General features: G+C 61.7%; 50 protein-coding genes (1 of these 50 cut by a window edge). 17 read left to right on the plus strand and 33 right to left on the minus strand.

Annotated features, from left to right (window positions below; all coding sequences use genetic code 11):
• Nucleotides 1-65: 65 nt before the first annotated feature.
• The 8 genes from CI807_RS17950 to CI807_RS17990 all read right to left on the minus strand — a co-directional run bounded on the left by CI807_RS17950 (nucleotide 66) and on the right by CI807_RS17990 (nucleotide 7058).
• Complete coding sequence (locus CI807_RS17950) at nucleotides 66-563, minus strand: Lrp/AsnC family transcriptional regulator (protein ID WP_016974875.1); 498 nt, start codon at nucleotides 561-563, stop codon at nucleotides 66-68.
• 5 nt (nucleotides 564-568) lie between these two features.
• Entirely contained in the window at nucleotides 569-1399 is an 831-nt protein-coding gene (locus tag CI807_RS17955; protein ID WP_218239524.1) for an ABC transporter ATP-binding protein, read from the minus strand.
• A gap of 3 nt (nucleotides 1400-1402) precedes the next feature.
• Nucleotides 1403-2116 carry an ABC transporter permease gene (locus tag CI807_RS17960; protein ID WP_095015589.1) on the minus strand — a complete coding sequence of 238 codons (714 nt, stop codon included), beginning with the start codon at nucleotides 2114-2116 and terminating at the stop codon, nucleotides 1403-1405.
• Entirely contained in the window at nucleotides 2113-2814 is a 702-nt protein-coding gene (locus CI807_RS17965; RefSeq protein ID WP_095015590.1) for an ABC transporter permease, read from the minus strand. Before CI807_RS17965 ends, CI807_RS17960 begins: the two co-directional genes overlap by 4 nt.
• A 144-nt stretch (nucleotides 2815-2958) precedes the next feature.
• On the minus strand, nucleotides 2959-3738 hold the full coding sequence (locus CI807_RS17975) for an ABC transporter substrate-binding protein (protein ID WP_095015592.1): 780 nt from the start codon (nucleotides 3736-3738) through the stop codon (nucleotides 2959-2961).
• 245 nt (nucleotides 3739-3983) lie between these two features.
• Nucleotides 3984-5030: an ornithine cyclodeaminase gene (locus CI807_RS17980; protein WP_016979447.1), complete on the minus strand. Its 1047-nt coding sequence runs from the start codon at nucleotides 5028-5030 to the stop codon at nucleotides 3984-3986.
• A gap of 16 nt (nucleotides 5031-5046) precedes the next feature.
• Nucleotides 5047-5973, minus strand: coding sequence for a citrulline utilization hydrolase CtlX (gene ctlX, locus CI807_RS17985; RefSeq protein ID WP_095015593.1), 927 nt, complete (start codon nucleotides 5971-5973; stop codon nucleotides 5047-5049).
• A gap of 143 nt (nucleotides 5974-6116) precedes the next feature.
• Nucleotides 6117-7058 carry a transporter gene (locus tag CI807_RS17990; protein ID WP_095015594.1) on the minus strand — a complete coding sequence of 314 codons (942 nt, stop codon included), beginning with the start codon at nucleotides 7056-7058 and terminating at the stop codon, nucleotides 6117-6119.
• Nucleotides 7059-7261: 203 nt separating this feature from the next.
• Here CI807_RS17990 and CI807_RS17995 point away from each other — a divergent pair, with 203 nt between their 5' ends.
• Entirely contained in the window at nucleotides 7262-8299 is a 1038-nt protein-coding gene (locus tag CI807_RS17995) for an AraC family transcriptional regulator (RefSeq protein ID WP_095015595.1), read from the plus strand.
• Nucleotides 8300-8341: 42 nt separating this feature from the next.
• On the opposite strand, the gene CI807_RS18000 is transcribed toward CI807_RS17995, so the two are convergent.
• Nucleotides 8342-8893: an RNA polymerase sigma factor gene (locus CI807_RS18000; protein WP_095015596.1), complete on the minus strand. Its 552-nt coding sequence runs from the start codon at nucleotides 8891-8893 to the stop codon at nucleotides 8342-8344.
• A gap of 482 nt (nucleotides 8894-9375) precedes the next feature.
• On the opposite strand from CI807_RS18000, the gene CI807_RS18005 reads away from it, so the two are divergent.
• The 16 genes from CI807_RS18005 (at nucleotide 9376) to tagF (ending at nucleotide 31332) form a co-directional block, all read left to right on the plus strand.
• Complete coding sequence (locus CI807_RS18005; RefSeq protein WP_025999988.1) at nucleotides 9376-10293, plus strand: anti-sigma factor; 918 nt, start codon at nucleotides 9376-9378, stop codon at nucleotides 10291-10293.
• A gap of 51 nt (nucleotides 10294-10344) precedes the next feature.
• Nucleotides 10345-11370 carry a catalase family peroxidase gene (locus CI807_RS18010; protein ID WP_095015597.1) on the plus strand — a complete coding sequence of 342 codons (1026 nt, stop codon included), beginning with the start codon at nucleotides 10345-10347 and terminating at the stop codon, nucleotides 11368-11370.
• Nucleotides 11371-11448: 78 nt separating this feature from the next.
• Nucleotides 11449-12462 (plus strand): type VI secretion system protein TssA, encoded by a 1014-nt coding sequence (gene tssA / locus CI807_RS18015; protein WP_095015598.1) that lies wholly within the window; start codon nucleotides 11449-11451, stop codon nucleotides 12460-12462.
• A gap of 37 nt (nucleotides 12463-12499) precedes the next feature.
• Nucleotides 12500-13000, plus strand: a complete 501-nt coding sequence (tssB, locus tag CI807_RS18020) for a type VI secretion system contractile sheath small subunit (RefSeq protein WP_016979439.1) — start codon at nucleotides 12500-12502, stop codon at nucleotides 12998-13000.
• 78 nt (nucleotides 13001-13078) lie between these two features.
• Nucleotides 13079-14578, plus strand: a complete 1500-nt coding sequence (gene tssC / locus CI807_RS18025; protein WP_033896856.1) for a type VI secretion system contractile sheath large subunit — start codon at nucleotides 13079-13081, stop codon at nucleotides 14576-14578.
• A gap of 22 nt (nucleotides 14579-14600) precedes the next feature.
• Nucleotides 14601-15083 (plus strand): type VI secretion system tube protein Hcp, encoded by a 483-nt coding sequence (locus tag CI807_RS18030; protein ID WP_016978511.1) that lies wholly within the window; start codon nucleotides 14601-14603, stop codon nucleotides 15081-15083.
• A gap of 85 nt (nucleotides 15084-15168) precedes the next feature.
• Nucleotides 15169-15687, plus strand: a complete 519-nt coding sequence (gene tssE, locus CI807_RS18035) for a type VI secretion system baseplate subunit TssE (RefSeq protein WP_095015599.1) — start codon at nucleotides 15169-15171, stop codon at nucleotides 15685-15687.
• Nucleotides 15684-17561, plus strand: a complete 1878-nt coding sequence (gene tssF, locus CI807_RS18040) for a type VI secretion system baseplate subunit TssF (RefSeq protein ID WP_095015600.1) — start codon at nucleotides 15684-15686, stop codon at nucleotides 17559-17561. The genes tssE and tssF overlap by 4 nt, the downstream gene beginning before the upstream one ends.
• Nucleotides 17546-18565 carry a type VI secretion system baseplate subunit TssG gene (gene tssG / locus CI807_RS18045; protein WP_256578527.1) on the plus strand — a complete coding sequence of 340 codons (1020 nt, stop codon included), beginning with the start codon at nucleotides 17546-17548 and terminating at the stop codon, nucleotides 18563-18565. Before tssF ends, tssG begins: the two co-directional genes overlap by 16 nt.
• Entirely contained in the window at nucleotides 18558-21197 is a 2640-nt protein-coding gene (tssH, locus tag CI807_RS18050; RefSeq protein ID WP_095015602.1) for a type VI secretion system ATPase TssH, read from the plus strand. Before tssG ends, tssH begins: the two co-directional genes overlap by 8 nt.
• 6 nt (nucleotides 21198-21203) lie before the next feature.
• A complete protein-coding gene (locus CI807_RS18055; RefSeq protein WP_095015603.1) occupies nucleotides 21204-23165 on the plus strand; it encodes a type VI secretion system Vgr family protein in 1962 nt (653 codons plus the stop codon).
• Between the two features lie 18 nt (nucleotides 23166-23183).
• Entirely contained in the window at nucleotides 23184-24572 is a 1389-nt protein-coding gene (gene tagH / locus CI807_RS18060) for a type VI secretion system-associated FHA domain protein TagH (protein WP_095015604.1), read from the plus strand.
• Nucleotides 24573-24598: 26 nt separating this feature from the next.
• Complete coding sequence (gene tssK, locus CI807_RS18065) at nucleotides 24599-25930, plus strand: type VI secretion system baseplate subunit TssK (RefSeq protein WP_095015605.1); 1332 nt, start codon at nucleotides 24599-24601, stop codon at nucleotides 25928-25930.
• A 15-nt stretch (nucleotides 25931-25945) separates the two neighbouring features.
• Nucleotides 25946-27217: a type IVB secretion system protein IcmH/DotU gene (icmH, locus tag CI807_RS18070; RefSeq protein WP_095015606.1), complete on the plus strand. Its 1272-nt coding sequence runs from the start codon at nucleotides 25946-25948 to the stop codon at nucleotides 27215-27217.
• Nucleotides 27218-27219: 2 nt separating this feature from the next.
• Nucleotides 27220-30783 (plus strand): type VI secretion system membrane subunit TssM, encoded by a 3564-nt coding sequence (tssM, locus tag CI807_RS18075; RefSeq protein ID WP_095015607.1) that lies wholly within the window; start codon nucleotides 27220-27222, stop codon nucleotides 30781-30783.
• Between the two features lie 9 nt (nucleotides 30784-30792).
• Nucleotides 30793-31332, plus strand: a complete 540-nt coding sequence (tagF, locus tag CI807_RS18080) for a type VI secretion system-associated protein TagF (RefSeq protein WP_095015608.1) — start codon at nucleotides 30793-30795, stop codon at nucleotides 31330-31332.
• A 41-nt stretch (nucleotides 31333-31373) separates the two neighbouring features.
• Here the strand turns inward: tagF and CI807_RS18085 are convergent, their stop codons facing one another.
• The 24 genes from CI807_RS18085 to CI807_RS18200 all read right to left on the minus strand — a co-directional run.
• Nucleotides 31374-31688 (minus strand): DNA-binding transcriptional regulator, encoded by a 315-nt coding sequence (locus tag CI807_RS18085; protein ID WP_095015609.1) that lies wholly within the window; start codon nucleotides 31686-31688, stop codon nucleotides 31374-31376.
• Nucleotides 31678-32028, minus strand: coding sequence for a toxin (locus CI807_RS18090; protein ID WP_071493394.1), 351 nt, complete (start codon nucleotides 32026-32028; stop codon nucleotides 31678-31680). Before CI807_RS18090 ends, CI807_RS18085 begins: the two co-directional genes overlap by 11 nt.
• Before the next feature lie 238 nt (nucleotides 32029-32266).
• Nucleotides 32267-33730 carry an NADH-quinone oxidoreductase subunit NuoN gene (gene nuoN, locus CI807_RS18095; protein ID WP_028616809.1) on the minus strand — a complete coding sequence of 488 codons (1464 nt, stop codon included), beginning with the start codon at nucleotides 33728-33730 and terminating at the stop codon, nucleotides 32267-32269.
• A 7-nt stretch (nucleotides 33731-33737) separates the two neighbouring features.
• A complete protein-coding gene (gene nuoM, locus CI807_RS18100) occupies nucleotides 33738-35270 on the minus strand; it encodes an NADH-quinone oxidoreductase subunit M (protein ID WP_010209575.1) in 1533 nt (510 codons plus the stop codon).
• A gap of 40 nt (nucleotides 35271-35310) precedes the next feature.
• Nucleotides 35311-37164 (minus strand): NADH-quinone oxidoreductase subunit L, encoded by a 1854-nt coding sequence (nuoL, locus tag CI807_RS18105; protein ID WP_095015610.1) that lies wholly within the window; start codon nucleotides 37162-37164, stop codon nucleotides 35311-35313.
• Nucleotides 37161-37469 carry an NADH-quinone oxidoreductase subunit NuoK gene (gene nuoK / locus CI807_RS18110; protein WP_003174727.1) on the minus strand — a complete coding sequence of 103 codons (309 nt, stop codon included), beginning with the start codon at nucleotides 37467-37469 and terminating at the stop codon, nucleotides 37161-37163. Before nuoK ends, nuoL begins: the two co-directional genes overlap by 4 nt.
• Nucleotides 37470-37471: 2 nt before the next feature.
• Entirely contained in the window at nucleotides 37472-37975 is a 504-nt protein-coding gene (gene nuoJ, locus CI807_RS18115) for an NADH-quinone oxidoreductase subunit J (RefSeq protein WP_016974946.1), read from the minus strand.
• Between the two features lie 9 nt (nucleotides 37976-37984).
• Nucleotides 37985-38533 (minus strand): NADH-quinone oxidoreductase subunit NuoI, encoded by a 549-nt coding sequence (nuoI, locus tag CI807_RS18120; protein WP_003174725.1) that lies wholly within the window; start codon nucleotides 38531-38533, stop codon nucleotides 37985-37987.
• 11 nt (nucleotides 38534-38544) lie between these two features.
• Nucleotides 38545-39552 carry an NADH-quinone oxidoreductase subunit NuoH gene (nuoH, locus tag CI807_RS18125; protein ID WP_017137518.1) on the minus strand — a complete coding sequence of 336 codons (1008 nt, stop codon included), beginning with the start codon at nucleotides 39550-39552 and terminating at the stop codon, nucleotides 38545-38547.
• Nucleotides 39549-42263 carry an NADH-quinone oxidoreductase subunit NuoG gene (gene nuoG / locus CI807_RS18130; protein WP_095015611.1) on the minus strand — a complete coding sequence of 905 codons (2715 nt, stop codon included), beginning with the start codon at nucleotides 42261-42263 and terminating at the stop codon, nucleotides 39549-39551. The genes nuoH and nuoG overlap by 4 nt, the downstream gene beginning before the upstream one ends.
• A gap of 135 nt (nucleotides 42264-42398) precedes the next feature.
• Nucleotides 42399-43754, minus strand: coding sequence for an NADH-quinone oxidoreductase subunit NuoF (gene nuoF / locus CI807_RS18135; RefSeq protein WP_016975547.1), 1356 nt, complete (start codon nucleotides 43752-43754; stop codon nucleotides 42399-42401).
• Complete coding sequence (gene nuoE, locus CI807_RS18140) at nucleotides 43751-44248, minus strand: NADH-quinone oxidoreductase subunit NuoE (protein ID WP_016975546.1); 498 nt, start codon at nucleotides 44246-44248, stop codon at nucleotides 43751-43753. The genes nuoF and nuoE overlap by 4 nt, the downstream gene beginning before the upstream one ends.
• Nucleotides 44249-44250: 2 nt before the next feature.
• On the minus strand, nucleotides 44251-46035 hold the full coding sequence (gene nuoC / locus CI807_RS18145; RefSeq protein WP_029293360.1) for an NADH-quinone oxidoreductase subunit C/D: 1785 nt from the start codon (nucleotides 46033-46035) through the stop codon (nucleotides 44251-44253).
• A 72-nt stretch (nucleotides 46036-46107) separates the two neighbouring features.
• Nucleotides 46108-46782 (minus strand): NADH-quinone oxidoreductase subunit B family protein, encoded by a 675-nt coding sequence (locus CI807_RS18150; RefSeq protein WP_016969249.1) that lies wholly within the window; start codon nucleotides 46780-46782, stop codon nucleotides 46108-46110.
• Nucleotides 46783-46792: 10 nt separating this feature from the next.
• Nucleotides 46793-47206 carry an NADH-quinone oxidoreductase subunit A gene (locus CI807_RS18155; RefSeq protein ID WP_003219575.1) on the minus strand — a complete coding sequence of 138 codons (414 nt, stop codon included), beginning with the start codon at nucleotides 47204-47206 and terminating at the stop codon, nucleotides 46793-46795.
• Between the two features lie 501 nt (nucleotides 47207-47707).
• Entirely contained in the window at nucleotides 47708-49033 is a 1326-nt protein-coding gene (aceA, locus tag CI807_RS18160) for an isocitrate lyase (RefSeq protein WP_034120253.1), read from the minus strand.
• A 491-nt stretch (nucleotides 49034-49524) separates the two neighbouring features.
• Nucleotides 49525-50262 (minus strand): secretin N-terminal domain-containing protein, encoded by a 738-nt coding sequence (locus tag CI807_RS18165; RefSeq protein WP_095015612.1) that lies wholly within the window; start codon nucleotides 50260-50262, stop codon nucleotides 49525-49527.
• Between the two features lie 156 nt (nucleotides 50263-50418).
• Nucleotides 50419-50841, minus strand: coding sequence for a GNAT family N-acetyltransferase (locus tag CI807_RS18170; RefSeq protein ID WP_095015613.1), 423 nt, complete (start codon nucleotides 50839-50841; stop codon nucleotides 50419-50421).
• The gene (locus CI807_RS18175) at nucleotides 50834-52000 is read right to left on the minus strand and encodes a cupin domain-containing protein (protein ID WP_095015614.1); all 1167 of its coding nucleotides are present in this window, start codon (nucleotides 51998-52000) and stop codon (nucleotides 50834-50836) included. Before CI807_RS18175 ends, CI807_RS18170 begins: the two co-directional genes overlap by 8 nt.
• Nucleotides 52001-52084: 84 nt before the next feature.
• Nucleotides 52085-53455 (minus strand): adenylosuccinate lyase, encoded by a 1371-nt coding sequence (purB, locus tag CI807_RS18180; protein ID WP_095015615.1) that lies wholly within the window; start codon nucleotides 53453-53455, stop codon nucleotides 52085-52087.
• A gap of 124 nt (nucleotides 53456-53579) precedes the next feature.
• Nucleotides 53580-54203: a high frequency lysogenization protein HflD gene (hflD, locus tag CI807_RS18185; RefSeq protein ID WP_016975539.1), complete on the minus strand. Its 624-nt coding sequence runs from the start codon at nucleotides 54201-54203 to the stop codon at nucleotides 53580-53582.
• Nucleotides 54200-55324, minus strand: coding sequence for a tRNA 2-thiouridine(34) synthase MnmA (gene mnmA / locus CI807_RS18190; RefSeq protein WP_095015616.1), 1125 nt, complete (start codon nucleotides 55322-55324; stop codon nucleotides 54200-54202). The genes hflD and mnmA overlap by 4 nt, the downstream gene beginning before the upstream one ends.
• 59 nt (nucleotides 55325-55383) lie before the next feature.
• Complete coding sequence (locus CI807_RS18195) at nucleotides 55384-55830, minus strand: NUDIX hydrolase (RefSeq protein ID WP_095015617.1); 447 nt, start codon at nucleotides 55828-55830, stop codon at nucleotides 55384-55386.
• A 191-nt stretch (nucleotides 55831-56021) separates the two neighbouring features.
• Nucleotides 56022-57671, minus strand: the 3' portion of a protein-coding gene (locus CI807_RS18200) for an NADP-dependent isocitrate dehydrogenase (RefSeq protein ID WP_095015618.1). The gene runs 576 nt beyond the window's last position; the window shows 1650 of its 2226 coding nt (coding positions 577-2226); its start codon lies off the right edge, out of view; it ends in the stop codon at nucleotides 56022-56024.

Here is a 57671-nt window from a genome sequence, read left to right on the forward strand (position 1 = left end):
TTCAAGGCCGCCATCGCCGGCAAGCCGGCTCCTACAAGGGGATGTAGTGTTGGGTGGACTGAGTTTCAGGCCAACTCGGTAGCGGTGTTCTTGACCACCGCCAACTCCGGATGCGCCACCAACTTATCAATGTGCAACTCATCATTGTTCAACCAGGTCTCCGTCAGCACCCGGTAATGCTCCATGTCCCGGCAGCGCATGCGCAGGCTGTAGTCAAACGGGCCGCTGATCAACTGGCATTCGAACACCTGCGGGCAAGCCTTCACACACGCTTCGAAAGCTTTTTGCGCCGAGCGCCCGCTCTGGTTCGACAAGGCCACCAGCACCAGCAACGACAGGCCTGGCGAGACCATCTGCACATCGATGATCGCCCCATACCCACGGATCACCCCGCGTCGTTCCAGTTTGCGTACCCGTTCCAGGCAGGGCCTGGGCGTGAGGTGCACCAGCGACGAGAGCTTTTCGTAGGTGATACGCCCCTGGTGCCGCAGCACTTCGATGATGGCTTCATCGATGCGGTCCAGCGCGGGGGAAGAATGGGGTCCGTTGGCCTTGGTATCCATGGGTTTCACTTCAAACGGTTGGAAAGAAATTGCTGCAAGCGTTCGCTGGTGGGGTGGTCGAGGATCCTGGCGTCGCCGTGTTCCTCAACCCGGCCCTGGTGCAAGAACAGCACTTGGCTGGACACCTGGCGGGCAAAGCCCATTTCGTGGGTGACCATCAGCATGGTACGACCTTCCTCGGCCAACGTCTGTATGACTTTGAGGACTTCTCCTACAAGTTCTGGGTCGAGTGCGGAAGTCGGTTCATCGAACAGTATGATCTCCGGCTCCATCGCCAGCGCCCGTGCGATGGCCACGCGCTGTTGTTGGCCACCGGAGAGGAACGCCGGGTATTGATCCGCCACGCGGCCCGGCAGGCCGACCTTGTCCAGATACATCCGCGCGCGTTTTTCCGCTTCGATGGCGCTGACGCCCAGTACCCGGCGCGGGGCCATGGTGATGTTTTCCAGCACGGTCATGTGGCTCCACAGGTTGAAGTGCTGGAACACCATGGCCAGGCGCGTGCGCAGGTTTTGCAATTGATCTTGATGCGGCGCACGGGTGCCGGCGCGGCCCTGGCGCATTTCGATGCTGATGCCGTCCAGGGTGATCACCCCGGCGTCCGGCTGTTCGAGGAAATTGATGCAGCGCAGCATCGTGCTTTTGCCCGAGCCGCTGGCGCCGATCAGGCTGATCACGTCGCCATGGCGCGCATTCAGGGAAACGCCCTTGAGCACTTCGTGTTCGCCATAGCGTTTGTGGATGCCTTCGACTTGCAGCTTGATGGCGGCGGTGGCGGGTTTGGCCACGGGTTCATCAACGGGATAAGCGGCCAGGGCCTGCGCGGACTGATTCATGGGTTAGCCTCGGGTAGGAACAAGAAAACGCATCCAGCGACGTTCGGCCAGTCGGAACAGGCCCACCAGTGCAAAGGACAGCAGCATGTAGAGCAGGGCAGCGATGCCGAACGCCTGGAACGTCAGGAACGTCTCGGCATTGGCGTCGCGGGCCACCTTGAGGATGTCGGCCACGGTGGCGGTAAACGCCAGGGAGGTGGCGTGCAGCATCAGGATCATTTCGTTGCTGTAGGCCGGCAATGCGCGGCGCAGTGCGGCGGGCACCACCACGAACAGGCTCAAGCGCCAGCCATGGAGGCCATAGGCGCGGGCCGCTTCGATTTCGCCATGGGGAATGTTGCGGATCGCCCCGGCGAAGATTTCCACGGTGTAGGCGCAGGTGTTGAGCACAAAGGCCAGCAGCGTGCAGTTCAGCGCATTGCGGAAAAACTGGTTGAGCAGGGCGTTATCCTGCACCACTTCCAGGCTGTACAGCCCGGTGTAGCAAATCAGCAACTGGATATACAACGGCGTGCCGCGAAACAGGTAGGTGTAGACCTCCACCGGCCAGCGCACCCAGAAGTGCTCGGAAACCCGCGCAAGCGCCAACGGGATCGACAGGAAAAAACCGAACACGACAGAGATGATGAACAACCACAACGTCATCGCTACGCCGGACAACCCCGCGCCATCGCTGAACAGATAGGCCAGGCCGTATTGCTGGAACAGTTCGATCATCGCGCCATCCCCTTGATGCCGAGGTTGTAGCGCCGTTCGAGGCGCTTGAAGATGCGGTTGGACAGGGTGGTGATCACCAGGTACACCAGGCCGGCGAGGATCAGAAAGTACAGCGGCTCGTTGGTGGTCTTGCCGGCATTTTGTGCGGCCTTGACCAGGTCCGACAGGCCGATGATCGACACCAGCGCCGTGGACTTGAGCAGCACCAGCCAGTTATTGCCCAGGCCCGGCAGGGCAAAGCGCATCAGTTGCGGGAACAGCACCAGGTGAAAGCGCTGCCAGCGGCTCAGGCCATAGGCGGTTGCCGCTTCCAGTTGGCCGGCCGGCACGCTGAGGATCGCGCCCCGGAAGTTCTCGGTGAAATACGCGCCGTAGATAAAACCCAGGGTAATCACCCCGGCGGTAAACGGATCGATTTCGAAGTAGTCCCAGCCGAACACTTCGCTCAGGTCGTTGAGCCACAGTTGCAGGCTGTAGAAGATCAGCAGGATCAGCACCAGGTCCGGCACGCTGCGAATCAGCGTGGTGTAAAGCGTGGCCGGCACGCGCAGCCATTTGGCGCTGGAGAGCTTGGCGCCGGCGGCAATCAGACCGAGGGCGAGGCTCAAGGCCAGGGCGAGGAATGACAGTTTGAGCGTCATCCAGGCGCCTTGGGCCAGCATCGGGCCATAGCCCTGCAGGTTGAGGAGTTCATTCATGGGGAGGAAGATCTCTTTTATGTAGGAGCGAGCTTGCTCGCGAAAAACTCAAGGGCGCCGCGTTTATGTTGGTTGCACGCGTTATCGTTGGCGATTTTCGCGAGCAAGCTCGCTCCTACAGGGGGCTTTTGCGTGGCACGGACGTTATTCGTTGTAGATGTCCTGATCGCCGAAGTACTTCTTCTGGATCTGTGCGTAGGTGCCATCGGCCTGGACGGCGGCGATGCCCTTGTTGATCAGCGCGCGCAGCTCCTGATCGTTCTTGCGCAGGCCCATGGCGATGTCCAGCGGCAGGGTCGGGTCCTTGAAGGCCGGGCCGGTCTTGAAGTCGGCGCCTTCGGGCTTGGACAGGAAGTTGAGCTGGGCTTCGAGCTTGTCGGTCAGGGTCGCGTCGAGTCGGCCGTTCTGCAGGTCGGCGTAGTTCTGGTCCTGAGACTGATACGCCTTGATCTGCGCGCCGAGCTTGGCCAGGTGCGCCCGGGCATAGGCTTCTTGCAGCGAGCCTTGCAGCACGCCGACTTGCTTGCCCTTCAGGGATTCCGGCGTGTCGCCGAAGTCGGCGCTCTTGCGCGTGATCACCGAAGTGGGGCTGAGGAACAGGCGGTCACTGAAGTCGATGATCTTTTCGCGGGCCGGGGTCACGGCCATGGAGGACATGATCGCGTCGAACTTGCGTGCGCGCAGGGCCGGGATCATGCCGTCGAATTCGTTGTGCACCCAGGTGCATTTCACTTCCAGCTTGGCGCAGATGGCGTTGCCCAACTCGATATCGAAGCCTTGCAGGCTGCCATCGGCGGCGACGGATTCGAAGGGGGGATACTCGGGGAATACGCCGAAGCGGATTTCTTTCCAGTCCTGGGCGTGGGCGGCGGTGGCGCAGAGTGGCAACAGCAACGCGGCGAGGAGTGATCGCAGTGGAGTCATGTGAAGTCCCTATATTTTGTAATTGATGTCAGGGCAGTAATCGAATTGAAACAAATCGTTCTTATTGGGGGGAGAGGATGCTCCATGGTGGTGCGTTTTTTGTGTCGTTTACCCCTCGCATAAAGCGCGAATTGCGCTGTTAATCCGTGCAATGCAGCGGAATCGGCTGAGGCGCCCGCTGAATCGGCTTTTTATGACGGTGAATCTGGCCCGCCCTCGGCTCAAAGCGGCAGGCCAGAGCGTTTTCAGGCGCGCTTTTTCTGCTGTACGCGTGGCTGCTGGGCCAGGCGTGCGAACAGGTCTTTCGGGTCGGCCAGGTCTGGCACCAGTTCAAGGGTGCTGCCCACGTCCAAGGCTTTGGCCACATCCAGCACGTAGCGCAGCGCCGAGTAGTCTTCGATGGCAAAACCCACCGAGTCGAACAGGGTGACCTGGCGCGCATTCTCGCGGCCAGGCCGCTGGCCGTTGATCACTTGCCACAGTTCGGTGACCGGCGAATCTTCCGGCATGTGCTGGATTTCACCTTCGATGCGGCTTTGCGGTTCGTACTCGACGATCACCCGGGCGCGCTCGACGATACGTCGGTCCAGCTCGGTCTTGCCGGGGCAGTCGCCGCCGACGGCGTTAAGGTGCATGCCGGGCTCGATCATCTCGTCCGTCAGGATGGTGGCGTAGGCCTTGTCGGCGGTGACGGTGGTGACGATGTCCGCGCCTTTCACCGCTTCGGCGACGCTGCCGGCCAGGATTACCTTGATTGCCGGGAAGGCTTTGAGGTTGGCCGCCAGCTTGGCGGTGGCCTTGGCGTCAATGTCGAAGAGGCGGATTTCATTGATGCCGAGCATGGCGTGGAAGGCAAGGGCCTGGAATTCGCTCTGGGAGCCGTTGCCGATCAGCGCCATGCTGCGGCTGTTGTCGCGGGCCAGGTAGCGGGCGACCAGCGCCGAGGTGGCGGCGGTGCGGATCGCGGTGGTCAAGGTCATTTCCGCCAGTAGCACCGGCAAGCCAGTGTCCACATCGCCCAAGGCACCGAAGGCCATCACGGTGAGCATGCCGGCCAGGGTGTTTTTCGGGTGGCCGTTGACGTATTTGAACGCGTACAGCGACGCGTCGGACACCGGCATCAACTCGATCACGCCGTCCGGTGAGTGATTGGCCAGGCGCGCGCATTTTTCGAAATCCTGCCAGCGCAGGTAGTCGGCGCGAATGTACTCGGCCATCTCGGTGATGCAGGTTTGCAGGCCTTTTTGCGAGACCAGGTAGCAGAGATCGTTGACGTCGATATAGCGGGTCATGGCAAGACTCCTTGAGTTATTGGACGGTGGCGCGGGCGGGCAGATGCACTTCCGCCAGCATGCAGCGGGCACTGCCGCCGCCGATGCGTTCGATGTTGTCGATGTTCACCACCACCGGTCGCGTATGGCGTTCCACGTGCTGGCGCTGGACGGGTTGCAGGGCGCCCCAGGCGCTGGCCGACATCACCAGCAGCGGCTGGCCATCGCGGTCATGCACTTCAAGCATGTTGCCGGCGAAGGCTTCCAATTGGTCGAAGTCGAGGGCGAGGATGTCTTTGCCGGTGTCGCGCAGGGAGCTTTCCAAGGCCTGGCGTTCGTTGGCGTCGGGCAGGGCTTGCAGGCACACCACCGAGAGGTCGCGACCGACGCTCATCATCACGTTGCTGTGGTAGATCGGCGCGTGATGGCGGTCGACGGCGTGGAACACGCAGAGCTGGTAGTCGAGGCGTTCGGCGAACTGGCGCAGGGCGTCGTGGTGGGTGCGCCCGGAGTGGCAGGCGTAGCTGATGCGGTGCTGGCGGTCGAGCACCATGCTGCCGGTGCCTTCGAGAAAGATGTTCTGTTGTTCCAGGTGGCTGAGATCGATGGTGTCCTTGACGGTAAATCGCTGTTCCAGCACTTGCAGCACGCCTTTGTTGCGCTCCAGTCGTCGGTTCCGGCCTTCCATCGGGTACAGCACCAGGCTGCCGTCGGCGTGGCTGCTCCACCAGTTGTTGGGGAAAATCGAGTCGGGGGTGTGGGGTTGTGGGGTGTCCTGCACCACCAGCACTTCCACGCCGTGGTTGCGCAGGGTGTCGACATAGCTGTCGAACTCTTCCAGCGCTTTCTGCTGTGCGCTGAGCGGATCAAGGGGCTGGCGTTGGAAGCGGTTGTTGATCGCGGTGTCCGGGTTGAAGGCAAAGCGCGCCGGGCGAATCATCAAGACGGTATTGGTGGTTTGCATGGGTGCACGAATCCATGGGGTTGAGCTGTGGGGCTATTGTGCGGGTTGTGCGGGGTGAATCCCGGCTGAAACCGGAGGGCGGTTCAGCGGGGAAAGCTGAAGAGTGGGGTGAGGCAGCCGAATCGGCTGTAGGAGCTAAAGCCTTACAAAGCAAACGGAATCGTAAGCTTGGCCCACACCATGTCCCCCTCCGGCCGATTCTCCACATCAAACTCCTTGGCCCATCGCACCTCCGCACTGGCATATTTCAAAAACGTAACGTACACCGCCGGCCCAATCGCAAATACCTGGCCCCGCACTCCATCATCCACCGGTTCACCAAAAACGTTCACCACCGTACGCCCATACTGCTTATCGTCGGTCGTCTGTTTCAGGTAATAGCCATTCACTCCAAGGCTGAGGTTATCGGTCACCTTATAACTGGCCGAATAGTCGAAGTGGAAAATCTGCCCGGAACGGTAGTCGGTATCGTGGTTTTCCTTGTTGAAACTGTAGGTCGTCTTGATCGACAACTCAGTGCGGTCATTCGGCATCCAGGTCGCCGAAACCAGCGGTTTATAGGTGTAGAAATTGTTGCTGGTATTGGCCAGTCGCGACGCATCGTATTCGCCGGTAGGCAAGGTGATTTCCACTGCCGCACCCAGGGTCAGGCTGGGCCCCAAGTCCCACAGGATGATCGGCGCCACGGTGGTGTCGCCCATGCTTTCGCGAGTGTCCGACATACCAAACAGCGCCACCTGCTGCTTCAGATAAGGCTGTGCGACATAGCCCCCCAGGCGCCCACCGAAAATGCGCACCGGGCTCAGGTAGTCGAGCCGCGGGATGATCGCGTCGGACTTGATGCGCACCTCGGAAACCTTGCCGCCCAAGGAACTGATGTCCAGCTTCCTGGCCTCGTAGTGGTTGTAGTAGAGGTTGAAGGCGAACATATGGTCCGGCAGGTTGTTCACATCCAGGGGCAGGATGTAGAAGCCATCGGTGCCGGGGCCGATGTTGTCGACGCCGCCTTCGGTGGCCAGGGCCGGCAGGCTGATCAGGCTCAACAGCGCGAGTTGCAGCGGGTGAAGCGCACGGGTGGGGTTCATGTCTGGCCTCGTTATTATTGTTAGGGCACTGCTGGCCATAGAAATAAGCCCTGCACGCCCGACCGGGCAGGGTTTTGGCGGCCAGATAGGGGGACTTTGCCGGACAGGTTTCACTCAGGGTGCAGCAGATCTTGCAAGCGCCTATGATTGTCAGAATGTTTCTAAAACAAGAACTGAAGTACTCAGTCAGGAACCCGTGATCCATGCAAAGGAAAGCCGTAGACCCGCACTTCGAGTTGGCGCTTGTGTCGCCGTTCCTGCTGCAGACCTTGGGGCAGGTGGTGGCGCAAAAGGGCGCCAGTGCCGAGGCTCTTTGCCGCGGCCTGGGTTTCACCCTGGCTGATCTGGATGACCCGGCCCAGCGCATCTCCTATCGCCAGGCCGTGGCGATGATCCAGCGCGCGCTCAAGGTCTTGCCCGATCAAGGACTGGGCTTGTGGGTCGGCAACCAGAACGTGCTGGGTACCCTGGGCTTGCTCGGCCATGTAATTTCCCTGTGCAAGACCTTGCGCGACGCCTTTGCGATTGGCGAGCGCCATCAGCACACCTCCGGCGGCATCGCCACCACCCGAACCCACGAAGGCGCCGATGAGGTGTTTGTCGACGTTGAATGCCTGTTGCCCTACGCCGAGGTGCAGGTGTTTGCCGCCGAAGAGTTCTTTGCCAGCCTCATGGTGTACGGCCGGGCGTTGGTGGGGCCGGCGTTCATGCCGTTGCGCATGGAGTTCGTGCACGCGTCGCCACCCTACGGGGCCGAGTACCAGCGCCTGTTTGGTGACAACGTACGCTTCGGCTGCCTGCACAACCGCATGGTGCTGGCGCCGCATTGGATGGACGCGCGGCTGCCTAACCATCATGCCCTGGCGCTGCGCCAGGCCGTGGAGTTGCTGGAGCTGGAAAGCGCCCAGTTGCACCAGAAGATGGACCTGATCCAGGCGGTTGAACGCGCCATTTCCCGCGACTTGCAGGGCAGTCAGCTAGAAAAGGTCGCCAGTGACTTGAACATGAGTGGTCGCACCTTGCGTCGCCGCCTGACTGAACATGGATTGACCTTCGAGGCCTTGCTGGAGCAAGTGCGGCGTGCGCGGACCATGGGGTTGTTGGGCAATCCAGGGCTATCGATCGAGCGGATCACCGAGGAAGTCGGCTACAGCGATGTGCGCAGTTTCCGGCGGGCGTTCAAGCGGTGGACGGGGCTGAGTCCCAGTGCATTTCGCGGCGAGGGAGGAGGGGTGGCGTAGTCCTTAGGGTGGTCCCGTTCAGGACGCCGGTGTAGAGCGGTTTCAGCTTGCGGAGGAGCTTTGCGGTCGAGCGCGCAAAGGTTTGCTTTTTGGCGAATCAAAAAGCGCGCCGATCGCCTGACGCGCACGGGACAGACGGCTCATGATGGTGCCGATCGGCAGGTCGAGCATTTCGGCGGCTTCCTTGTAGCTGAAGCGTTCCACGCCCACCAGCAGCATCACTTCGCGCTGGCCATCGGGGAGTTTTTCCACGGCTTCGATGATCTGCCGGTGCATCAGGTCGGACTCCGGGTTGGGCGCCTCGGGGTCGCTGACGGTTTCGAGGAATTCGTCGTTCCAGTCCATGCGCGAACGGCTGCGCACTTTGCGCGAACGCAGTTCGTTGATCCAGGTGGAGTGCACGATGGAAAACATCCAGCTCAGTACCGAGGTGTCGGGCTGCAACTGATGGGCCCGTTCCAGTGCGCGGACACAGGCGAGCTGCACCAGGTCCTCGGCATCATGCTTGTCGCCGGAAATGCGCAACGCAAAGGCCCACAGGCGTGGCAACAGTTCGGGGAGCAGTGCGGGTAAATCAGCACCGGTGATCGACATATTTCCTCTTATTATTTCTTGATGCCTAAAATGGAGCGGTCAGGCTACGAGGTCGATACCGTAGCGGATGCCTGTGTCGCGGCGTCCTTTTTGCGGTGCTGAGGGTCCTGGGTGTCGAAGAATTGTATCAAGATGCTGACAAAGTGTACCGATTTGGATCGTCATTGAAAGGTTAATGACAGCTTATGCAGGTTACAGGCCAATGATTCTGGCAGCCGTGTCAGGAAAAATACCCTGACACGGAGTGAAACATATAAGATTTATCAGGCCCTGGGAATATTTTCGATTCCCGGGTGTTCTCTTAAAGTATTTGTGCGTGTCACCGAGTATTCGCCGCTTGCTTTAAAGTTTTTTGACTTGTTGCAACCGTGAAGCTGATATCAATATGATGGCTTGTCGCTACCCGCTGGCTCGCCGCTTTGGCCCACAAGGCTGAGAATCACCCTGCAGAAACTGATGAATACAAACGGAGAGAAAAACCCATGGTAGCGGATGATGCCTTGCTAATGGCCTATGTTGACGGCGAGCTTTCGTCGCAACAGAACCAGGAGCTAGAGCGGCTCATAGACGCTTCGCCGGACCTGGCTGAACGAGTCTCCCGGTTGATGGCCTCGTGCCTGCCTTATGAGGAAGCCTTTGCCCGGCAGAACCTGCCGCCGGTGCCCGAAAGTCTCAAGCTCAGTATTGCGGCGTTGGCGGCTCAGCATACGGCTGAACCTGCCCCCTCTCGTAGCGCTGAAGTTTCCGACGAAAAGACAGACAGCGTTTTCTCCCGCCTGTTCGCATTCTTCCAACCTAAATTTGCATGGCCTGCCCTGACGTTCGTTGCGGGTGCAGCCTGCTATGCCCTGGTGCTTCAAGTTGGTGCATTCAGTGGTGCGCTGAAGCCGGGTATCGAGACCACCGCGCCGGCCGTTGCCCAGGCCTCGCCATGGGTGCAACAGGCGGCTGCCTACCAGCATCTGTACACCCGTGAGACCGTGGCCTACGGCGCGCAGCCGACGGATGCCATCACCAAGACCCTCGCGGATATCCGGGATATCGACGGCCTGGCCTTGCGCGTTCCCGACCTCAGTTCCGCCGGCCTGACATTCAAGCGTGTGCAGCGCCTGCGCTTCAACAACAAGGCGCTGATCCAGCTGGTGTACCTGCCGGCCAGTGGTGCGCCGGTCGCGCTGTGCGTGATGAAAGAGCCCAAGCCGGACCAGTCCATCACCCAGCAAAGCGTCGCGCAAATGAACGTAGTAACGTGGCGCCAGTCTGAACTGGGCTACGCCCTGATCGGCGAGCCCGAAGGTGTGGACCTCAACGCCGTTGCCCGACTTGTCGCCGACCGAAGTGCCGCCCAGTTGTTTGCCGGGGCGCCGTCACCGATGTGGATCGCCGCCCTTCAGAAATAACCATGCTGGGGTCGGGCATTGGTTCCCGATGCCGTGATCCCAGATAGCGTGATGAAAAGAACCTTTCCGCTGAAAAAACACCTCCGTTTGTCCTTCGCCCTGGCTGCCGCAGTGATTGTTGGCACGTGCGTATGGCTGCTGTATTCGCCGTCACCCTCTGCCGTACAGATCGTCGATGAGATGGAAGCGGTCGCGGGCGGTGCTCATCCCGGGTTTCGGCGTAACCATGCCAAGGGCCTGTGCATCAGCGGCCACTTTGAAAGTAATGGCAATGCGACAGAGGTTTCCCACGCCGGCGTATTGCAACGCGGCACGGTGCCGTTGATTGGTCGCCTGTCCGCTGCCGGGGGTGACCCGGCCCAGGCGGACGCGCATGGCATGATCCGCAGCATGGCGCTGCGCCTGGCGGGCGCTGCGGGCGACGCCTGGTACATGGCGATGAATTCCGTGCCGGTGTTCCCGGTCAACACGCCCGAAGGTCTTTACCAGCAGTTGCGCGCCTCGATGCCCACCTATGGCGATAATGTTCCTGACCCGGAAAAGATGCAGGCCTTCAAGCGCGCCCATCCGGAGATGCGCCCCTTCGAACAATGGCTTGCGGTCCATCCAGGCTCTTCCGGTTTTGATAACACCACGTACTACAGCGTCAACGCCTTTCGCATGATCAACGCCCAGGGCCAGGAGCGTTTCGTGCGTTGGAGCATGGTGCCCGAGATACCCTACAAGGCGATGACCGCCGCGCAGCGCGGTGATCCCGACTTTCTCGCCTTTGGCCTTGCCACGCAACTGGAGCAGGGGCCGGTGCGCTGGCACCTGATCATCACCCTGGCCGATCCTGGCGATGTCACCACCGATGCCACCGTGCGTTGGCCCGAGGGGCGTCGGCAGATCGATGCCGGTGTGCTGGTGATCGACGACCAGCAATCCCAGGTCGACGGTGCGTGCCGCGACATCGACTTCAACCCGCTGGAATTACCCTCAGGTATCCAGCCTTCGGATGATCCGTTGTTGCTGGCACGCCAGGCGGCGTATGCCGAGTCCCATCGCAGGCGCACCGAAGAAGAAAGTGCGCATTAAGTTTTTTTCCAGACCCTCGGAATAAATCATTTCCCTCGCTTGTTCTATTCCCAGAACAACTTGAACGAGGGAACTGCGATGGGCCTGCCCACCGACGCTCAACCACTGGATTTCACCGCGCTTGCCTTGCCTCTCGGCGAAGCCGACGGCGGTGGCCTGAATGTCGAATACGATCCCGAATTCCTTGAGCTGGAAGAGGAAGCCTTGGGCAAGCCCGAGGTGCAATACGGCGACACCATCACCCAAGCCATCGAACCGAACTGGAAGCGCGTGATGTTGCTGGCCTTGCCGCTGCTGGAACGCAGCCGCGACCTGCGTCTGGCCATCTGGCTGACCCGCGCCCAGCTCAACCTGCACGGTATTCCCGGCCTGGTTGCGGGCCTGCGGTTGATCCATGGGTTGCTGGAACAGTGCTGGGAAGGCCTGCACCCCCAACTCGATCCCGATGACGATCACGACCCGCTGCTGCGCATCAATATCCTGGCGTTTCTCTGTGAGCCGTCCGGGCTGTTGCGCGACCTGCTGGGCACGCCGCTGATCAGTGCGCGCAGTTTGGGCATCTTGAGCCTGCGCCAGATCGACTTGGCCACCACCGAGCCAACCGGTGACCTCAGCCTGGCGGTGATCGAGGGCGCGTTGGCCGAGGCTGACCCGCTGGCGCTGGACGCCACCGAAGCCGCATTGGCCCAAGCCCTGGCGCTGAGCGTGCAGATCGAGCAGTTGCTCACCGAGAAAGTCGGTGTTGGCCGCGCTATCGATCTGAGCAGCCTGGCCACACTGTTGCGGCGTGCCGGTGAAGTGATCCGCCGTCCGCAACTGGATGTGCCGGCACCGGTTGTTACGGCCGATGCCCCGGCCCTCCAGCCGCTACCCAGCCGTGGCGAGATCAACAGCCGCGAAGACGCGCGCCAGACGCTCGATCGCCTGTGCACCTATTTCCAGACCCACGAACCGGCCAGTCCCGTGCCGTTCTTGCTGCAACGGGCGAAGAAACTGATCGACAAGAATTTCATGGAATTGCTGCAAGACCTGGCTCCCGACGGTCTTGCGCAACTGGCGCTGGTCAGCGGTATTCGCAACAGCGACAACTGACCCTTTTGTATCAACCCCACTCACCGGAGCTTGTCCTGTGGCCAAAGAAAGCAGTCAGAAGTTTATCGCTCGCAACCGGGCGCCACGTGTGCAGATCGAATACGACGTGGAGATCTACGGCTCGGAAAAAACCGTGCAGTTGCCCTTCGTGATGGGGGTGTTTTCCGACCTCTCCGGCAAACCCGCCGAGCCGTTGCCGCCGGTGGCCGAGCGCAAGTTCCTGGAAGTCGACATCGACAACTTCGACGAGCGCCTCAAGTCGATGAAACCGCGCGTGGCGTTCCAGGTGCCCAACACCCTGAGCGGCGAGGGCAACCTGCCGGTGGAGATCACCTTTGAAACCATGGACGACTTCAGCCCGGCCGCCATTGCCCGCAAGGTGCCGAGCCTCAACCAACTGCTCACCGCACGCAGCCAATTGTCAAACCTGCTGACCTACATGGACGGCAAGGTCGGCGCCGAAGAGCTGCTGGCCAAACTGCTCGCCGACCCGAGCGTGATGCAGGCCTTGAGCACTGCGCCCAAACCAAGCGAATAACTGAATAACCGCTGACTCTGCCGGTGCCTCGTTTGCCCCGGTACGGGGATGCTTTGCCCAAAATTCGAGGAAACCGTCATGTCCACCCCGCAATCGGAACAGGCCGGACAGCCGCTGGTCACCACTGAGTTCGACGCTGGCGACTTTGCCAGCCTGCTGCAAAAAGAGTTCAAGCCCAAGACCGATAAGGCCAAGGAAGCGGTGGAAACCGCCGTGCGCACCCTGGCCGAACAAGCGTTGCAAGGCACCCAACTGATGCCCCACGACGTGCTGGGCACCATCGAAGGCCTGATCGCCGCCCTTGACCAGAAGCTCACCGAGCAGGTCAACCACATCCTGCACCACGAGGAATTCCAGGGTGTGGAAAGCGCCTGGCGCGGCCTGCATTACCTGGTCAACAACACCGAGACCGACGAGTCGCTGAAGATCCGGGTCATGAACATTTCCAAGAACGAAGTGCACAAGACGTTGCGCAAGTTCAAGGGTGTTGCCTGGGACCAGAGCCCGATCTTCAAGAAACTCTACGAAGAGGAGTACGGCCAGTTCGGCGGCGAGCCCTATGGCGCGTTCGTGGCCGATTACTACTTCAACAACAGCGCGCCGGACGTGGAGCTGCTGACCCAGATGGCCCGCGTCAGCGCGGCGGCTCATTGCCCGCTGATTACGGCCGCCGACCCCAGCGTGATGCTGATGGAGTCATGGCAGGAACTGGCCAACCCGCGCGACCTGACCAAGATCTTCCAGACCCCGGAACACGCAGCTTGGCGCAGCTTCCGCGCCAGTGAGGATTCGCGTTACGTGGGCCTGGCAATGCCGCGCTTCCTGTCCCGTGCGCCTTATGGTGCCAAGACCAACCCGGTGGAAGCATTCGACTTTGAAGAAACCACCGACGCCGCTGGCGCCAAGGACTTCACCTGGGCCAACGCCGCCTATGCCATGGCGGTGAACATCAATCGCTCGTTCAAACACTACGGCTGGTGCTCGCAGATTCGCGGCATCGAATCCGGCGGCGTGGTGGAAGGGCTGCCGGTGCATACCTTCCCGACCGATGACGGCGGTGTCGACATGACCTGCCCGACCGAAATCGCCATCAGCGACCGCCGCGAAGCGGAACTGGCCAAGAACGGTTTCATGCCCCTGGTGCACAAGAAGAATAGCGACCTGGCGGCCTTTATCGGCGCGCAGTCGATGCACAAGCCCGCCGAGTACGAAGACCCGGACGCCACCGCCAACGCCAACCTGGCCGCACGCCTGCCGTACCTGTTCGCCACCTGCCGGTTCGCCCACTACTTGAAGTGCATCGTGCGCGACAAGATCGGCTCATTCAAAGAGCGCGACGACATGCAGATCTGGCTCAACAACTGGATCGGCCGCTACGTGGAACACAACCCGGCCACCGCCACCGATGCCGACAAAGCGCGTAAGCCACTGGCCGGCGCTGAAGTGGTGGTGGAAGAAATCGAAGGCAACCCCGGCTACTACGGCGCCAAGTTTTTCCTGCGCCCGCACTACCAGCTCGAAGGCCTGACTGTGTCCCTGCGCCTGGTCTCCAAGCTGCCGTCCACCAAATCCAACTGATCAACCCTGAAAGGTAACCACCATGATTTTGCTGAACTTCAAAGGCACCCAGATCAAAGGCACCTCCACCGTCGACGGGCACAAGGACTGGATCACCATCGATGCGATCCAGATGGGTGTTGGCCGGGCGATCTCCACCAGTGGCGGCGGCGCCGACCGCGACACCAGCAACCCATCGTTCTCGGAAATCTCCATGACCAAGGTCACCGACCTGGCCTCCGCCGACCTGTTCATGCAGGCCGTGTGCGGCAAGAGCCTGGGTGATGCCGAGATCCATTTCATCCAGACCGGCGGCCCGGACAAGAAGCAACAGGTATTCCTCAAGTTGATCCTTGGCAGCGCGATCATCAGCTCCTACTCCGCCAGCAGCAACGGCGAGCGCCCGAGCGAAACCATCTCGATCAACTTCACCACCATCAGCTACGAGTTCGACTCCTTCACCGGCGACACCGTGATCACCGGCACGCCGAAGAAGTGGGACCTGGAAAAGAACCAGAAGATTTGATGCCGGCACCTCGGTGGATGTGGGGAGGGAGCAAGCTCCCTCGCCACAGTGGAGAACCTCGTGAACCTTACTCAAGGCCTTAACCATGGCTGAACTCACCAGTCGCGAACGCCTGCAACCGTCCTTGCTCGACCGCCTGAGCGATGACGACACCGAGCAGGCCATGGAGCCACGGGACAAGCGCGTGCTGTCCATGCGCGGCTTGCGCCAGGCGGTGTTGCGTGACCTGGGTTGGCTGCTCAACAGCACCAGCCTGGGCAGTTTTCGCGACTTGAGCGCACATCCGCTGGCGATGCAGTCGGTGGTCAATTTTGGTCTGCCGGACCTTGCCGGCAAGACCGCCGCCGGTTTGGACCGGGAAGAGCTTGGGCGGCGTATCCGCCAGGCGATCTGGGATTTCGAACCGCGGATTTTACGCAACAGCGTGCGGGTGGTGCCGGTGGCGCCCTCGGGGGCCACGGCCAGTCCTAACCAGATGGCCTTTGAAATTCATGGCGAACTCTGGGGCCAACCGTTGCCCGAGCGCCTGTACCTGAAGACCGAACTCGACCTGGAAGCAGGCGAGGCCAGGCTCTTCGATATCGAGACAAGGGACGTGCGGTGAACGCCAAACTGCTGCGCTATTACGAACGTGAACTGGCTCACCTGCGGGAAGTCGGCGGTGAATTCGCCCGTGACTACCCCAAGGTCGCCGGACGCCTGGGGCTGGAAACCTATGCCTGTGCCGACCCTTATGTGGAGCGGTTGCTGGAGGGGTTCAGCTTTCTGGCGGCGCGGGTGCAGTTGAAGATCGACGCCGAATTCCCACGTTTTACCAACCACTTGCTGGAGCTGGTGTACCCGCAATACCTGGCGCCCACGCCGTCGATGGCGGTGGTGCAATTGCAGCCGGACATGGGCGAGGGCAGCCTGGCCTCTGGGTTCAAGGTGCCACGCGATACCGCGTTGCACAGCCAGTTGGGCAAGGGCGACCAGACCGCCTGCGAATTTCGCACCGCTCACGATGTGACCCTGTGGCCCGTCGAGCTGGTCGAGGCGCGCTACTTTGCCTGTGGCGCGCAAGTGGCCGGCGTCGATCTGTCGCGCCTGGGCGGCGTCAAGGCGGCCTTGCGCCTGCGCCTCAGGGTCGGTGCCGGCCTCACCTTCAGCGACCTGTCCCTCGATAACCTGCCGCTGCACATCCGTGGCGGCGAAGCCATGCCGTCGCGCATCTTTGAACACCTGCTGGCCCAGGCCGCCGGCGTGCTGGTGATGCCGGTGCAGGAGCATGTCGACTGGCACCAATTCCTGCCCAAGAGCGCGATTCGCAGCCTGGGTTACAGCCAAAGCGAAGCTTTGCTGCCTACCGGCCCGCGTCAGTTCCAGGGCTACCGGCTGCTGCAGGAGTACTTCGCCATGCCGCAGCGCTTCATGTTCGCCGACGTGGTTGGACTGGCCAACAGCGTCAGCCGCTGCAGCGCTGAACAGTTGGACGTGATCGTGCTGTTCAAGAAGCTCGACCCGGTGTTGGAGCAAAGCCTCAGCGCTGCGAACTTTGGCCTGTATTGCACCCCGGCGATCAACCTGTTTCCGATGCGCGCCGAGCGTGTGCACCTGTCCGACCAGCAGTCGGAATACCACGTGATTGCGGACCGCACGCGGCCGATGGATTACGAGATCTACCAGATCGAAGGCGTGACCGGCTATGGCAGTGGCGCCGAGGCCAGCCAGACCTTCGAATCGTTCTACCGCGCCAATGACCTGCACGCACGCAAACCGCCGAACGCGTTCTACCAGGTGCGCCGCGATGCGCGGGTATTGTCCGAGCAACAGCGCCGCCAGGGCCCGCGCTCCAGCTACATCGGCAGCGAGTTGTTCCTGTCTCTGGTGGACGCCCAGGAAGCCCCGCACCGCAGCGACCTGCGCCAATTGGGCATCGACGCCCTGTGCAGCAACCGTGACCTGGTGTTGAGCATGCCGGTGGGCAGTGGCCGCACCGACTTCAGCGTCGAGTCCGGCGCGCCGGTGCAGGCCGTGCGTTGTTTGGTCGGGCCAACCGTGCCGGCGCCATCCTTTGCAGAGGGCGAAACGGCGTGGCGCCTGGTCAGCCATTTGTCCCTCAATTACCTGTCGTTGCTGGACCAGGACAAAGAGCAGGGCGCCAGTGCCTTGCGTGATCTGCTTCGCCTGTATTGCCGTATCGAAGACGAAGCCGCCCACAAGCAGGTCGAAGGCCTGCGCTCGGTGACTGCCGAAAGCATCGTGCGACGCCTGCCTTTGCCGGGGCCGATCACCTATGGGCGGGGCTTGCAGGTCAGCGTGACCCTGGATGAAGCAGCGTTTGAAGGCGCCGGCGTCTTTGTATTGGGCTCGGTGCTGGAGCAGTTTTTTGCCAAGTACGTATCGCTCAATTCATTCACCGAAACGCTGATCAAGAGCACGACGCGTGGCGTGATCATGCACTGGCCGGCGCGGGTGGGCAGATGCGAGATCCTCTGACCCTGCTCGGCGCCCTGGAGGCGCACCCGGCGCGCTTCGATTTTTACGGCGCGCTGCGCCAATTGGAGTGTGCGTTCCCGCACTTGCCGCGCATCGGCCAGGCCGCGCGCCCGGCGGATGAAGCCGTGCGTTTCGGGCAGCAGCCGTCGCTGGCGTTCGAGCCGGCGATGATCGCTGCGCTTACGCCGGGCACTGCGCCCAAGTTGTTGTTGAATTTCTTTGGCCTGATGGGCGCCAACGGCCCGCTGCCGATTCACCTCACTGAATACATCCGCGACCGCCAACGCAACCGCAACGACCCCACACTTGCGGCGTTCTGCGACGTGTTCCACCACCGCATGATCAGCCTGTTCTACCGCGCCTGGGCAAGTGCTCAACCGGCGGTGAGCCTGGACCGCCCGGGAGCGGACCGTTTTGCGCAGTACCTGGGCTCGCTGATCGGCATCGGCCAGGCGTCATTGCTGGACCGCAACGCGGTGCCCGACGTGGCCAAGCTGCACTTCGCCGGACGGCTGGGCCCGCAGACGCGCAATGCCGAGGGCTTGGCCGCCCTATTGACCGACTACCTCGGCGTGCCGGTGCGGGTCGAGCAGTTTGTCGGCCACTGGATGAAGTTACCCGTTGACGGCCTGTGCGCCCTGCGCAGCGGTCCCGATGCCGCCGTACTCGGCCAGACCACCGTGATGGGCAAGAAAGTCTGGAACACCCAGCACAAGTTCCGCCTGTTGATCGGCCCCCTCGATCTGGCGCAAACCCGGCGCCTGTTGCCCGGTGGCGACAGCCTGCAGCGCGTGCAGGACTGGGTGCGCCAGTACGTCGGCCTGGCGCTGGACTGGGACGTCAACCTGATCGTCAAGAAAGAACAACTGCCTCGCTTGCGGCTCGGTTCCGCGCCTCTGGGCTGGACCAGTTGGCTGAGCAGCCAGGCCCCCGAGCAGGATGATCGGCAGTTGCTGATCAACCCGCGCCTCTCTATTACTCCTCAAGGACCTGCCCATGGCTGATATCAGTCGCGTCGCGCTTTTCGGCAAACTCAACAGCCTGTGCTACCGGGCGATTGAAAGCAGCACCGTGTTCTGCAAACTGCGCGGCAATCCCTACGTGGAGTTGGTGCACTGGTTGCAGCAGATCCTGCAACTGACCGACTCGGACCTGCTGCGGTTGATCCGTCATTACGACATCGACCCGGCCGTATTGGCCCGTGACCTGACCGCCGCCCTCGACCGCTTGCCCCGTGGCTCGACATCGGTCACCGACTTGTCATCGCAAGTAGAAGAAGCCGTCGAACGTGCTTGGGTCTACGCCACGTTGATGCTCGGCGAGTCCCAGGTGCGCTCCGGCCATTTGCTGTTGGCACTGCTGAAAACCCCCAGCTTGCGCAACGGCTTGTACGGGGTCTCCCGTGAGTTCAATAAAGTCGGTATCGATGACTTGAGCGAACGATTTGCAGACGTGCTCAAGGGCTCCCCCGAAGCACTGATGACCGCCAGCGATGGCTACCAAACACCCGGTGAAGACCTTGGCGCACTGGCCCCGACCAAACCGCAGGAAGCCCTGAAGCGCTTCACCGTCGACCTCACCGAGCAAGCGCGCACGAGCAAGATGGACCCCATCGTCGGTCGCGATGAAGAGATTCGCCAGGTGATCGACATCCTGATGCGTCGCCGCCAGAACAACCCGATCCTGGTGGGCGAGGCGGGCGTCGGCAAGACCGCCGTGGTCGAGGGGTTTGCCCAGCGCATCGCCCGTGGTGACGTGCCGCCGAGCCTCAAGGACGTGCAACTGCTGGCCCTCGACGTCGGCCTATTGCAGGCCGGCGCGAGCATGAAAGGCGAGTTCGAACAGCGCCTGCGCTCGGTGATCGACGAGGTGCAGGCCAGCGTCAAGCCGGTGGTGCTGTTCATCGACGAGACCCACACCCTGGTCGGCGCGGGCGGTGCTGCCGGGACCGGCGATGCGGCCAACCTGCTCAAGCCAGCGTTGGCCCGAGGCACCTTGCGCACGGTGGGCGCGACGACCTTTGCCGAATACAAGAAGCACATCGAGAAAGACCCGGCGCTGACCCGGCGTTTCCAGACCGTGCAGGTGGACGAACCGGATGAAGCCCGCGCGCTCCTGATGCTGCGCGGCATTGCCGAAACCATGCAGAACCACCACCAGGTGCACATCCTCGATTCGGCGCTGGAAGCCGCGGTGCGTTTGTCGAACCGTTACATCCCGGCGCGCCAGCTGCCAGACAAGGCCGTCAGCCTGATCGACACGGCCTGTGCTCGCGTCGCCATCAGCTTGCACGCGACCCCGGCCGAAGTGGATGACAGTCGGCGCCGTATCGAATCCCTGGAAACCGAGCTGGCAATCATCGAGCGCGAGACCGCCATTGGCGTGGACACCGTCAGCCGTCGCGCCTCGGTCGAAGCCTTGCTGGCCAGTGAACGCGAACGCCTGGACGAAGTGGAAGGGCGCTGGGATAACGAGCTGGCGCTGGTGGAAGAGATCCAGCGCCTGCGCAGCCAATTGGCCGAGTCCGATGACCGCGAAGCCGGCCTGGCCGAGTTGCGCCAACTGCAGGACGAACTGATCGCGCAGCAGGGCGAACATCCGCTGGTACTGATCAGCGTTGACGAACAGGCGGTGGCCTCGGTGGTGCAGGATTGGACCGGCATTCCCGTGGGCCGCATGGTCAAGAACGAGATTGAAAACGTACTGCGCCTGGCCGAGCGCCTGGGCCAGCGCATCATCGGCCAGGACCATGCGCTGGAGATGATCGCGCGGCGCATCCAGACCTCCCGCGCCGGCCTCGACAACCCCGGAAAACCGGTGGGCGTATTCATGCTCGCTGGCACTTCCGGGGTGGGCAAGACCGAAACCGCGCTGGCCCTGGCTGAGTCGCTGTATGGCGGCGAGCAGAACGTCATCACCATCAACATGAGTGAGTACCAGGAGGCGCACACCGTCTCCACCCTCAAGGGCGCGCCGCCCGGTTACGTAGGCTACGGCGAAGGTGGCGTGCTCACCGAAGCGGTGCGGCGCAAGCCTTACAGCGTGGTGCTGCTGGACGAGGTGGAGAAGGCCCACCCGGACGTGCACGAGCTGTTTTTCCAGGTGTTCGACAAGGGGTGGATGGAGGACGGTGAAGGCCGGATCATCGACTTCAAGAACACCCTGATCCTGCTCACCACCAATGCCGGTACCGCGTTGATCAGCCGCCTGTGCCGCCATCCGCAAACCAGCATGCCCGCGCCGGACACCATCGCCAAGGCGCTGCGCGAGCCTTTGCTCGAAGTGTTTCCGCCGGCCCTGCTCGGGCGCCTGGTGGTCATCCCGTATTACCCGCTGAGCGACGCCATGCTTGGCAGCATCATCCGCCTCCAACTGGGGCGTATCCAGAAGCGCATCGCCGAGGGCCACAAGATTCCGTTCACCTTCAGTGACGACGTCGTTGAGTTGATCGCCAGCCGCTGCACCGAGCTGGAAAGCGGTGGGCGGATGATCGACGCGATTCTCACCAACTCGATGTTGCCGGCGATCAGCACTGAGTTCCTCAACCGCCTGCTGCAGGGCACGCCTGCGACGCAGGTTCAGGTCCGCGTGGAAAACGGTGAGTTTGCCTATGCCTTTTGCGAGGCCGATCGGTAACCGACTATGGCGACCTTACAGATTCACCGTGAAATACAGCTCACCAGCGTATTGGGCACCGACGTCCTGCTGTTTCGACGCATGCAGGCGCAGGAGGGCCTGTCCCAGCTCAGCGAGTACCGGCTGGAGTTGTACAGCGAGCGCGCCGACTTGAATATCGACGACCTGCTGGCCACCCAGATGACCATCGCAGTGGACCTGCCCAAAGGCGGCAGCCGCTACTTCAACGGGCACGTCAGTCACTTTGCGTTCACCGGTCGCCAGGGGCGTTACGCCACTTATACGGCGGTGCTGCGGCCGTGGCTGTGGTTCCTGACGTTGGCCAGCGACTGCCGGATTTTCCAGGAACTGAGTGTGCCGGACATTCTCAAGCAGGTGTTCGCGCCCTACAGCATTGCGGATGTCGACACCTCGGGCCTGAGCGCCAGCTACAAGGCGCTGACCTACTGTGTGCAGTACCGCGAAAGCGATTTCAATTTTGTCAGCCGCCTGATGGAGCAGGAGGGCATCTACTACTTCTTCAAGAGCGCGGCCGGGCGTCACACGTTGGTACTGGCTGATTCTTACGGTGCCCATTCGTCCGCGCCGGGGTACGCCCAGGTGCGTTTCATGCCCGCCGAAGACCACGCCATGCGCGAAAGCGAAGTGATCTACGACTGGCGCATGAGCGGCGAGGTGGAGCCGGGCGGCTACACCCTGCAGGACTTCGACTTCGAAAAGCCCAGCGCCAACCTGCTGGCCAAGTCGACCCTGGCCGGCAGCTACCCGCAATCGCGTCATGAGCGTTACGACTACCCCGGCAAGTACACCGAACGCAAACAGGGCGAAACCTTTGCGCGCACGCTGATCGAGTCGCTGCACACCGGCACCCAGCGCGTCACTGGCGCCACCCGCGCGCGCGGCCTGTTTCCGGGCGCGTTGATGACCCTGACCGAACACCCGCGCAGCGAGCAGAACGCGCAGTTCCTGTTGCTGGAGGCGCGTTACCGGTTGTCGTCGGACACCTATGAGCCGACGCCGCCGGACCATCCCGAGCCGGTGCTCACCTGCGAGTTTGTCGCCCTGTCGCGCCAGCAGCCATTCCGTGCACCGTGTGTGTCGCGCAAACCGCTGATGCACGGCCCGCAGACCGCCATCGTGGTGGGCAAGCAGGGCGAAGAAATCTGGACCGACAAATACGGGCGCATCAAGGTGCAGTTCCACTGGGACCGCGAGGGCAAGCGTGATGAAAACAGTTCGTGCTGGATTCGCGTCGCCCAGGGCTGGGCCGGCAAACGCTGGGGCGCGCTGTACACGCCGCGTATCGGCCAGGAGGTGGTGGTGAGTTTTCTGGAAGGCGACCCCGACCAACCGCTGGTGACCGGCAGTGTCTACAACGCCGACACCCTGCCACCCTATGCGCTGCCGGAAAATGCCACGCGTTCGACGATCAAAAGCAACTCATCCAAGGGCGGTGGTGGTTACAACGAGCTGCGTTTCGAAGACAAGAAAGGCGCGGAACAGGTGTTCCTGCACGCCCAGAAGAACCTCGACCAGCGTGTACTCAAGGACTCCCTGGACTGGGTCGGCGGTGACCGCCATTCAAAAGTCGACAACGACCTGCGCGAGAAAGTCGGCGGTGACCGGCATTCCTCGGTGGGCGGCAATCGCAACGAGAAAGCCACCGGCGCCGTGTCGATGACCGCCGGCACCAACATGATAATCGACGGCAAGTTGAAGACCGGTGTTACTGCCGGTCTCGACGTGCACATCAAGGGCGGCATGAACGTGGTGATCGAAGCCGGGGCGACCATCACCCTGAAAGTCGGCACGACCTTTCTCACCCTCACCCCGGCGATGATTCTCGCCTCGACCATTCCCATCCCCTTGCCCCAGGCCGGCACCGCCGCGACCGCGCTGGCGCTGTCGGCCGCCACGGGGCCTGCCGGCGTGCCGTTGCCGCCCAAGGAGGCCGACGATGGCAAATAACCCTTACAGGAGCCCGCTATGAACCTGATCCTGCTGGTCAAAAGCTACCGCGACCAACCGATGCCCGGTGACGTGATCTGCCGGTTTACCGAGGTCGGTGGCTCCATCGGCCGAGGGCCGGACAATGACCTGACCCTGGATGATCCGGGCAAGTACATCTCGCGGGTGCATGCGCGCATCGAACGACGTGACGACGGGTTTTACCTGACCGACACCGGCAGCAACCCCAGCCTGGTCAATGAACGACCGCTGGGTAATGGGCGCGAACGGGTATTGGAGGAGGGCGATCGCCTGGTGATCGGTGATTACGCCCTGGAAGTGCGCCTGGCGCAGCCAGCCGCCGTCGAACCCGAAGACGACGCCCTGGCCACGCGGATCCTGCCGCCGTTGTTTGTACCTCCACCGCCGCCCGTGGTCGCGCCGCTGCCACCCCTGGAAGCGCCCCAACCGTTGACGCGCAACCCGGAAGTGGTGGTGCCGGTGCTGCTGCATGATGACCTGGCCGGTGCGCGCATCCTGGAGGGCGGCTCGGTGTTTGACGGGGCCATGCCGTTGTCGGATCCGTTGGGACTGAATCCATCGCTGGCGCCAACGTTTCGCGGCACCGAAAGTGACCACGTGCCGCCGCAGTTGCAAGCGTTCAACGCGCCGTTGTGGCAAGCAGAGCCGCAGGTGATTCCGGAGGATTACGACCCATTGCTCGGGCTGCCCACGCTCCCTGTAGGAGCCGGCTTGCCGGCGATGGACGTCAACGATAACGCCGTTGTACCTGAAGTCCACAGCGCCCATGCGCTTATCGCCGGCAAGCCGGCTCCTACAGAGGGGGATGCTGTGCTCCAGGCCTTGCTTCAAGGCCTCGGCCTTCCGGACCTGCACACTTCCCGCCCGCCTACCGAACTCGCTCAACTTATCGGCGAAATGCTCCGCGCCACCACTACCGGAACCATGGACGTACTCCTGGCCCGCGCGCTGACCAAGCGCGAAAGCCATATCGACATGACCATGATCGGCGCCTATTCCAACAACCCGCTCAAATTCTTCCCTGACGCCGACAGCGCCCTGACCCAGATGCTCGGTGGCGACTCACCGGCCTATATGCGTCCGGTCAAGGCGATGAACGCCTCGTTCGAAGACCTCAAGGCCCACGAACTGGCGGTGATCGCCGGCATGCGCGCGGCCCTTGGCGCGGTGGTGCAACGCTTTGATCCGGCACGGGTCGAGCAACGTCGCACCACCCATGGCGCGCTGGACAAGTGGATGCCGGCGCGGCGCAAGGCGCGATTGTGGGACCGTTTGGTGGAGCGCTACGAAGACCTGGCACGGGATGCCGATGAGGATTTGCAGCGGCTGTTTGGTGAGCTGTTTTCCAAGGCTTATGAGGAACAGGTCGCGCGGATGCGCTCCTGACTCCAGCCCTTTATTGAGAAGAATTCATGTTCTGGAATAACAAAGTCGTCTGGTCCGAAGGCATGCTGTTGCAGCCTCAGCACCTGCAACAACATGACCGTTTCCTGCAGACCCAATTGGAAGCCCGCGTCAGTGCCTTGCGTGCTTACGGGTGGGGCTTTGCCAAGCTGGAAATCGACCCGCAGCAGTTGGCCATGGGCAAGTTGTCCTTGCTTTCCTTCAGCGGCGTGTTGCCTGACGGCACGCCGGTAGGGCTGCCCTTTGGTGATGAAATGCCGTTGCCCCTGGAGATCCCCGTCGACGCCCGTGACCTGAAAGTGGTGCTCGCGCTGCCCAGCCTGCGCCCCGGGGTGTCGGAGGTGGACGACAACCCCAGCTTTGAAAACTTCGCCCGTCACCGCAGTAGCGAATACGAAGCCTGGGACAGTAACGGCCTGGACAGCAGCGCGTTGATGAGCATCGGCAAACTGCGCCTGCGCCTGGCGTTCGAAGGCGATGTGGCGGATGCCTACACCACCCTGGGCATCGCCCATGTGGTGGAAAAGCGTGCCGACAAAAGCGTGGTGCTCGACCGCGAATACTGCCCGCCATGCCTGGACATGCGCGCCGCCGAACGCCTGGGTGCGTTTGTCGATGAGTTGCTGGGCCTGGTGCAGCAACGGGTCGAGGCGCTGGCGTCGCGCCTGACCCAACCCGACGGCAGCGGCGCAGCAGAAATCGCCGACTTCCTGTTGTTACAGGTGCTCAATCGCAGCCTGCCGTTGGTGCGCCACTTGGCCGCGATGACCGGTTTGCATCCCGAGCAGTTGTACCGCGACCTCGCGAGCCTGGCCGGTGAATTGGCGACTTTTACCCGCGAGGATAAGCGCGCCGCTGCCTACCCGGCGTACCGCCATGCGGCGCTGGCGGAAACCTTCGCCCCGGTGATGCGCGACCTGCGCCGCGCGCTGTCGACAGTGATGGATGCGCGCGCCATCGCCATCCCTCTGGAAGAACGCCAGTACGGCATTCGCGTGGCAGTGCTGCCTGACCAGGACCTGCTGCGTTCGGCCACCTTCATCCTGGCGGTGCAGGCGCAGATGTCCGCCGAGAGCGTGCGCAACGGCTTCCCGCCGCAGGTCAAGATCGGCTCGGTGGAAAAGATCCGCGACCTGGTCAACCTGCAACTGCCGGGCATCGGTCTGCGCCCCTTGCCGGTGGCGCCACGGCAGTTGCCGTTCCACGCCGGGTTTACCTATTTCGAACTCGATCGCAGCAGCGAATATTGGCAATTGCTGAGCCAGTCGGCCGGCTTTGCCCTGCATATCGCCGGGGTGTTCCCGGGGCTGGACATGCAGTTCTGGGCGATCCGCAACTAAGGCAAGGTGACTGACGTGAACGACACTTTTGAAGGCGACCCGGATCGCACCTTGCTGATTCCCACTCCAGGCGGACGCAGGGTAGTGCCGCCTGTGACACCGCTACAGCGCGAAGCCGTGGTGTTGCAGGGCCAGGGGCTCAACCCGCTGGTGCGTGCCGCCAACCCGCTGCTGGACCTGGTGGTGCCGTTGCGCAGCCTCACGGCCATGCCGGACATGGAAGGCCTGCGCCAGCGCCTGATCCAGGCGGTGCAGGCCTTTGAAACTCAGGCCCGCGCCAGCCAGGTGGATGTGGAAACCGTGGCGGCCGCGCGCTACGCGCTGTGCACCCTGGTCGACGAAACCATCGCCAGCACGCCGTGGGGCGCCGGTGTGTGGGGCAGCCGCAGCCTGTTGGTGACCTTCCACAACGAGGCGTGGGGCGGCGAGAAGTTCTTCATGATCCTGCAGCGCCTGAGCCAGGACCTGCGTACCCATATCGACGTGCTGGAGTTGATGTACCTGTGCATGGCGCTGGGCCTGGAAGGACGTTATCGCGTGTTGGATCGCGGCCTGGATCAGTTGGGGTTGTTGCGTGAACGCCTGCTGCAATTGATCAACCAGCAACGTGGCAATCAGGAACAAGACTTGTCACCGCGTTGGCGCGGTGCCGAAGCACCGCAGGCCTCGATGCTGCGGCGGGTGCCGTTGTGGGTGTTGGCGTCGGTGGCGGCGGTGCTGCTGTTGAGTGTGCAATTGACTTATAGCTGGCTACTCAACCGTGCGTCCGATCCTGTGTTTGCCCAGCTCGGTTCGATCCGTGTGGCCTCGCCGCTCAAAGTGGCGGTGCCCACGACACCTGCGCCCGTGCGCCTGGCCGGGTTTCTCGCGCCGGAAGTGGCGCAGGGGTTGGTGGCGGTGAAAGACAGCGCCGACCGCTCGGTGATCACCTTGCGCGGCGATGGGGTGTTTGCCTCCGGCAGCGCCGAAGTGTCGGGCAACTTCGACGGCTTGCTCGCACGCATCGGCGATGCCCTGGCCACGGTGCCGGGGGATGTGGTGGTGGTCGGGCATACCGACAACGTGCGGCCCTCGGCGACCTCACGGCTGGGCTCCAACTTCGACCTGTCCCAGGCGCGGGCCAAGACCGTCGCACGCTTGCTGGCGCAGCGGGCCGGGCCGGTGGAGCGTTACCGCAGCGAAGGCCGTGGCGAAACCGAACCGCTGGTGCCCAACGATTCAGCGGCGAATCGCGCGCGCAACCGCCGCGTCGATATCACCGTATTGATCCCTTCCCAGGCGCAATAGCCATGAATTTTTCGACGCTGTTTTCGTTGTTATGGTCCCCGGTGGAGCGCTTCATCCTGTGGCTGCTCAAGCCCTGGTTGTTGTCGTTGATCGGTGTGGCTTTGCTGTCGTTGCTGGTGTGGTACGAGGGCCCGCTGCTGGCGTTCAACGGCAGCGAGCCGTTGGCGCCGGAGTCGCGGCGCTGGGGTTTGATCGCGGTGTTTGTATTGATCTGGGCCGGTTATTTTGCCTGGCGTTTATGGCGGGCCTGGCGCGCCAATCGCGGCTTGATGGCCGGCGTGGCCGAAGCGCCAGTGGTGGCGCCCGGCGTGCGTGAGTCACAGGCCGAAGTGGCTGAGTTGGGCGAACGCATGCGTTCGGCCATGGCGGTGCTGCGCAAGGCCAATCCTGGCTGGAAGATGAGCGGGCAGTACCTGTATCAATTGCCGTGGTACATGTTCGTCGGCGCGCCGGGCAGCGGCAAGACCACGGCGCTGACCCATTCCGGGCTGCAATTTCCCCTGCGCGAGGCCATGGGCAGCGGTGCCATCGGCGGTGTCGGCGGCACGCGGCATTGCGATTGGTGGTTCACCGATGAAGCGGTGCTGCTCGACACTGCCGGGCGCTACACCACCCAGGACAGCTACGCCGAAGTGGACAAGGCCGCGTGGGGCGGCTTCCTCGACCTGCTGAAAAAGTACCGTCGGCAACGCCCGGTCAACGGTGTGATCGTGGCCTTGAGTGTCAGCGACCTGCTGCAACAGACCGACGCCCAGCGTCAGGCCCAGGCCGTGGCGATCCGTGCGCGCATCAATGAGCTGTACGAGCGCCTGGGCCTGCGCTTCCCGGTGTATGTGATCATCACCAAGTGCGACTTGCTCGCGGGCTTTTCGGAGTTCTTCGAAACCTTCGGCCGCGACGAACGTGCGCAGGTGTGGGGCGTGACCTTCCCGTTGGCCCAGCCACCCCAGGCGGAGACGGGCCTGGCGTCGTTCCCGGGCGAGTTCGATGCCCTGGAGCGCCAGTTGCAACGGCGTGTGCTGGAGCGTTTGCTGCAGGAGCGCGACCTGTCGCGACGCGCCTTGCTCTACAGCTTCCCGCAGCAGTTCGCCAGCCTGGGCGACGGCCTCACGCGTTTTCTCAATACGGTCTTCGAAGCCAACCGCTACCAAGAGCCGGCGCTGCTGCGTGGTGTGTATTTCACCAGTGGCACCCAGGAAGGCAGTCCGATCGATCGGGTGCTGACCTCGCTGGCAGCCTCCTTCGGCCTGGGTCGCAAGGTGTTGGCAGCGAATGTCGCCAGCGGGCGCAGCTACTTCATCACTCGCCTGTTGCGCGAAGTGATCTTCAAGGAAGCCGGCTTGGCCGGGGTCAATCACCAGGAACAACGGCGCCGTCATCTGCTGGGCCGCGCGGGGCGCATGGCGGCGGGTGTGGCGTTCGTCCTGCTGCTGGCCGGCATGACCATCAGCTACACCCGCAACCTGCAATTGATCGCCGATGCGTCCAGTGCCGCCACCAACGTCGCGCAATTGGCCAAGGCACTGCCGGCCGAAGGTGATGTGTTGGTGACCCTGCCGCTGCTGAATGCCGCGCGCGCGTTGCCCAGCGGCTACAGCGACGGCGACCGCAGTGTACCGCTGCTCAGCCGTATGGGCCTGTACCAGGGCAACAAGCTCGGCGCGGGCGCAGTCACGCTGTATCGCCGCTTGCTGCGCAGCACCTTGTTGCCGCATATCGTCGCCAACCTGGAAAACGCCTTGCGCCGTGGTGACGCTAGCAATCAGGAGTTTCTCTACGAAACCTTGCGCGCTTACCTGATGCTGGGTGAGCGGCAGTTCTTCGATGCACCGTCGGTGCAAGCCTGGGTCGATGTGGACTGGCGTCGCGAACTGCCCCAGGCCACGCCTGCGCAGTTGCAGCAGCTGTCGGATCATGTCGCGGCGCTGCTGGAGGCCGACGACGAGGCCGAGCCGGTGCAGCTGGATAGCGCGTTGGTGGCCAAGGTGCGCCTGGCGCTGGCGAGCATGCCGTTGTCCCAGCGCATCTATAACCGGGTGAAACGCCAGGTCGACCAGCAGCACCTGCCAGAGCTGAGTGTAAACAGTGCGGTGGGGCGCGATGTTTCATCGCTGATGACCCGTGCCAGTGGCGAGCCATTGTCCCGTGGGGTGAGTGGCGTCTACAGCATCGCCGGCTACCGAGAGCTGGCCCGCAAGACCCCGCAGGCCGTGGCCGAGATGGCCAAGGACAGTTGGGTGCTGGACCGCCAGGAGTCGGCGCAGGTTGCCGGCGCCAATCCGGCCATGCAGGCGGCGGTGCTGGAGTTGTACTACGCCGACTACATCCGCCAATGGGACACCTTCCTCGCGGATGTGCACCTGACACCGTTGACCAGCCTTGGCCAGGCCTCGTTGGTGACCAATGTGCTCGCCGCCAGCGATTCACCGTTGCGCGCGTTGTTGGTGGCTGTATCGAAGGAAACGACCCTGGAGGGCGCGCTGACTTCGACCACCAACAAAGACACCGATCAGCGCGTGCGCGACAAGATCGCTGCCGCGACGCAAAAGCTGCAATCGGCGCTGGGTGGCGATAGTCCGGCACCGGTGGCAGATGCGTCGGCCAATCCGGTGGACCAGCATTTCGCTGCGCTGCATCGCCTGGTGGGCAACGGTACCGGCCCGCAGCCGGTGGATGAGGTGTTGGCGTCGCTGAAGGACGCCGGGCAATTCTTCGACAGCGCTGACGCCGCGCGCCGCAGTGCTGCGCCAGCACCTTCCAACGAGGTGTTGGGGCGCTTGAAACGCTCGGGTGACACGCAGCCTGCGCCGTTGTCAGCGCTGCTGCGGGATGTGGAGTCGGGTGGCACGGCGCTGACCCTCGGCAATGAAAAAGCCCGGTTGAATGCGTTATGGGAAGCGACGGGTGCACCATTCTGTCGAGCGGCCATTGATGGGCGTTATCCGCTGGTGCGCAGCTCTGCCCGCGATGCCACCGCCGATGACTTCGGCAAGTTTTTCGGCCCGGGTGGGTTGATGGATGATTTTTTCAGCAAGAACCTCGCGGCGTATGTCGACATGAGTGGCAGCCAGTGGCGCTGGCGATCAACCGGTGTGACGCCACTGAACATCTCCCAGGATGTGCTTAATCAGTTCCAGCGTGGTGCCAGGTTGCGCGACATGTTCTTCGTGGCCGGTGCGCGCCAGCCATCCATGCGCTTCGACTTGAAAACCCTGGGGGCAGACCCGGCACTCAGCAAGGTCACGTTGGATATCGATGGTCAGCCGGTGGTGTTTGACGCCGGTACTGTGCCCGACTTTGCCAGTCTCTCGCTGCCCAGCGGCAAGTCCGGCGGCCTTGTGCGCCTGGACGCTACGCCAGGGCTGGCCAGCCCACTGCGCAGCGACGGCCCCTGGGGTTGGCTGCGCATGATGGACAAGGCCGTGGTGAACACCCAGGGCGAACAGCTGCAACTGACCTTCAACCTGGAAGGCCATCGGGTGGCGTATCTGTTGCGAGCCAGCAGTGTGATCAACCCGTTCCGCCGCGACAGCATCGAGCAGTTCCATTGCCCGGGCAGCTTTTAGGAAACAGCCATGAATGGATTTTTTGGCAAGGTCCCCAGTTTGGGAGACTTTGTCAGTCGTCGTTTGCCAGCGGAATTCTTGCACCCGTGGGACGCCTGGTTACAGGCCGGCTTGCAGTGCAGTCGTGAGCGGTTGGTCGAGCAATGGCTGGAGGTGTACCTGTGCAGCCCGATCTGGCACTTTGCGTTGACGGCGGGTGTGTGTGGTGAACAGGGCTGGGCCGGGGTGATGATTCCCAGTGTGGATCGGGTGGGGCGCTATTTTCCACTGACGGTTGCTGCGCCGGTTGGAGACGGGCTGCTGTTGGATGCGACCTGGCATGGCGAGGTGGAGCGCTTCGCGTTGTCAGCCTTGAGCGAGGCGTTTTCCCTTGAGGTATTTGATGAGTCGGTACGGGCGTTGCCATTGCCGACGCTTATCGAACGAGCAGGTCCCGCCATGCGGGTATTGTTCTGGAGCGAGGGTTCCCCCCACGTTGCGCCGACGCGTTGGGAAGGGGAGGGATTGCCCGATGCCGAGACCTTTGCCGACATGCTCGGCGGCCCATAGCACTGAATGCAAAAGCCCCGAACCTGTCGGGGCTTTGCTGATCAACCTAACGCAGCGAGTTGCGCCACGGTTTCCGGGAAACGCGCCACCAGGCGAATCAGGGTGGCAGCCTGGGCGTTCGGCTTGGCCCGGCCTTGCTCCCAGTTTTCCAGGGTGCGGGTGTTGGTGCGCAGGTACATGGCGAACACCGACCGGGAGAGGTTGAGTTGTTGGCGCACGGCGACGACCTCCTCAGCGGTGAGCGGCGCCAGGTTTTTGAGGTAAACCTTGTGGGTTCGCAGGGTGACTTTGCCTTGGCGTTCGTCTGCCAGGGCGTCGAAGCCTTCGACCAGTTCGGAAAAGATTTCACGTTTCATGATGTGTTCTCGCTTTGATTTCCCTGTCCAGCATGTGTTTTAGGGCTTTTTTGTGCTGTGGTGTCAGGTCATCCTGTTCGTGCTTGCCGTACAGGGTGAACAGCCAGAATTGCGTGCCGCCCGACCACCAGTAGTAAATGACCCGCAGGCCACCGCGCTTGCCTTTATTGCGTCGCTCATCGATGAAGCGAACCTTGCGCAGTCCGCCTGTTCCCTCGATCACGTCTCCCGCTTCCGGGTTCTTCATCAACTCTTGTTGAAAACCCTGGAAAAGCTCGTCACTCAGATAGTCCTTGCGATGCCGCTCGAAGGCCGGCAGTTCGATAAATAGAGCATCCATGTTCTGTACGTAGCCTGCGTATAGTTTGGTGGCCCACTCGTGCTGGGTCAAGTGACCCTGCTGTGGGAACTTTCCTAAAACGCAGACACCATACGGCGGCCTTCATTGAGTAGATGCCGGATGAGGAGGCAGATGGGTGAGGAAATTTCCGTGAATGGGGGAGGGTAAAAGCGCCTCCTCCAGAAACGCAAAACGGCGCCCGAAGGCGCCGTTTTGTTTACTGCATCCCGCTAAGCGATCAAACGCCCAGCACCGCGTGCTGCACCAGGGTGAGCAACGGTTGTGGGTACACGCCCAGGAAGAACGCGAGCAGGGCGATGGCCAGCAGCATCACGCCGCCTGCCTTCTGTTCCCAATGCAGCTCAGCATCCACACGGCGCAGGTTTGGCTCGATCAGGTACAGGGTGACCATCACGCGCAGGTAGTAGAACACGCCGATGGCGCTGCCCAGTACCAGGGAGGCAACCAACCACCACTCGTGGGCTTCAACACCGGTGGCGACGATGTAGAACTTGCCGATGAAGCCCGCCGTCAGCGGAATACCGGCGAGGGACAGCATCATCACGGTCAGCACGGCGGTCAGGTACGGACGGCGCCAGAACAGGCCGCGGTATTCGTACAGGGCGTCGGCGTCACGGCCTTTGAATGGCGAGGACATCAGCGTGATCACGCCGAATGCGCCCAGGCTGGTGATCACGTAGGTGACCAGGTACACGCCCATGGCTTCCACGGCCAGGCCTTTGCTCGCCACCAGGGCGATCAGCAGGTAGCCGAAGTGAGCGATGGAGGAGTAACCCAGCAGACGCTTGAGGTTGTTCTGGGTCAGGGCCAGCAGGTTGCCGAACAGGATCGACGCGATGGCGATCACGGTCAGCACGGTGCTCAGTACACCGGTGTTGGCAGCAGGCGAGATCTGGAACAGACGCACCATCACCGCAAACACAGCAACCTTCGACGCGGTGGCCAGGAACGCCGCCACCGGCGCCGGGGCGCCTTCGTACACGTCCGGGGTCCACAGGTGGAACGGCACCAACGACAGCTTGAACGCCAGGCCGATCAACATCATCGCCAGGCCCAGTTGGGCGATTGGCGCAGGCATGTTGGTGGTGGCCAGGGCGTGACCGATACCGGTGAAGCTCAGGCTGCCGGCTTCGGCGTAGAGCAGGGCCATACCAAACAACAGGAACGCGGAACCCGCCGCCGACAGCACCATGTACTTGATGCCGGCTTCCAGGGAGCGCTTGTTGAAGAAGGCGTAGGCCACCAGGCCGTAGGTCGGGATCGACAGCAGTTCCAGGCCGATGAACAGGCCTGCCAGGTGCTGTGCGCTGACCAGCACGATACCGCCGGCCGCCGCCAGCAGGATCAGCAGGTACAGCTCTTCCTTGTTGCCTGGGTAGCCGGTGCCGCCTTCGCCCATGTAGGCGTGGGCGAGGGTGACGCACGCCAGGGTCGCGACCAGGATGAGCGCGATATACAGCAGGGCGAAGTCATCCACCATCATCAACGGCGTGACCGCCAATGGCGCGACCTTGAGGGCCGGGATGATCGACAGCAGGGCCAGGTTGAGGCCGGCACAGGACAGCAGGAACGTTTGCGAGTGATTGCGGCGCCAGGCGATTGCCAGCATCACCACCACGATGGTGAGGCTGGTAATCAGCAGCGGCGCAAGCGCGATAAAGTGTTGGATCGTGAATTCCATAGCGCTCTTACCGGGCCGAAGCGAGTTGAGAGAAGGCGGTGCCGAACCACTGCTGCACGCCATGCATCGTCGCGGCAGAAGTGTCCAGGAACGGTTGCGGGTACACGCCGATGTAGATCAGCAGCACCGCAAGGCCGAGCACCATGATCAGTTCGCGAGCATCCATCCCTTGCAGGACAGTGTCGGACTTGGCCGGGCCGAAGTAGGCGCGGTGGATCATGATCAGCGAGTAAACCGAACCAAACACCAGGCCGGAGGTAGCAATCGCACTGATCCACGGTGTTTGCACGAATGCACCCATCAGGATCAGGAACTCGCCGATGAAGTTGCCGGTGCCCGGCAAGCCCAGGGACGCGGCGGCGAAGAACAGGCTGATCGCCGGCAGGTACGCGATGCGCGACCACACGCCACCCATTTCACGCATGTCACGGGTGTGCAGGCGCTCGTACAACTGGCCACTCAGGATAAAGAGGGCAGCGGCCGAAACACCGTGGGCCAACATCTGGATGACTGCGCCTTGCAGCGCCAGTTGGCTGCCGGAGTAGATGCCGATCAGTACGAAACCCATGTGGGACACGGACGAGAACGCAATCAGGCGCTTGATGTCGGTTTGCGCGAAGGCCAGGAACGCACCGTAGAAGATCCCGATCAGACCCAGGGTCATGGCGATCGGCGCGAACTCGGCCGAGGCATTCGGGAACAACGGCAGGGCGAAACGCAGCAGACCATACGCAGCGGTCTTCAACAGGATACCGGCCAGGTCCACGGAACCTGCGGTCGGCGCCTGGGCGTGAGCGTCAGGCAGCCAGGAGTGGAACGGCACCACCGGCAGCTTCACCGCGAAGGCGATGAAGAAGCCCAGCATCAGGATGTACTCGGTGGTCAGGGACATCTTGGTCTTCAACAGGTCGGCGTAGTTGAAGGTGATCACGCCGGTGTTGTTGAAGTTGACCAGTACCAGGCCCAGGATCGCCACCAACATGATCAGGCCGGAAGCCTGGGTGAAGATGAAGAACTTGGTCGCCGCGTAGATCCGGGTTTTCTTGCCGTCCGAAGAACTGTGACCCCAGAGCGCGATGAGGAAGTACATCGGCACCAGCATCATTTCCCAGAAGAAGAAGAACATGAACAGGTCGAGGGCGAGGAACACGCCGACAACGCCGCCCAGGATCCACATCAGGTTCAGGTGGAAGAAGCCCACGTGACGCTGGATCTCTTTCCAGGAGCAGAGTACCGAGAGGATACCCAGCAGGCCGGTCAGCAGGATCATCAACAGCGACAGGCCATCGAGGGCCAGGTGCACGTTGATGCCGAAGCGCTGGATCCACACGTGCTTGAATTCAAGCGCGAAGGTCGGATCGACACCCGGTGCCGGAGCAAATGAATAGTCACCATGGGCCCACAGCCAGAGGCCGAGTGCGAGTTCCAGGGACATGGTCAGCAACGCAATCCAGCGGGGGAGGGTGGCGCCGAAGCGTTCACCCATCCAGCAGAGCAGGCCGCCGATAAAGGGGATCAGGATTAGCCAGGGCAGAATCATGACAGGCTCGTTTCCTTTCGCAGGTTCGCAATATTCATAGTCAGACCGCTACCACAACGATGGCGCCGATCACCAGCACGGCACCGGCAGCCATGGAAGCGGCATACCAACGCAGTTGACCGGTCTCGCTGCGGCTCAGGGCGGTGTGACCGGCCTTGGCGGCACGCGGGATCAAACCGATGGTCTGGTCGAGCGGGTCTTTGCGCAGTACGTGGCTGATGGCCAGGTAAGGCTTGACGAACAGTTTGTCGTAGATCCAGTCGAAGCCCCAGGCAGCGAACCACCAGGCCGACAGGAAGCGGCCAATGCCACTGTTGGCCACGGCGGTCACGAAGCGACGCTTGCCGAGGAACAGCAGGGCGGCCAGCAGGATACCGGCAATGGCGATGGCGCCCGAGGCGATTTCCAGGCTGTGCTGGGCTTCGCCGCCGGCATGGCCGACGCTTTGTGGCAACACACCGTGCAGCGGCGGGGTGATCATGGCGCCGACGAAGGTCGACAGCACGATCAGCACCGACAATGGCAACCAGTGCGAAATGCCGTGGCCTGCGTGTGCTTCGGTCTTGGCTTCACCGTGGAAGGTGATGAAGATCAGGCGGAAGGTGTACAGCGAGGTCATGAACGCACCCACCAGGCCTGCGTACAGCAGGTTCTGGTTACCGCTGGCAAAGGCTTCCCAGAGGATTTCGTCCTTCGAGTAGAAACCGGCGGTCACCAACGGCAGGGCGGCCAGGGCGGCACCACCAACGATGAAGCTGGCGTAGGCCAGTGGCAGTTTCTTCCACAGGCCGCCCATCTTGAAGATGTTCTGCTCGTGGTGGCAGGCAACGATCACCGCACCGGACGCCAGGAACAGCAGGGCCTTGAAGAAGGCGTGGGTCATCAGGTGGAAGATCGCCGCGTCCCAGGCGCCAACGCCCAGGGCCAGGAACATGTAGCCGATCTGGCTCATGGTCGAGTAGGCGAGGATGCGCTTGATGTCGGTCTGCACCAGCGCGGCGAAGCCGGCCAGTACCAGCGTCACGCCACCCACGATGCCCACCAGGTGCAGGATGTCCGGCGCCAGAGTGAACAGGCCGTGGGTACGGGCGATCAGGTAGACACCGGCGGTGACCATGGTTGCCGCGTGGATCAGTGCGGAAACAGGGGTAGGACCGGCCATCGCATCCGCCAGCCAGGTTTGCAGCGGCAGTTGCGCGGATTTACCCACGGCGCCACCCAGCAGCATCAGAGTGGCCAGGGTGATCCAGAAGTCGCCAACCTGGAATTTCTGCGGTGCCAGCACCAGCAGTTCCTGGATATTCAGCGTGCCCACCTGTTGGAACAGGATGAACAGGCCGATGGCCATGAACACGTCGCCGATCCGGGTGACGATGAAGGCCTTGAGTGCCGCGTTACCGTTGTTGCGGTTGCTGTAGTAGAAACCGATCAACAGGTACGAGCACAGGCCCACGCCTTCCCAGCCGAAGTACAGGAACAACAGGTTATCGCCGAGCACCAGGAACAGCATGCTGGCGATAAACAGGTTGGTGTACGAGAAGAAGCGCGAGTAACCGGCTTCACCGCGCATGTACCAGGACGCGAACAAGTGGATCAGGAAGCCTACACCCACCACCACGCCGAGCATGGTGATCGACAGGCCGTCGACATAGAGAGCGAAGTTAGGCTTGAAGCCTTCCACCGACATCCACTGCCACAGCACCAGGGTGTAGTGACCGCCTTCCGGCGGCGCCACGTTGAATTGCCAGATGACGTAGGCGGCCACAATCGCCGACAAGCCAATGGAACCCACGCCCACCAGGGCAGACAGGTTTTCCGACCAGCGCCCGCGAGAGAACGACAGCAGCAGGAAACCGATCAGGGGGAATACGAAAGTCAGAAAGATCATGTTCATCCGCGCATCTCACTGGCAGCGTCGATATCAAGCGTGTGGAAGCGACGATACAGTTGCAGCAGGATCGCCAGGCCAATGCTGGCCTCGGCGGCTGCCAGGCTGATCACCAGGATGAACATGACTTGTCCATCCGGCTGGCCCCAACGTGCACCCGCAACGATGAACGCCAGTGCGGCGGCGTTCATCATGATTTCCAGGCTCATCAACACGAACAGAATGTTACGGCGAACCATCAGGCCGACCAGGCCAAGGCAGAACAGGATGCCGGCGACCGCCAGACCATGCTCCAAAGGGATAGCAGGCATCGTCATTGCTCCTTGGCTTCGTTGCGGCCCAAGTGGAAGGCGGTGATGGCTGCGGCGAGCAGCAGCATCGAAGCCAGTTCGACCACCAGCAGGTACGGGCCGAACAGGCTGATGCCCACGGCCTTCGCGTCTACGGTGGTGTGGCCGATGGCCTGGCCGCTCTGGTGAGCGAACAGCACATACAGCAGTTCACCCAGCAGCAGGGCTGCGAGGATAACCGGGCCGAGCCAGATGCCGGGCTTGAGCCAGACGCGTTCCTGGGCGACCGAAGCCGGCCCCAGGTTGAGCATCATCACCACAAACACGAAAAGCACCATGATGGCGCCCGCATAGGCGATCACTTCCAGCACGCCGGCGAACGGGGCGCCGAGTGCGAAGAAGGTCATGGCCACGGCGATCAACGAAATGATCAGGTAGAGCAGGGCGTGCACAGGATTGGTGTTGGTGATCACGCGAAGCGTGGACACCACTGCAATACCGGACGCGAAATAGAAAGCGAATTCCATCTTTCTTCCTTAAGGCAGCAAGCTCTTCACGTTGATCGGCTCGGCTTCGTTTTGTGCGGCGCCTTTCGGCTTACCGGCAACGGCCATACCTGCAACACGATAGAAGTTGTAATCAGGGTTTTTACCGGGACCAGAGATCAGCAGATCTTCTTTCTCGTACACCAGGTCCTGACGTTTGAACTCGGCCATCTCGAAATCCGGTGTCAGCTGGATCGCGGTGGTCGGGCAAGCTTCCTCGCAGAGGCCGCAGAAAATGCAGCGCGAGAAGTTGATGCGGAAGAAGTCCGGGTACCAGCGACCGTCTTCGGTTTCAGCTTTCTGCAGGGAGATGCAACCCACCGGGCACGCCACGGCGCACAGGTTGCAGGCTACGCAACGCTCTTCGCCATCGGGGTCGCGGGTCAGCACGATACGGCCGCGATAGCGCGGCGGCAGGTACACCGCTTCTTCCGGGTATTGCAGGGTGTCGCGTTTGCGGAAGCCGTGACCGAACACCATCACCAGGCTTCGCAACTGGGTACCGGTACCCTTAACGATGTCGCCAATATATTTGAACATGGGTCAAATCCTCACTGAACCGCGCCGGCTGGCGTGTTCAACAACACAACGGCAGCCGTCACCAGCAAATTGATCAGGGTCAGTGGCAGGCAGAAGCGCCAGCTGAAATCCATCACCTGGTCGTATCGTGGACGCGGAATGGAAGCGCGCAGCAGGATAAACAACATGATGAAGAACGCGGTCTTCAGGAAGAACCAGAAGAACGCCAACTGCGGCAGGATGCCGAACGGACCGTGCCAGCCGCCAAAGAACAGCGTGACCAGCAGGGCCGAGATCAAGATGATGCCGATGTACTCACCGACGAAGAACATGCCCCATTTCATGCCGGCGTATTCGATGTGGTAGCCGTCGGCCAGTTCCTGTTCCGCTTCCGGCTGGTCGAACGGGTGACGGTGAGTCACGGCGACGCCAGCGATGAAGAAGGTACAGAAGCCGAAGAACTGCGGAATGATGAACCACAGGTTCTGCGCCTGGTACTCGACGATGTCGCGCATGTTGAACGAGCCCACCTGCACCACGATGCCCATCAGCGCGAGGCCCATGAACACTTCGTAGGACACGGTCTGGGCCGAAGCCCGCAAGCTGCCCAGCAGGGCGAACTTGTTGTTGCTCGACCAACCGGCGAACAGCACCGCGTAGACCGACAAACCGGCCATGGCGAAGAAGAACAGCAAGCCGATGTTCAGGTCCGCCACGCCCCAGGTCGGGGTGATCGGGATGATCGCGAAGGCGATCAACAAGGCGCTCATGGCCACGACCGGTGCCAGGGTGAAGATCACCTTGTCGGCAAACGGCGGGGTCCAGTCTTCCTTGAAGAACATTTTCAGCATGTCGGCCGCGATCTGGAACATACCGAATGGGCCAACGCGGTTGGGACCGTAACGGTCCTGCCACCAGCCCAGCAGGCGACGTTCGACGAAGCTGAGCAGGGCGCCCGCGACGACCACGGCCAACAGGATCACGATGGCCTTGACCACCGAAATGATCACGTCAATTACTTCCGGCGTGAACCAAGTCATTGCGCTGCCTCCTGCAGACCGTCAACGGTTTTGCCAAAGATCGCCGCTGGAATGCCGGCGAAACCCTTCGGCAGTGCAACCAGGCCAGCGCCCAGCTCGTCGTTGATGCGCAGCGGCAGACGCAGGGTCTGGCCGGCCACGTTCAGGCTGAGCAGGGCACCATCGTTGACGCCCAGGCGGTCGGCTTCGGACTTGGCCAGGGAAACGTAGGCGGCTGGGATGCGCTCTTGCACCGGGGCGGCTTTCGAAGAGTTCTCTTCGCTGCCGAACAGGTGGAAGAACGGCACGACCTGCCAAGTGCCCTGGGCCGGGTTGAATGGACGTGGTACGGCAGAGAACCAGTTCAACGAATCACCGGTGCTTTCGATCAGGCGCGTGCCCGGGTCGCCAGCACGAATGTGACCACCGACTTCGTCCTGGAACTTGTTCCAGGCTTGCGGCGAGTTCCAGCCCGGCGACCAGGCGAACGGCACCTGTTGGCGCGGTTCGGCCGAACCCGAGTAACCTTCCATGGAGAAGGCGAACGCGGTGTCGTTGTCTTGCGGGGTTCGTGGTTCATGCACGCTGATGTTGGCACGCATGGCGGTACGACCGGAGTAGCGCAGCGGTTCACGGGCGAGCTTCATGCCCTTGATGCGGAACGCGGCGGACGGCGCAGCGTCGACGATACGTGCCAGCTGCGGCGCGCTCGCGGCGGCAGCGGCGGTCACGTGGTCGAGCTGGGTCCAGTCGATCGGCTGGTTCAGCAGGGTCGCGCGCAGGGCATGCAGCCAGCGCCAGCCTTCGTGAACCAGGATGCTGGCGTCCATGTACTTCGGATCGAACACCTGGAAGAAGCGCTGGGCGCGGCCTTCCTGGCTGACCAGGGTACCGTCGCCTTCGGCGAAGGTGGCGGCTGGCAGGACCAGGTCGGCGCGCTCGCTGGTAGCCGTCTTCTGGTGGTCGGCAACGATCAGCACCTTGGCGGCGTTGAGCGCAGCGTCAACCTTGGCGGCATCGGTGCGGGTGTACAGGTCGTTTTCCAGCACCACGATGGCGTCGGCGTTGCCGTCGATCACCGCTTGCAGGCCAGCGTCCAGGGACTCGCCACCGAGCATGGCCAGGCCAAGGCTGTTGGCTTCCGGCACGACCAGGCTGATGGAGCCGTTCTTGTCGCGCAGCTTCAAGGCTTTGGCGATGTTGGCAGCGGCTTCGATCAACGCCTTGGAACCCAACGAGGTGCCGGCGATGATCAATGGACGCTTGGCCGCCAGCAGGGCTTCGGCGATGCGCTGGGCCAGTTCAACGGCTTCAGCGTCCAGGCCTTCGACGGCAGGCGCGCTGGCGTCGAGGGCGTGGGCCACGGCGAAACCGATGCGGGCCAGGTCGTCCGGTGCTGCGTGCACGCATTCTTCGGCGATGTCGTCGAGCTTGGTCTCAGCCAGGCTGGCGATAAACAGCGGGTTCAGCGCGTGCTGGCCGATGTTTTTCACGGCGGCGTCGAGCCAAGGCTGTACGCGCATGGCGTCGGCCATGTCTTCAGCCTTGCCTTTGACCGACTGGCGCAGCGAAAGGGCGATGCGCGCGGCGGTCTGGGTCAGGTCTTCACCGAGCACGAAGATGGCGTCGTGGTCCTCGATGTCGCGCATGTTCGGCACCGGCAGCGGGCTGTCGTTCAGCACTTGCAGGACCAGGCGGATGCGCTCCAGCTCATCGGCTTCAATACCGGAGTAGAAGTGCTCGGCGCCAACCAGTTCGCGCAACGCGTAGTTGCTTTCGAGGCTGGCGCGCGGCGAACCGATACCCACGATGTTGCGGCCGCGCAGCAGGTCGGCGGCTTTATCCAGGGCGTCGTCCAGGCTCAGTTTGCCGCCGTTGGCCAGCAGTGGCTGGCGTGGGCGGTCTTCGCGGTTGACGTAGCCATAGCCGAAGCGGCCACGGTCGCACAGGAAGTACTGGTTGACCGAACCGTTGAAGCGGTTTTCGATGCGACGCAGTTCACCGTAGCGCTCACCCGGGGAGATGTTGCAACCGCTGGAGCAGCCATGGCAGATGCTCGGGGCGAATTGCATGTCCCACTTACGGTTGTAGCGCTCGGAGTGCGTCTTGTCGGTGAATACACCGGTCGGGCAGACCTCGGTGAGGTTGCCGGAGAACTCACTTTCGAGCACACCGTCTTCAACGCGACCGAAGTACACGTTGTCGTGGGCGCCGAACACGCCCAGGTCAGTGCCGCCTGCGTAGTCTTTATAGAAGCGCACGCAGCGATAGCAGGCGATGCAGCGGTTCATTTCGTGGGAAATGAACGGGCCGAGGTCCTGGTTCTGGTGGGTACGCTTGGTGAAGCGATAACGGCGCTCGTTGTGGCCGGTCATCACCGTCATGTCTTGCAGGTGGCAGTGACCGCCTTCCTCACAGACTGGGCAGTCGTGAGGGTGGTTGGTCATCAGCCATTCGACGACACTGGCGCGGAACGCCTTGGATTCTTCATCTTCGATGGAGATCCAGGTGTTGTCGGTGGCTGGGGTCATGCACGACATGACGATACGACCACGGGTGTCGTTCTCGTCAGTGTACTGCTTGACCGCGCACTGGCGACAGGCACCGACGCTACCAAGCGCGGGGTGCCAGCAGAAATACGGGATGTCGAGGCCTAATGAGAGACATGCCTGTAACAGGTTGTCTGCCCCATCGACTTCGAGCGCTTTGCCGTCTACGTGGATAGTGGCCATGGTTCAAAGTTCTTCGTTGGCCCGTTGTCAGCGGGCGTGGCTAATGGAATCTTGTTATTCATGGGCATCAACACAGCCTTTACGGCGTCAGCCCATGAGAAAGCTACGGGTGTGGACCCTTCGCCTTTTAAAGCGTTACGCGCCGACTACGATCGGCTTCGCCAGAGGCGGGACGGCGGCGCTGGTAGGCGCGATGCCGGCTTCGAACTCCGAGCGGAAGTATTTGATGGCACTGCCCAATGGCTCCACGGCGCCCGGTGCGTGAGCACAGAAGGTTTTGCCAGGGCCGAGGAAACCGACCAGACCGAGCAGGGTTTCGATATCACCCTCGCGGCCTTCGCCATTTTCCAGCGCCATCAGCAGCTTCACGCTCCACGGCAGACCGTCGCGGCATGGGGTGCAGAAACCGCAGGATTCACGGGCAAAGAACTGCTCCATGTTGCGTAGCAACGAGACCATGTTCACGGTGTTGTCCACCGCCATCGCCAGGCCCGTACCCATCCGGGTGCCGACCTTGCCGATGCCGCCGGCGTACATCTGTGCGTCGAGGTGCTCGGGGAGCAGGAAGCCGGTACCGGCGCCGCCTGGCTGCCAGGCTTTCAAGGTGTAGCCGTCGCGCATGCCGCCGGCGTAGTCCTCGAACAGCTCGCGTGCGGTCACGCCGAAAGGCAGCTCCCACAGGCCAGGGTTCTTGACCTTGCCGGAGAAGCCCATGAGCTTGGTGCCCATGTCTTCACTGCCTTCGCGGGCCAACGATTTGTACCAGTCCACGCCATCGGCGATGATCGCCGGCACGTTGCACAGGGTTTCGACGTTGTTCACGCAGGTCGGCTTGCCCCACACGCCCACGGCGGCAGGGAAGGGCGGCTTGGAACGCGGGTTGGCGCGGCGGCCTTCGAGGGAGTTGATCAGTGCGGTTTCTTCACCGCAGATATAACGCCCGGCGCCGGTGTGCACGAACAGTTCGAAGTCAAAACCCGAACCGAGGATGTTCTTGCCCAACAGGCCTGCTGCCTTGGCTTCTTCTACCGCACGGTTGAGGTGCTTGGCGGCGGTGGTGTATTCGCCACGCAGGAAGATATAGCCACGGTAGGTTTTCAACGCGCGGGCGCTGATCAGCATGCCTTCGATCAGCAGATGGGGCAGTTGCTCCATCAGCATGCGGTCTTTCCAGGTGTTCGGCTCCATTTCATCCGCGTTGCACAGCAGGTAGCGGATGTTGATGGATTCGTCCTTGGGCATCAGGCCCCACTTAACGCCCGTGGGGAAGCCTGCACCGCCGCGGCCTTTAAGGCCGGCGTCTTTCACGGTCTGGACGATGTCGTCCTGGGCCATGTCGGCAAAGGCTTTGCGCGCCGCCGCGTAACCGTTCTTGGCCTGGTACTCGTCGAGCCACACGGGCTCGGCATCGTCACGCAGGCGCCAGGTCAGCGGGTGGGTCTCAGGCGAACGCTTGATCAGGTTGGCCGGGCCGAAAGATGTAAGGGTCATGGGTAGCCCTCGAGCAATTGGGTCACGCCAGTTGCCTGCACGTCACCGAATGTGTCGTCGTCGATCATCAACGCCGGCGCCTTGTCGCAGTTGCCCAGGCAGCACACTGGCAGCAGCGTGAAGCGGCCGTCAGGGGTGGTCTGGCCGAGGCCGATGCCCAGTTTGGTCTGGATCGCGTCAACCACCGATTCGTGGCCGCCGATGTAGCAGACCATGCTGTCGCACACGCGAATGATGTGGCGACCGACCGGCTGACGGAAGATCTGGCTGTAGAACGTGGCCACGCCTTCAACGTCGCTGGCAGGGATGCCGAGGATCTCGCCGATGGCGTAGAGGGCGCCGTCAGGCACCCAGCCACGTTCCTTCTGGACGATCTTCAAGGCTTCGATCGACGCCGCGCGCGGGTCTTCGTAGTGATGCAGCTCGTGCTCGATGGCCGAGCGCTCGGTTTCACTCAAGGTGAAACGGTCTGTCTGGATAAGCGTGCTGTTCATGCTTAGCGGTCCACGTCGGCCATAACGAAATCGATACTACCCAGGTACGCAATCAAGTCCGCGACCATCTCGCCTTTGATCACCGAAGGGATCTGCTGCAAGTGGGCAAAGCTTGGGGTACGGATCCGGGTGCGGTAGCTCATGGTGCCGCCATCGCTCGTCAGGTAATAACTGTTGATACCCTTGGTCGCTTCAATCATCTGGAAGGATTCGTTGGCCGGCATGACCGGGCCCCACGAAACTTGCAGGAAGTGCGTGATCAGGGTTTCGATGTGCTGCAGCGTGCGTTCTTTCGGCGGCGGCGTGGTCAGCGGGTGATCCGCCTTGTACGGGCCGGCCGGCATGTTGCGCATGCACTGCTCGATGATCTTCAGGCTCTGGCGCATTTCTTCGACGCGCACGATGCAACGGTCGTAGGCATCGCCATTGGCCGCCAGCGGCACTTCGAATTCGAAGTTCTCGTAGCCCGAGTACGGACGCGCTTTACGCAGGTCGAAATCGCAACCTGTTGAGCGAAGGCCAGCCCCGGTGACGCCCCATTCCAGGGCCTCTTTGGTGTTGTACTGGGCGACGCCGATGGTACGGCCCTTGAGGATGCTGTTGTCCAGCGCAGCCTTTTGGTACTCATCCAGACGCTTGGGCATCCAGTCGATGAATTCCTTGACCAGGCGCTCCCAGCCATTCGGCAGGTCGTGGGCAACACCGCCGATGCGGTACCAGGCCGGGTGCAGGCGGAAACCAGTGATGGCTTCGATGACCTTGTAGGCGCGCTGACGGTCGGTGAAGGTGAAGAACACCGGGGTCATGGCGCCGACGTCCTGGATATACGTACCCAGGAACAGCAGGTGGCTGGTGATCCGGAAGAACTCGGCCATCATGATGCGGATGGTGTCGACGCGGTCGGGCACCTTGATGCCGGCCAGCTTCTCGACCGAGAGCACGTACGGCAGGTTGTTCATCACGCCGCCGAGGTAGTCGATACGGTCGGTGTACGGGATGAAGCTGTGCCAGGACTGACGCTCGGCCATCTTCTCGGCACCACGGTGGTGGTAGCCGATGTCCGGGACGCAGTCGACGATTTCTTCGCCGTCCAGTTGCAGGATGATACGGAAGGCACCGTGGGCCGAAGGGTGGTTCGGGCCCAGGTTGAGGAACATATAGTCCTCGTTGGTGCCAGAGCGTTTCATGCCCCAGTCTTCCGGACGGAAACGCGCCGCTTCCTCTTCAAGCTGTTGCTTGGCGAGGTTGAGGCTGAACGGATCGAATTCGGTGGCGCGGGCAGGGAAGTCCTTGCGCAGCGGGTGACCTTCCCAGGTCGGCGGCATCATGATGCGCGTCAGGTGCGGGTGACCCGGGAAGTCGATACCGAACATGTCCCACACTTCACGCTCGTACCAGCTGGCGTTCGGCCAGATACCGGTGACGGTCGGGATGCTCAAGTCGCTTTCGTTTAGTGCGACCTTGATCATCACGTCGCTGTTACGTTCCAGCGACATCAGGTGGTAGAACACGGTGAAATCGGCGCCGCTCGGCAGCCCTTGACGCTTGGTGCGCAGACGCTCGTCCACGCCATGCAGGTCATAGAGCATGACGTACGGCTTGGGCAGGTTGCGCAGGAAGGTCAGGACTTCGACGAGCTTGGCACGCGCCACCCACAGCACCGGCATACCGGTGCGTGTGGCCTGGGCGGTGAAGGCGTCAGGGCCAAAACGGTTATTGAGTTCGACGACCACATCCTGGTCGTCTGCCTTATAAGGCGGGATGTACAGAGCGCTGCCTGTAGTCATGGTTTTTTTATCGCTTTCGGTCAACGTAAAGAATGAAGCCAGGTGTTCGTTCTATAAAAGAAGCGGGCTGGATCAGACTTCGTCAGGGCTGCGCAGGTTGGTGACTGCGATTCGCTGTTCGCGGCGCTCTTCCTTTTGCGAAGGCATCTCGGCGCGATACACGCCTTGATCGCCGACGACCCAGGACAGCGGGCGACGCTCCTTGCCAATCGATTCCTGCAACAGCATCAAGCCTTGCAGGAACGCTTCAGGGCGGGGCGGGCAGCCAGGCACGTAGACGTCCACGGGCAGGAACTTGTCCACCCCTTGAACGACGGAGTAGATGTCGTACATGCCACCGGAGTTGGCGCACGAACCCATGGAGATAACCCACTTCGGTTCGAGCATTTGCTCGTAGAGACGCTGGATGATCGGCGCCATCTTGATAAAGCAGGTACCGGCGATAACCATGAAATCCGCCTGGCGCGGTGATGCCCGGATCACTTCGGCGCCAAAGCGCGCGATGTCGTGGGGCGCCGTGAAGGCGGTGGTCATTTCCACGTAGCAGCACGAAAGACCGAAGTTGTACGGCCACAGGGAGTTTTTACGCCCCCAGTTGACCGCGCCACTCAGCACGTCTTCCAACTTGCCCATGTAGATGTTTTTGTGGACTTGGTCTTCTAACGGGTCGGAAACGGTTTCCCGTTCGCCGATGGGGTACTGCTCGTTAGGAGCATCCGGGTCGATCCTGGTGAGATTGTATTGCATCGCCAAAGCCTCATTGTTTCAGCTTCGCTTGCCGCTTACGACGAGCTTCCGGAGCCCAATCAAGGGCGCCCACTCGGAATAGGTAGACAAGGCCTGCCAACAGAATTGCTATGAAAACGAGAGCTTCGACGAATCCGGTCCAGCCGCTTTCGCGGACGGACACAGACCAGGCAAAGAGAAAGAGGGCTTCGATATCGAAGATCACGAACAGCATCGCGACCAGATAGAATTTGGCTGAGAGCCGCAAGCGGGCGCCACCTGTAGGCAGCATGCCGGACTCGAACGGTTCATTTTTGCTGCGGCCCCAGGCTTTTGACCCGAGGAGGCTGGAGACACCAAGCATGAAGGCGCAGAGGCCGACAACACCGAGGAGGAAAATGGCAAAGCCCCAGTTGTGGGCCATGAGTCCTGTCGCTTCGGTCATGCTGGAAATCCTTAACAGAGAGCAAAAGTCTCTGAGCTCGAAAAAGTAACGATGCAGTGACGATATGTCGCACTGCAATCAATCGCGGTGATTTTATGGCTAAACACCGGGCAAGTAAAATTCCTATAGCGAAATTATTCGATGGAATAAGGACATAGTGCACCTTCGTGGGGCTGTAGCCCTTGTGTGGTGGGCATTAGCGGGCATTTAATCAAATGTGTTTTGTTTGTCCTGTAACGAAGTTTTCATGCGCTAAATGATAATGAATATTGTTTGCGTGGGGTTTAAGCGAATGTTTCTCGTGTGGCGAGGGAAGTTGCCGTTACTTGCTAGAGTGTCGCTTAGTTGCTGACGGGGATCTTTTAACCGATCTGATCCACGCGAATACCGCTCTGGATCAATGTTTTGACAAAAAAACGCCCCGAACAGGTCGGGGCGTGATTGTCGTGCGGCACTGCGGTTAGGTCTTCCTTGGGGCCGCAGTGGCCGTGTACGCGGTGCTTAGTGGAACTGCTCTTCTTCGGTCGAACCGGTCAGCGCGGTTACGGAAGAGGTGCCGCCCTGGATCACGGTGGTCATGTCGTCGAAGTAGCCGGTGCCCACTTCCTGCTGGTGCGCCACGAAGGTGTAACCCTTCGATGCGTCAGCGAACTCCTGCTCCTGCAGCTTCACGTAGGCGGTCATGTCGTTGCGGGCGTAGTCGTGCGCCAGGTTGAACATGCTGTGCCACATGTTGTGAATGCCGGCCAGGGTGATGAACTGGTGCTTGTAGCCCATGGCGGACAGTTCGCGCTGGAACTTGGCGATGGTCGCGTCGTCCAGGTTTTTCTTCCAGTTGAAAGAAGGCGAGCAGTTGTAGGACAGCAGTTGGTCCGGGTATTCCTTCTTGATCGCTTCGGCAAAACGACGGGCTTCGTCCAGGTCCGGCTTGGCGGTTTCGCACCAGATCAGGTCGGCGTATGGCGCGTAGGCCAGGCCGCGGGCAATCGCCTGGTCCAGGCCGGCACGTACCTTGTAGAAACCTTCCTGGGTGCGCTCGCCGGTCACGAACGGTTGGTCGTACGGGTCGCAGTCCGAAGTCAGCAGGTCAGCAGCGTTGGCGTCGGTACGCGCCAGGATGATGGTCGGAGTACCGGCAACGTCAGCAGCCAAGCGGGCAGCGGTCAGCTTCTGCACGGCTTCCTGGGTCGGAACCAGTACCTTGCCGCCCATGTGGCCGCATTTTTTCACGGACGCCAGTTGGTCTTCGAAGTGCACGCCGGCAGCGCCTGCCTCGATCATGCTCTTCATCAGCTCGTAGGCGTTCAGTACGCCGCCGAAACCGGCTTCAGCGTCAGCCACGATCGGCGCGAAGTAGTCGATGTAGCCTTCGTCGCCTGGGTTCTTGCCGGCTTTCCACTGGATCTGGTCGGCACGACGGAACGAGTTGTTGATGCGCTTGACCACGGTTGGAACCGAATCCACCGGGTACAGCGATTGGTCGGGGTACATGGACTCAGCGGAGTTGTTGTCCGCTGCCACTTGCCAGCCGGACAGGTAGATCGCCTGGATACCGGCTTTCACCTGTTGCACTGCCTGGCCGCCAGTGAGAGCGCCCATGCAGTTGACGAAATCTTTGTCGGGACGGAAGGAAGGCTTGGCACCTTGGGTCACCAGGTTCCACAGCTTCTCGGCGCCGAGTTTTGCAAAGGTGTGCTCAGGTTGAACCGAGCCACGCAGGCGGACGACGTCAGCAGCGGAATAAGCGCGGGTCACGCCTTTCCAGCGTGGGTTTTCAGCCCAGTCTTTTTCGAGGGCTGCAATTTGCTGTTCGCGTGTCAGTGCCATGGAAGTAAACCTCGTCGCGTCTTCTTGTGGTGGAAAAAATCCATTTGCCAGCCCTGCATTCAAATGCGTGGGCAGGGCTGCTCGCTGACCAGAAGCTTAGGCGGTCATGTCGGGTCTGGCGGGGCATGCGACGGGATGAACGATTGGCGAGAGGGGCGGTAGGTAAAGGCGGGCCGCGAACAGTCTGAGGGCGTCGTGGGCCCTTGGGTGTTCAACAGCGTGTAGCCGGGTTACCTGGTTAGCTTCCGTCCCTCGGGACAACTTCGTTCCAGTCGCAACCTCGTCAAACACGCCTTGTGGGCGGTACAGACACGAATCGGCTCAGGTGGGTAGCTTAGAGCGGCGATCCGAAGGCCCTTGCCAGGGCCCCTGATTAGCGGGAGCGAGGCCATCATGCCCATGCTTTTTTGGATCGTCAAATGTTTTGTAGTGCTTTTTTTCAAGCACTACATCTTTAGTCTAATACGACTCATCAGTCAGTTTTCGGTGCTTCAGTTCAGGGTGTCGACCTTCACCCGTACAGTCAGGTCGTCACGGCCCTGAGTAGAGTAGCTGCGGGTTGTAGAGGATTTGTCGGCCTGGGTTTCGCGATTGATGCCGGCCAGGGGGATCCACTCGCCCAGGCGCCCGCTGACAGTTGTGTCGGTGCTTTGCACATTCACTACATCGGGACGTTCCTGGCTCATGCGGTCACGGTTGGTACTGATCGCCAGGTGCACGGTCTCGCCGGTGACGCTGGCCGTCACGTAGAACCCCTGGGTGACGTTGCGATACTGGGTCTGGTTCTGCAGGCGGCCGTAGCTGTCTTGTTGGGTGGTGGTCAGCGGGACGCTCTGGCCGACCTGGATCAGCGCGGGCACACCTTCGCTGGCCTGGATCTGCTGGATGCCACCGTCACGACTGGCGGTGCCGTAGCTGATGATGCGCGTCTGGCTGTCGCCGCTGTTCTGCTGGTTGTTTTCGTTGGTGTCGACGGTGATCAGCAGGCGCTTGGCCGGGGTGTCGAGCTGTGAGAGCAGGGCGCGCAAGTCTTGGATCTTGGCGGGGGCAGCGTTGACAATAAGCTGGTTGCCGTAGGCGCTGACGGTGCCGTCCTTGCCGATGAAGTTCTGCGCAACGGGCAGCAGGTCGGCGCTGGTACGGTTGCTCAGGTTGACGACTTCAGTGTCAGCCATGGCTGAAACGCTGGCGGTCAGGAGAAGGGCGGTGAGCAGGGTGCGTAGGGACATGTCCGTTATCTCTGCGAGTCATTTAGGCTGGATAGTGCCAGTTTGTCGGCCTGGCAGGTCGCAAATTGAATCGTAGACGGCAAAATGCCCTGCATGGCAGGGCATTTGTAGTGGTGCTCAAATAGCCTTCGCGAGCAAGCCCGCGAACGAGACAGCTCAGCCCTCGCGCACCATGTCCACATGCGGAATCCCGACTTCAAGGAATTCGTCACTGACAATCTTGAAGCCCAGTCGCTCATAGAACGGCGCCGCATACACCTGCGCACTCAGGAACTGCTTGGCTTGGCCGCGCTGCTCGGCCACGCCGATCACCGCTTCCATCAGCTTGTCGCCGACCTTTAAGCCGCGCCAGTCCTTGAGCACCGAAACGCGTCCGATCTCGCCGCTGGGCAGCAGGCGCGCGGTGCCAATCGGAAAATCGCCTTCGAATGCAAGGAAATGCACCGCGCCGGCGTCATCCGCGTCCCACTCCAGCTCTGGCGGAACCGATTGTTCAGCGATAAACACCGCTTCACGAATGCGCCGAATCTCGGCGATATCCTTTTGCCAGTCCGCGACACTTACGTGAATCTTATTCATCGGCAAATCCCAGGCTTCCTTGCTTGACCAACTCGCACAGCAGGTCGCGACCGTCTTCGTCCGCCAGCCACGGGCCGAGGTTTTCGGCGTGCAGGGCGTCGGCGGCGCAGATCAGCTTGAGCAGTTCGCGCAGCTTGCCCGGCAGGTAACGGCTTTGGCCGCTGGCGAACAGCAGTACGTCGTCGTCGACCTCCGACCAGGCCATGCGCGCGCTCGGGTTGCGTACCAGGATCGCGCCGTCTTGCAGGGCGCTGATGAAGTCTTCTTCACCCAGTTCCTCGCCGGCCACCAGTTCAGGATAGCGCGGTTCGGTCATGAATTGGCCGAACCAGGTCAGCAGCATGCGCTCGTCGCTCATGTGCTCGGCCAGCAGGCTCTTGAGGCGGTCCAGCGCGTCGCTCTGGATCTGGTGCGGGTCGCTGACCGGCTGGGCGTCGGCGTCGGTGTAGCGTTCTTCGTCCGTCAGGTATTGGCTGAGGAAGTCGGTGAAGTGGGTCAGCACTTCAGCAGCGCTCGGTGCACGGAAGCCCACGGAGTAGGTCATGCAGTCATCTTCGGCAATGCCGAAGTGCGCCAGGCGTGGCGGCAGGTAGAGCATATCGCCCGGTTCCAGCACCCATTCGGCGCTTTCTTCGAATTCAGCGAGGATACGCAGGTCGGCGTGCTGCAGCAGCGGGCTTTCCGAGTTGCACATCTGGCCGATCTTCCAGTTGCGCTTGCCCTGGGCTTGCAGCAGGAACACGTCGTAGTTGTCGAAGTGCGGACCCACGCTGCCGCCGGGCGCGGCGAAGCTGATCATCACGTCGTCGATGCGCCAGCTTGGCAGGAAGCGGAACTGCTCCAGCAATTCAGCCACTTCCGGCACAAACTGGTCGACAGCCTGCACCAGCAGGGTCCACTCACGCTCAGGCAGGCTGCTGAAGGCATCTTCAGCAAACGGGCCGCGGCGCAGTTCCCACGGACGCTCGCCGTGTTCGATCACCAGGCGCGATTCGACTTCTTCTTCCAGGGCCAGGCCGGCCAGTTCGTCGGCGTCGATCGGGCTTTCGAAATCAGGGATGGCCTGACGGATCAGCAGCGGTTTTTTCTGCCAGTAGTCGCGCAGGAACTCCCGTGCCGTGATGCCGCCCAGAAGTTGAAGAGGGATATCAGGATTCATGTGTAACCTATTGAAAAAAAGCACTTTTCAGACTGGAATAAAAACGCCCGGCGCGGCCGGGCGTCTCAAAGGGTCTTGCGAAGATCAGATGCGCTTGGCTTGCTCTACAGCGTTGCCGATGTAGTTGGCCGGAGTCAGCAGTTTCAGCTCGGCCTTGGCCGCGGCTGGCATTTCCAGGCCGTCGATGAAAGTCTTCAGTGCTTCAGGGCTGATGCCCTTGCCGCGCGTCAATTCTTTCAGCTTCTCGTACGGGTTTTCGATGTTGTAGCGACGCATCACGGTCTGGATCGGCTCAGCCAAGACTTCCCAGCACGCGTCCAGGTCAGCGGCGATCTTCTGCTCGTTGAGCTCCAGCTTGCTGATGCCCTTGAGGCTGGCTTCGTACGCGATCACGCTGTGGGCAAAGCCCACACCGAGGTTGCGCAGCACGGTGGAGTCGGTCAGGTCGCGCTGCCAGCGGGAGATCGGCAACTTGCTGGCCAGGTGCTGGAACAGGGCGTTGGCGATGCCGAGGTTGCCTTCGGAGTTTTCGAAGTCGATCGGGTTGACCTTGTGCGGCATGGTCGACGAACCGATTTCACCGGCAATGGTGCGCTGCTTGAAGTAGCCCAGGGAGATGTAGCCCCAGATATCGCGATCGAAGTCGATCAGGATGGTGTTGAAGCGCGCAATGGCGTCGAACAGCTCGGCGATGTAGTCGTGCGGTTCGATCTGCGTGGTATACGGGTTGAAACCCAGGCCCAGCTCGTCTTCGATGAAGGCGCGGGCGTTGGCTTCCCAGTCGATCTCAGGGTAGGCCGACAGGTGAGCGTTGTAGTTGCCTACGGCGCCGTTGATCTTGCCCAGCAGCGGCACGGCCGCCACTTGAGCGATCTGACGCTCCAAGCGGTACACCACGTTGGCCAGTTCTTTGCCCAGGGTGGTCGGCGACGCCGGCTGGCCGTGGGTGCGCGACAGCATCGGCACGTCGGCGAAACGGATCGCCAGTTCACGGATGGCGTTGGCGGTCTGGCGCATCAGCGGCAGCATCACGTCATCACGGCCTTCACGCAGCATCAGGGCGTGGGACAGGTTGTTGATGTCCTCGCTGGTGCAGGCAAAGTGGATGAACTCGCTGACCTGGGCCAGTTCCGGCAGCTTGGCCGCTTGCTCTTTGAGCAGGTATTCGATGGCTTTTACGTCGTGGTTGGTGGTGCGCTCGATCTCTTTCACACGCTCGGCGTGCTCCAGGGAGAAGTTTTCCGCCAGGGTGTTGAGCACAGCGTTGGCTTCGGCGGAAAACGCCGGCACTTCGCTGATGGCGGGGTGAGCGGCTAGGCGCTGGAGCCAGCGCACTTCCACCAGCACGCGAGCACGGATCAGGCCGTATTCGCTGAAAATAGGGCGCAGGGCCTGGGTTTTGCCGGCGTAGCGGCCGTCAACAGGGGAAACCGCAGTGAGCGAAGAGAGCTGCATGGGGTGTTCTCGGACAGTCGGGCAACGAAATGGGGCGCGTATCATACATGAAAAAATCCGCCGGTCCGTCGCCAACTGACCGGCGTATTACGCGTAACGCTTGAAAAAATGCGGTTGCTGCGACTTATTCGTTGCGCATCAACGGGTAAAGCTCTTTGAGCAATTTGCGGCGGCTGATCACCAACTGCCAACGATGACCGCCCAACTGGCGCCACAACCGTGCCGAACGAATGCCGGCCAGGAGCAGGGCGCGGATTTTCGAGGCGTTGTTCGGTTGTTGCAGGTTGCGCATGTCGCCGTGCACCTGGATGCGTTGGCGCAAGGTGCTCAGGGTGTCTTGATACAGCGCGCCACAAGCCGCGATCACGTTTTCGTGGGCCGGGCCGAAGTGTTCCACCTGGGACTGTATCTGTGGCAAACGCTTGCCGATAACCTCCAGCATGTCGTCGCGCTTGGCCAGTTGACGCTCAAGACCGAGCATCGACAGGGCGTAGCGCAACGGCTCACGCTGCAACGTGCTGGGGTCGCGCTCAAGGGCGCCGATCAGCGCGCGGTAACCTTCACGCAGTGCGATATCGTCGCCGCCGTAGACCTCCAGCGTGTCCTTTGGATCGCGGATCAGCAAGCTGCCGAGCATGCAGGTCAGGCCTGCTTCGGTGACCTGGCCGGTCTTGGCGATCTTGTCCACCAATACGGCGGCGAGGAAAACCCCGCCCAGCGCCGTCAATTGCTCCTGGGTCGGGCTCATGCCGGGTTGCTCCAGGCTTCGGCCACTTCAATCACGCCGCCGCCCAGGCAGATTTCGCCGTCGTAGAACACCACCGACTGGCCAGGCGTGACCGCGCGTTGCGGGTCATCGAAGGTGGCGCGGTAGCCGGTGGCGGTTTTTTCCAGGGTGCAGGGCTGGTCGCTTTGGCGATAACGCACTTTGGCGGTCAGGCGACGCGGGGTGCTCAGGTCGATCGGGTTGACCCAATAGATTTCCGAAGCGAGCAGGGCGCCGGAGAACAACAGTGGATGCTCGTTGCCTTGGCCGACGATCAGCACGTTGTTTTCCAGGTCCTTGACCAGCACGTACCACGGCTCTTCACCGGCGTCTTTCAAGCCGCCGATGCCCAGGCCCTGGCGTTGGCCGATGGTGTGGTACATCAAGCCATGGTGACGGCCGATGACTTCACCTTCGGTGGTATGAATTTCGCCCGGTTGCGCTGGCAGGTACTGCTTGAGGAAGTCGCTGAAGCGGCGCTCGCCGATAAAGCAGATCCCGGTGGAATCCTTCTTCTTGGCGGTGGCCAGGCCGTGTTTCTCGGCGATCTTGCGCACTTCGGGTTTTTCCAGCTCGCCCACCGGGAACAGCGTCTTGGCGATCTGTTCACCGCCGACAGCGTGCAGGAAATAGCTCTGGTCCTTGTTCGGATCCAGGCCCTTGAGCAGTTCGGTGCGACCCTCGATATCGCGGCGGCGCACATAGTGGCCAGTGGCGATCAGGTCGGCGCCAAGCATCATGGCATAGTCGAGGAACGCCTTGAACTTGATTTCACGGTTGCACAGGATATCCGGGTTCGGCGTGCGACCTGCCTTGTATTCGGCCAGGAAGTGCTCGAACACATTGTCCCAGTACTCAGCGGCGAAGTTGGCGGTGTGCAGCTTGATACCGATCTTGTCGCACACGGCCTGGGCGTCCGCCAGGTCGTCCATGGCGGTGCAGTATTCCGTTCCATCGTCTTCTTCCCAGTTCTTCATGAACAGGCCTTCCACCTCATAACCCTGCTCCATGAGCAGAACGGCGGAAACGGAAGAATCCACGCCGCCGGACATGCCGACGATGACGCGCTTCTTTTGTGTGTCAGAAGGGGCTGGATCACGCATAGGGTTTCAACGGGTGTCTTGAAAAAGGACGCGATTCTATCAGGCTCAGGCCTTCAAGGCTAAAGAGAAGGGCGGATCAATTCGAGACTGTGGCGCTGGCCGGCCAGATAATCATCGATGCAGCGGATGATCAGCTCGCTGCGCCAGTCGTTGCGCACGGCCAGCAGCTCGTCTCGGGTCAGCCAGCGGGCGCGCAGGATGCCTTCGTCGAGTTGATAGTCCGGGTGGTGTTTCAGGGCTTTGGCGATGAAGCACACACGCTGGTAGGTCACGCCATTGCTGGGGGCGGTGTACAGATAGATGCCGACAATGCCCGTGGCTTCCACATCCCAGCCGGTCTCTTCGAGGGTTTCGCGCACGGCGGCTTCGGTCAGAGTTTCGTGCGGGTCGAGGTGGCCGGCAGGCTGGTTGAGCACGGCGCGGCCGCCCTTGAGTTCCTCGACCATGAGGAAGCGGCCGTTGTCTTCGACGATGGTGGCGACGGTGATGTGGGGTTGCCAGGTCATTCGATACCTCGGATTGACACGGTCATTGTAGGAGCCGGCTTGCCGGCGCTGGCAGCCTCAAGGTTTGCGCATGGCTTGAGGGCGTCATCGCCGGTAGGCCGGCTCCTACAGGGGATCGGTTTGTTCAGTGAAAGCGGAGTGTAAATAAAAACCCCGGCACAGGGCCGGGGCTTTTTTGCAGCCTTACAACCTTACTTCAACTTGGCAATGGCCGCATTGAGGGTGTTGCTTGGGCGCATGGCTTTGCTGGTCAGCTCTGGGTTCGGCGCGTAGTAGCCGCCGATGTCCACTGGTTTGCCCTGCACGGCGTTGAGCTCGGCAACGATGGTTGCTTCGTTCGCGGTCAGGGTCTTGGCCAGTTCGCCAAACTGCGCTTGCAGTGCAGTGTCTTCGCTCTGGGCGGCCAGGGCTTGAGCCCAGTACAGCGCCAGGTAGAAGTGGCTGCCGCGGTTGTCGATGTTGCCGACTTTGCGCGATGGCGACTTGTTGTTGTCGAGGAACTGGCCGGTGGCCTGGTCCAGGGTCTTGGAGAGTACCAGGGCTTTCGGGTTGTTGTACGTCACACCCAAATGCTCAAGGGATGCGGCCAGGGCCAGGAACTCGCCCAGGGAATCCCAGCGTAGGAAGTTTTCTTCTACCAATTGCTGCACGTGCTTCGGTGCCGAACCGCCGGCGCCGGTTTCGAACAGGCCACCGCCGTTCATCAGTGGCACGATCGACAGCATCTTGGCGCTGGTGCCCAGTTCCATGATCGGGAACAGGTCGGTCAGGTAGTCGCGCAGCACGTTACCGGTCACCGAGATGGTGTCCAGGCCCTTGCGGGTGCGCTCCAGGGTGAACTTCATCGCGTCGACTGGCGACATGATGCGGATGTCCAGGCCTTCGGTGTTGTGGTTTTTCAGGTACGCCTGAACTTTCTCGACCACGACGCCGTCGTGTGCACGCTTAGGGTCCAGCCAGAAAATGGCCGGGGTGTTGCTGGCGCGGGCGCGGTTGACGGCCAGTTTCACCCAGTCCTGGATCGGCGCGTCTTTGGTCTGGCACATGCGGAAGATGTCGCCGGCTTCGACTTTCTGTTCCATCAGCAGGCTGCCCTTGCTGTCGGTGACGCGGACTACGCCGTCAGCCTTGATCTGGAAGGTCTTGTCGTGGGAGCCGTACTCTTCGGCTTTCTTCGCCATCAGGCCAACGTTTGGCACGCTGCCCATGGTGGTTGGGTCGAAAGCGCCATTGGCCTTGCAGTCTTCGATGACCGCTTGGTAGATGGTGGCGTAGCAGCGATCCGGGATCACAGCCTTGGTGTCGTGCAGTTGGCCGTCGGTGCCCCACATTTTGCCGGAGTCACGGATCATGGCCGGCATCGAGGCGTCGACGATCACGTCGCTCGGCACGTGCAGGTTGGTGATGCCTTTGTCGGAGTTGACCATCGCCAGGGAGGGGCGAGCCGCGTATACGGCCTGGATGTCAGCTTCGATCTGCGCTTGCTGGTCGGCCGGCAGGGCCTTGATACGGGCGTACAGGTCGCCGATGCCGTTGTTCAGGTTGAAGCCGATTTGCTCCAGCACGGTGGCGTGCTTGGTCAGGGCGTCTTTATAGAACTCGGCAACGATCTGGCCGAACATGATCGGGTCGGAGACCTTCATCATGGTGGCTTTCAGGTGAACCGACAGCAGTACGCCTTGTTTCTTGGCGTCTTCGATTTCAGTGGCGATGAACGCGCGCAGGGCTTTCTTGCTCAGTACGGCGGTGTCGATGATTTCGCCGGCCTGTACCGAAGTCTTTTCCTTCAGGACAGTGGCGGTGCCGTCTTGGGCGATCAGCTCGATTTTGACAGCGTCAGC

It is taken from the genome of Pseudomonas sp. NS1(2017), assembly GCF_002269425.1.
GTDB classification, from domain to species: Bacteria; Pseudomonadota; Gammaproteobacteria; order Pseudomonadales; family Pseudomonadaceae; genus Aquipseudomonas; species Aquipseudomonas reactans.

Bases quoted from the DNA above. Each gene is read 5' to 3' on its own strand.
- CI807_RS17990 (WP_095015594.1), bottom strand. From the start codon at position 7,058: ATGAACCCCACCCGTGCGCTTCACCCGCTGCAACTCGCGCTGTTGAGC.
- nuoC (WP_029293360.1), bottom strand. From the start codon at position 46,035: ATGACTACAGGCAGCGCTCTGTACATCCCGCCTTATAAGGCAGACGAC.
- CI807_RS17965 (WP_095015590.1), bottom strand. From the start codon at position 2,814: ATGAATGAACTCCTCAACCTGCAGGGCTATGGCCCGATGCTGGCCCAA.
- CI807_RS17960 (WP_095015589.1), bottom strand. From the start codon at position 2,116: ATGATCGAACTGTTCCAGCAATACGGCCTGGCCTATCTGTTCAGCGAT.
- tssC (WP_033896856.1), top strand. From the start codon at position 13,079: ATGTCCACCCCGCAATCGGAACAGGCCGGACAGCCGCTGGTCACCACT.
- nuoG (WP_095015611.1), bottom strand. From the start codon at position 42,263: ATGGCCACTATCCACGTAGACGGCAAAGCGCTCGAAGTCGATGGGGCA.
- nuoK (WP_003174727.1), bottom strand. From the start codon at position 37,469: ATGCCTGCTATCCCTTTGGAGCATGGTCTGGCGGTCGCCGGCATCCTG.
- CI807_RS18155 (WP_003219575.1), bottom strand. From the start codon at position 47,206: ATGACCGAAGCGACAGGACTCATGGCCCACAACTGGGGCTTTGCCATT.
- nuoE (WP_016975546.1), bottom strand. From the start codon at position 44,248: ATGAACAGCACGCTTATCCAGACAGACCGTTTCACCTTGAGTGAAACC.
- tssE (WP_095015599.1), top strand. From the start codon at position 15,169: ATGGCTGAACTCACCAGTCGCGAACGCCTGCAACCGTCCTTGCTCGAC.
- CI807_RS18005 (WP_025999988.1), top strand. From the start codon at position 9,376: ATGGTAGCGGATGATGCCTTGCTAATGGCCTATGTTGACGGCGAGCTT.
- CI807_RS18165 (WP_095015612.1), bottom strand. From the start codon at position 50,262: ATGTCCCTACGCACCCTGCTCACCGCCCTTCTCCTGACCGCCAGCGTT.
- hflD (WP_016975539.1), bottom strand. From the start codon at position 54,203: ATGAGCCCGACCCAGGAGCAATTGACGGCGCTGGGCGGGGTTTTCCTC.
- mnmA (WP_095015616.1), bottom strand. From the start codon at position 55,324: ATGCGTGATCCAGCCCCTTCTGACACACAAAAGAAGCGCGTCATCGTC.
- tssH (WP_095015602.1), top strand. From the start codon at position 18,558: ATGGCTGATATCAGTCGCGTCGCGCTTTTCGGCAAACTCAACAGCCTG.
- CI807_RS18085 (WP_095015609.1), bottom strand. From the start codon at position 31,688: ATGAAACGTGAAATCTTTTCCGAACTGGTCGAAGGCTTCGACGCCCTG.
- ctlX (WP_095015593.1), bottom strand. From the start codon at position 5,973: ATGCAAACCACCAATACCGTCTTGATGATTCGCCCGGCGCGCTTTGCC.
- tssA (WP_095015598.1), top strand. From the start codon at position 11,449: ATGGGCCTGCCCACCGACGCTCAACCACTGGATTTCACCGCGCTTGCC.
- nuoF (WP_016975547.1), bottom strand. From the start codon at position 43,754: ATGACCCTTACATCTTTCGGCCCGGCCAACCTGATCAAGCGTTCGCCT.
- nuoJ (WP_016974946.1), bottom strand. From the start codon at position 37,975: ATGGAATTCGCTTTCTATTTCGCGTCCGGTATTGCAGTGGTGTCCACG.
- aceA (WP_034120253.1), bottom strand. From the start codon at position 49,033: ATGGCACTGACACGCGAACAGCAAATTGCAGCCCTCGAAAAAGACTGG.
- CI807_RS17955 (WP_218239524.1), bottom strand. From the start codon at position 1,399: ATGAATCAGTCCGCGCAGGCCCTGGCCGCTTATCCCGTTGATGAACCC.
- CI807_RS18090 (WP_071493394.1), bottom strand. From the start codon at position 32,028: ATGGATGCTCTATTTATCGAACTGCCGGCCTTCGAGCGGCATCGCAAG.
- tssM (WP_095015607.1), top strand. From the start codon at position 27,220: ATGAATTTTTCGACGCTGTTTTCGTTGTTATGGTCCCCGGTGGAGCGC.
- purB (WP_095015615.1), bottom strand. From the start codon at position 53,455: ATGCAGCTCTCTTCGCTCACTGCGGTTTCCCCTGTTGACGGCCGCTAC.
- CI807_RS18195 (WP_095015617.1), bottom strand. From the start codon at position 55,830: ATGACCTGGCAACCCCACATCACCGTCGCCACCATCGTCGAAGACAAC.
- CI807_RS18150 (WP_016969249.1), bottom strand. From the start codon at position 46,782: ATGCAATACAATCTCACCAGGATCGACCCGGATGCTCCTAACGAGCAG.
- nuoL (WP_095015610.1), bottom strand. From the start codon at position 37,164: ATGAACATGATCTTTCTGACTTTCGTATTCCCCCTGATCGGTTTCCTG.
- CI807_RS17995 (WP_095015595.1), top strand. From the start codon at position 7,262: ATGCAAAGGAAAGCCGTAGACCCGCACTTCGAGTTGGCGCTTGTGTCG.
- tssK (WP_095015605.1), top strand. From the start codon at position 24,599: ATGTTCTGGAATAACAAAGTCGTCTGGTCCGAAGGCATGCTGTTGCAG.
- tssG (WP_256578527.1), top strand. From the start codon at position 17,546: ATGCGAGATCCTCTGACCCTGCTCGGCGCCCTGGAGGCGCACCCGGCG.
- CI807_RS18010 (WP_095015597.1), top strand. From the start codon at position 10,345: ATGAAAAGAACCTTTCCGCTGAAAAAACACCTCCGTTTGTCCTTCGCC.
- nuoH (WP_017137518.1), bottom strand. From the start codon at position 39,552: ATGACTTGGTTCACGCCGGAAGTAATTGACGTGATCATTTCGGTGGTC.
- tagH (WP_095015604.1), top strand. From the start codon at position 23,184: ATGAACCTGATCCTGCTGGTCAAAAGCTACCGCGACCAACCGATGCCC.
- CI807_RS18175 (WP_095015614.1), bottom strand. From the start codon at position 52,000: ATGAATCCTGATATCCCTCTTCAACTTCTGGGCGGCATCACGGCACGG.
- CI807_RS18000 (WP_095015596.1), bottom strand. From the start codon at position 8,893: ATGTCGATCACCGGTGCTGATTTACCCGCACTGCTCCCCGAACTGTTG.
- nuoI (WP_003174725.1), bottom strand. From the start codon at position 38,533: ATGTTCAAATATATTGGCGACATCGTTAAGGGTACCGGTACCCAGTTG.
- nuoN (WP_028616809.1), bottom strand. From the start codon at position 33,730: ATGGAATTCACGATCCAACACTTTATCGCGCTTGCGCCGCTGCTGATT.
- CI807_RS18055 (WP_095015603.1), top strand. From the start codon at position 21,204: ATGGCGACCTTACAGATTCACCGTGAAATACAGCTCACCAGCGTATTG.
- CI807_RS18030 (WP_016978511.1), top strand. From the start codon at position 14,601: ATGATTTTGCTGAACTTCAAAGGCACCCAGATCAAAGGCACCTCCACC.
- nuoM (WP_010209575.1), bottom strand. From the start codon at position 35,270: ATGATTCTGCCCTGGCTAATCCTGATCCCCTTTATCGGCGGCCTGCTC.
- tagF (WP_095015608.1), top strand. From the start codon at position 30,793: ATGAATGGATTTTTTGGCAAGGTCCCCAGTTTGGGAGACTTTGTCAGT.
- CI807_RS17950 (WP_016974875.1), bottom strand. From the start codon at position 563: ATGGATACCAAGGCCAACGGACCCCATTCTTCCCCCGCGCTGGACCGC.
- CI807_RS17980 (WP_016979447.1), bottom strand. From the start codon at position 5,030: ATGACCCGCTATATCGACGTCAACGATCTCTGCTACCTGGTCTCGCAA.
- CI807_RS17975 (WP_095015592.1), bottom strand. From the start codon at position 3,738: ATGACTCCACTGCGATCACTCCTCGCCGCGTTGCTGTTGCCACTCTGC.
- CI807_RS18170 (WP_095015613.1), bottom strand. From the start codon at position 50,841: ATGAATAAGATTCACGTAAGTGTCGCGGACTGGCAAAAGGATATCGCC.